The sequence below is a fragment of the Streptomyces sp. PKU-EA00015 genome (genome assembly GCF_013387495.1).
Taxonomy (GTDB): Bacteria; Actinomycetota; Actinomycetes; order Streptomycetales; family Streptomycetaceae; genus Streptomyces.
This window is the reverse complement of record NZ_JABZEE010000010.1, coordinates 114,697-170,995: the sequence shown is the minus strand read 5'-3', so window position 1 is coordinate 170,995 and position 56,299 is coordinate 114,697. Positions and strand designations below refer to the sequence as shown.

The 56,299-nt window shown below is 71.1% G+C and carries 55 protein-coding genes and 2 pseudogenes (2 of these 57 running past the window's edge); 15 read left to right on the top strand and 42 right to left on the bottom strand.

Annotated elements, in window-relative coordinates; all coding sequences use genetic code 11:
• From HW130_RS10050 to HW130_RS10000, 11 genes are all read right to left on the bottom strand, one after another.
• On the bottom strand, window positions 1-64 hold the start of the coding sequence (locus HW130_RS10050; protein WP_177149111.1) for a DUF6278 family protein. The gene continues 389 nt to the left of window position 1, outside the view; the window shows 64 of its 453 coding nt (coding positions 1-64); the start codon lies at window positions 62-64; its stop codon lies beyond the left edge, outside the window.
• Window positions 65-122: 58 nt separating this feature from the next.
• Window positions 123-902 carry an exodeoxyribonuclease III gene (locus tag HW130_RS10045; protein WP_177149110.1) on the bottom strand — a complete coding sequence of 260 codons (780 nt, stop codon included), beginning with the start codon at window positions 900-902 and terminating at the stop codon, window positions 123-125.
• A 53-nt stretch (window positions 903-955) separates the two neighbouring features.
• Window positions 956-1,588 carry an MBL fold metallo-hydrolase gene (locus tag HW130_RS10040; protein WP_177149109.1) on the bottom strand — a complete coding sequence of 211 codons (633 nt, stop codon included), beginning with the start codon at window positions 1,586-1,588 and terminating at the stop codon, window positions 956-958.
• 13 nt (window positions 1,589-1,601) lie between these two features.
• Window positions 1,602-2,885, bottom strand: a complete 1,284-nt coding sequence (gene pcaC / locus HW130_RS10035; RefSeq protein WP_375256521.1) for a 4-carboxymuconolactone decarboxylase — start codon at window positions 2,883-2,885, stop codon at window positions 1,602-1,604.
• Between the two features lie 147 nt (window positions 2,886-3,032).
• Window positions 3,033-3,602 (bottom strand): hypothetical protein, encoded by a 570-nt coding sequence (locus HW130_RS10030; RefSeq protein ID WP_177149107.1) that lies wholly within the window; start codon window positions 3,600-3,602, stop codon window positions 3,033-3,035.
• Window positions 3,599-4,765, bottom strand: coding sequence for an ROK family glucokinase (locus tag HW130_RS10025; protein WP_177149106.1), 1,167 nt, complete (start codon window positions 4,763-4,765; stop codon window positions 3,599-3,601). The genes HW130_RS10030 and HW130_RS10025 overlap by 4 nt, the downstream gene beginning before the upstream one ends.
• Before the next feature lie 106 nt (window positions 4,766-4,871).
• Window positions 4,872-5,705, bottom strand: a complete 834-nt coding sequence (locus tag HW130_RS10020; protein WP_177149105.1) for an ATP-binding cassette domain-containing protein — start codon at window positions 5,703-5,705, stop codon at window positions 4,872-4,874.
• Window positions 5,702-6,766, bottom strand: coding sequence for an ABC transporter permease (locus HW130_RS10015; RefSeq protein WP_177149104.1), 1,065 nt, complete (start codon window positions 6,764-6,766; stop codon window positions 5,702-5,704). Before HW130_RS10015 ends, HW130_RS10020 begins: the two co-directional genes overlap by 4 nt.
• Entirely contained in the window at window positions 6,763-7,779 is a 1,017-nt protein-coding gene (locus tag HW130_RS10010; protein ID WP_177149103.1) for a sugar ABC transporter substrate-binding protein, read from the bottom strand. The genes HW130_RS10015 and HW130_RS10010 overlap by 4 nt, the downstream gene beginning before the upstream one ends.
• 152 nt (window positions 7,780-7,931) lie before the next feature.
• Window positions 7,932-8,927 carry a sugar ABC transporter substrate-binding protein gene (locus HW130_RS10005; RefSeq protein ID WP_177149102.1) on the bottom strand — a complete coding sequence of 332 codons (996 nt, stop codon included), beginning with the start codon at window positions 8,925-8,927 and terminating at the stop codon, window positions 7,932-7,934.
• A 122-nt stretch (window positions 8,928-9,049) separates the two neighbouring features.
• The gene (locus HW130_RS10000; RefSeq protein WP_177149230.1) at window positions 9,050-9,769 is read right to left on the bottom strand and encodes a GntR family transcriptional regulator; all 720 of its coding nucleotides are present in this window, start codon (window positions 9,767-9,769) and stop codon (window positions 9,050-9,052) included.
• Between the two features lie 155 nt (window positions 9,770-9,924).
• On the opposite strand from HW130_RS10000, the gene HW130_RS09995 reads away from it, so the two are divergent.
• On the top strand, window positions 9,925-10,929 hold the full coding sequence (locus tag HW130_RS09995; protein ID WP_177149101.1) for a Gfo/Idh/MocA family oxidoreductase: 1,005 nt from the start codon (window positions 9,925-9,927) through the stop codon (window positions 10,927-10,929).
• Between the two features lie 316 nt (window positions 10,930-11,245).
• Here HW130_RS09995 and HW130_RS09990 read toward each other — a convergent pair whose 3' ends face one another.
• The 8 genes from HW130_RS09990 to allB form a co-directional block, all read right to left on the bottom strand.
• On the bottom strand, window positions 11,246-12,442 hold the full coding sequence (locus tag HW130_RS09990; RefSeq protein ID WP_177149100.1) for a cytochrome P450: 1,197 nt from the start codon (window positions 12,440-12,442) through the stop codon (window positions 11,246-11,248).
• A 60-nt stretch (window positions 12,443-12,502) separates the two neighbouring features.
• Window positions 12,503-13,678 (bottom strand): cytochrome P450, encoded by a 1,176-nt coding sequence (locus HW130_RS09985; protein ID WP_177149099.1) that lies wholly within the window; start codon window positions 13,676-13,678, stop codon window positions 12,503-12,505.
• A 209-nt stretch (window positions 13,679-13,887) separates the two neighbouring features.
• Window positions 13,888-14,865 (bottom strand): DMT family transporter, encoded by a 978-nt coding sequence (locus HW130_RS09980; protein WP_177149098.1) that lies wholly within the window; start codon window positions 14,863-14,865, stop codon window positions 13,888-13,890.
• Between the two features lie 105 nt (window positions 14,866-14,970).
• A complete protein-coding gene (locus HW130_RS09975; RefSeq protein WP_177149229.1) occupies window positions 14,971-15,582 on the bottom strand; it encodes a dihydrofolate reductase family protein in 612 nt (203 codons plus the stop codon).
• 95 nt (window positions 15,583-15,677) lie between these two features.
• A complete protein-coding gene (locus HW130_RS09970; RefSeq protein ID WP_177149097.1) occupies window positions 15,678-16,064 on the bottom strand; it encodes a hypothetical protein in 387 nt (128 codons plus the stop codon).
• Window positions 16,061-16,345 carry a hypothetical protein gene (locus tag HW130_RS09965; RefSeq protein WP_177149096.1) on the bottom strand — a complete coding sequence of 95 codons (285 nt, stop codon included), beginning with the start codon at window positions 16,343-16,345 and terminating at the stop codon, window positions 16,061-16,063. Before HW130_RS09965 ends, HW130_RS09970 begins: the two co-directional genes overlap by 4 nt.
• A 203-nt stretch (window positions 16,346-16,548) precedes the next feature.
• Window positions 16,549-17,679, bottom strand: coding sequence for an allantoicase (alc, locus tag HW130_RS09960; protein ID WP_177149095.1), 1,131 nt, complete (start codon window positions 17,677-17,679; stop codon window positions 16,549-16,551).
• Between the two features lie 4 nt (window positions 17,680-17,683).
• A complete protein-coding gene (gene allB / locus HW130_RS09955; RefSeq protein ID WP_177149094.1) occupies window positions 17,684-19,039 on the bottom strand; it encodes an allantoinase AllB in 1,356 nt (451 codons plus the stop codon).
• A 341-nt stretch (window positions 19,040-19,380) separates the two neighbouring features.
• Between allB and HW130_RS09950 the strand changes: the two genes are divergently transcribed.
• The gene (locus HW130_RS09950) at window positions 19,381-20,181 is read left to right on the top strand and encodes an IclR family transcriptional regulator (RefSeq protein WP_177149093.1); all 801 of its coding nucleotides are present in this window, start codon (window positions 19,381-19,383) and stop codon (window positions 20,179-20,181) included.
• A gap of 351 nt (window positions 20,182-20,532) precedes the next feature.
• Here HW130_RS09950 and HW130_RS09945 read toward each other — a convergent pair whose 3' ends face one another.
• Both HW130_RS09945 and HW130_RS09940 read right to left on the bottom strand, forming a co-directional pair.
• On the bottom strand, window positions 20,533-20,844 hold the full coding sequence (locus tag HW130_RS09945; protein ID WP_177149092.1) for a DUF5955 family protein: 312 nt from the start codon (window positions 20,842-20,844) through the stop codon (window positions 20,533-20,535).
• A 132-nt stretch (window positions 20,845-20,976) separates the two neighbouring features.
• The gene (locus HW130_RS09940; protein WP_177149091.1) at window positions 20,977-22,875 is read right to left on the bottom strand and encodes a serine/threonine-protein kinase; all 1,899 of its coding nucleotides are present in this window, start codon (window positions 22,873-22,875) and stop codon (window positions 20,977-20,979) included.
• A 170-nt stretch (window positions 22,876-23,045) separates the two neighbouring features.
• Between HW130_RS09940 and HW130_RS09935 the strand changes: the two genes are divergently transcribed.
• Complete coding sequence (locus HW130_RS09935) at window positions 23,046-23,666, top strand: NTP transferase domain-containing protein (protein WP_177149090.1); 621 nt, start codon at window positions 23,046-23,048, stop codon at window positions 23,664-23,666.
• A gap of 258 nt (window positions 23,667-23,924) precedes the next feature.
• Window positions 23,925-25,547: a malate synthase A gene (gene aceB, locus HW130_RS09930; RefSeq protein WP_177149089.1), complete on the top strand. Its 1,623-nt coding sequence runs from the start codon at window positions 23,925-23,927 to the stop codon at window positions 25,545-25,547.
• A gap of 58 nt (window positions 25,548-25,605) precedes the next feature.
• Here aceB and HW130_RS09925 read toward each other — a convergent pair whose 3' ends face one another.
• Window positions 25,606-25,758, bottom strand: coding sequence for a hypothetical protein (locus HW130_RS09925; RefSeq protein ID WP_177149088.1), 153 nt, complete (start codon window positions 25,756-25,758; stop codon window positions 25,606-25,608).
• A 392-nt stretch (window positions 25,759-26,150) separates the two neighbouring features.
• Window positions 26,151-27,584 (bottom strand): cytochrome P450, encoded by a 1,434-nt coding sequence (locus HW130_RS09920; RefSeq protein WP_309140379.1) that lies wholly within the window; start codon window positions 27,582-27,584, stop codon window positions 26,151-26,153.
• Between the two features lie 132 nt (window positions 27,585-27,716).
• Here HW130_RS09920 and HW130_RS09915 point away from each other — a divergent pair, with 132 nt between their 5' ends.
• Window positions 27,717-29,117 carry a cytochrome P450 gene (locus HW130_RS09915; protein WP_177149087.1) on the top strand — a complete coding sequence of 467 codons (1,401 nt, stop codon included), beginning with the start codon at window positions 27,717-27,719 and terminating at the stop codon, window positions 29,115-29,117.
• Between the two features lie 98 nt (window positions 29,118-29,215).
• Here HW130_RS09915 and HW130_RS09910 read toward each other — a convergent pair whose 3' ends face one another.
• Window positions 29,216-30,502 (bottom strand): cytochrome P450, encoded by a 1,287-nt coding sequence (locus HW130_RS09910; RefSeq protein ID WP_177149086.1) that lies wholly within the window; start codon window positions 30,500-30,502, stop codon window positions 29,216-29,218.
• 599 nt (window positions 30,503-31,101) lie between these two features.
• On the opposite strand from HW130_RS09910, the gene HW130_RS09905 reads away from it, so the two are divergent.
• Window positions 31,102-32,214, top strand: coding sequence for an NADAR family protein (locus HW130_RS09905; RefSeq protein WP_177149085.1), 1,113 nt, complete (start codon window positions 31,102-31,104; stop codon window positions 32,212-32,214).
• Between the two features lie 412 nt (window positions 32,215-32,626).
• Window positions 32,627-33,133, top strand: a complete 507-nt coding sequence (locus HW130_RS09900; RefSeq protein WP_177149084.1) for a hypothetical protein — start codon at window positions 32,627-32,629, stop codon at window positions 33,131-33,133.
• Window positions 33,134-33,207: 74 nt separating this feature from the next.
• Here HW130_RS09900 and HW130_RS09895 read toward each other — a convergent pair whose 3' ends face one another.
• The 4 genes from HW130_RS09895 to HW130_RS09880 form a co-directional block, all read right to left on the bottom strand.
• A complete protein-coding gene (locus HW130_RS09895) occupies window positions 33,208-33,567 on the bottom strand; it encodes a hypothetical protein (protein WP_177149083.1) in 360 nt (119 codons plus the stop codon).
• On the bottom strand, window positions 33,567-34,118 hold the full coding sequence (locus HW130_RS09890; RefSeq protein ID WP_177149082.1) for a DUF6232 family protein: 552 nt from the start codon (window positions 34,116-34,118) through the stop codon (window positions 33,567-33,569). Before HW130_RS09890 ends, HW130_RS09895 begins: the two co-directional genes overlap by 1 nt.
• 401 nt (window positions 34,119-34,519) lie before the next feature.
• The gene (locus HW130_RS09885; RefSeq protein WP_177149081.1) at window positions 34,520-35,386 is read right to left on the bottom strand and encodes a PhzF family phenazine biosynthesis protein; all 867 of its coding nucleotides are present in this window, start codon (window positions 35,384-35,386) and stop codon (window positions 34,520-34,522) included.
• Between the two features lie 77 nt (window positions 35,387-35,463).
• Window positions 35,464-36,417 carry a fibronectin type III domain-containing protein gene (locus HW130_RS09880; protein ID WP_375256520.1) on the bottom strand — a complete coding sequence of 318 codons (954 nt, stop codon included), beginning with the start codon at window positions 36,415-36,417 and terminating at the stop codon, window positions 35,464-35,466.
• A gap of 275 nt (window positions 36,418-36,692) precedes the next feature.
• Here HW130_RS09880 and HW130_RS09875 point away from each other — a divergent pair, with 275 nt between their 5' ends.
• Entirely contained in the window at window positions 36,693-37,523 is an 831-nt protein-coding gene (locus HW130_RS09875; protein ID WP_177149080.1) for a CAP domain-containing protein, read from the top strand.
• A gap of 127 nt (window positions 37,524-37,650) precedes the next feature.
• Here HW130_RS09875 and HW130_RS09870 read toward each other — a convergent pair whose 3' ends face one another.
• The 3 genes from HW130_RS09870 to HW130_RS09860 are packed head-to-tail and all read right to left on the bottom strand — an operon-like array spanning window position 37,651 to window position 40,006.
• Entirely contained in the window at window positions 37,651-38,949 is a 1,299-nt protein-coding gene (locus tag HW130_RS09870; RefSeq protein WP_177149079.1) for a HAMP domain-containing sensor histidine kinase, read from the bottom strand.
• Window positions 38,946-39,635, bottom strand: coding sequence for a response regulator transcription factor (locus tag HW130_RS09865; RefSeq protein WP_177149078.1), 690 nt, complete (start codon window positions 39,633-39,635; stop codon window positions 38,946-38,948). Before HW130_RS09865 ends, HW130_RS09870 begins: the two co-directional genes overlap by 4 nt.
• 53 nt (window positions 39,636-39,688) lie before the next feature.
• Entirely contained in the window at window positions 39,689-40,006 is a 318-nt protein-coding gene (locus HW130_RS09860) for a hypothetical protein (RefSeq protein ID WP_177149077.1), read from the bottom strand.
• 31 nt (window positions 40,007-40,037) lie between these two features.
• Here HW130_RS09860 and HW130_RS09855 point away from each other — a divergent pair, with 31 nt between their 5' ends.
• On the top strand, window positions 40,038-40,259 hold the full coding sequence (locus HW130_RS09855) for a hypothetical protein (RefSeq protein WP_177149076.1): 222 nt from the start codon (window positions 40,038-40,040) through the stop codon (window positions 40,257-40,259).
• Between the two features lie 74 nt (window positions 40,260-40,333).
• Here the strand turns inward: HW130_RS09855 and HW130_RS09850 are convergent, their stop codons facing one another.
• Entirely contained in the window at window positions 40,334-41,506 is a 1,173-nt protein-coding gene (locus HW130_RS09850) for a hypothetical protein (RefSeq protein ID WP_177149075.1), read from the bottom strand.
• A 258-nt stretch (window positions 41,507-41,764) separates the two neighbouring features.
• On the opposite strand from HW130_RS09850, the pseudogene HW130_RS09845 reads away from it, so the two are divergent.
• Window positions 41,765-41,887 (top strand): annotated as a pseudogene (locus HW130_RS09845) (DNA polymerase III subunit beta); the annotation flags it as partial.
• A gap of 382 nt (window positions 41,888-42,269) precedes the next feature.
• On the opposite strand, the gene HW130_RS09840 reads toward HW130_RS09845, so the two are convergent.
• The 4 genes from HW130_RS09840 to HW130_RS09825 form a co-directional block, all read right to left on the bottom strand.
• The gene (locus HW130_RS09840) at window positions 42,270-42,737 is read right to left on the bottom strand and encodes a hypothetical protein (protein ID WP_177149074.1); all 468 of its coding nucleotides are present in this window, start codon (window positions 42,735-42,737) and stop codon (window positions 42,270-42,272) included.
• A gap of 154 nt (window positions 42,738-42,891) precedes the next feature.
• The gene (locus HW130_RS09835; protein ID WP_177149073.1) at window positions 42,892-43,434 is read right to left on the bottom strand and encodes a hypothetical protein; all 543 of its coding nucleotides are present in this window, start codon (window positions 43,432-43,434) and stop codon (window positions 42,892-42,894) included.
• Window positions 43,431-44,615 (bottom strand): ImmA/IrrE family metallo-endopeptidase, encoded by a 1,185-nt coding sequence (locus tag HW130_RS09830; protein ID WP_177149072.1) that lies wholly within the window; start codon window positions 44,613-44,615, stop codon window positions 43,431-43,433. The genes HW130_RS09835 and HW130_RS09830 overlap by 4 nt, the downstream gene beginning before the upstream one ends.
• Window positions 44,616-44,701: 86 nt before the next feature.
• Window positions 44,702-45,217, bottom strand: a complete 516-nt coding sequence (locus HW130_RS09825; RefSeq protein ID WP_177149071.1) for an ATP-binding protein — start codon at window positions 45,215-45,217, stop codon at window positions 44,702-44,704.
• A 201-nt stretch (window positions 45,218-45,418) separates the two neighbouring features.
• Here HW130_RS09825 and HW130_RS09820 point away from each other — a divergent pair, with 201 nt between their 5' ends.
• Together HW130_RS09820 and HW130_RS09815 are read left to right on the top strand one after the other, a co-directional pair.
• Window positions 45,419-46,261, top strand: coding sequence for a helix-turn-helix transcriptional regulator (locus HW130_RS09820; protein ID WP_177149070.1), 843 nt, complete (start codon window positions 45,419-45,421; stop codon window positions 46,259-46,261).
• Window positions 46,258-46,464 carry a DUF397 domain-containing protein gene (locus tag HW130_RS09815; RefSeq protein WP_177149069.1) on the top strand — a complete coding sequence of 69 codons (207 nt, stop codon included), beginning with the start codon at window positions 46,258-46,260 and terminating at the stop codon, window positions 46,462-46,464. The genes HW130_RS09820 and HW130_RS09815 overlap by 4 nt, the downstream gene beginning before the upstream one ends.
• A 144-nt stretch (window positions 46,465-46,608) precedes the next feature.
• On the opposite strand, the gene HW130_RS09810 is transcribed toward HW130_RS09815, so the two are convergent.
• Window positions 46,609-47,145, bottom strand: coding sequence for a hypothetical protein (locus HW130_RS09810; RefSeq protein WP_177149068.1), 537 nt, complete (start codon window positions 47,143-47,145; stop codon window positions 46,609-46,611).
• A gap of 37 nt (window positions 47,146-47,182) precedes the next feature.
• Window positions 47,183-49,348, bottom strand: a complete 2,166-nt coding sequence (locus HW130_RS09805) for a hypothetical protein (protein ID WP_177149067.1) — start codon at window positions 49,346-49,348, stop codon at window positions 47,183-47,185.
• 158 nt (window positions 49,349-49,506) lie between these two features.
• Here HW130_RS09805 and HW130_RS09800 point away from each other — a divergent pair, with 158 nt between their 5' ends.
• From HW130_RS09800 to HW130_RS09790, 3 genes are all read left to right on the top strand, one after another.
• Entirely contained in the window at window positions 49,507-50,133 is a 627-nt protein-coding gene (locus HW130_RS09800) for a TIGR03086 family metal-binding protein (protein WP_177149066.1), read from the top strand.
• Between the two features lie 59 nt (window positions 50,134-50,192).
• Window positions 50,193-50,852 carry an exonuclease gene (locus HW130_RS09795; RefSeq protein WP_177149065.1) on the top strand — a complete coding sequence of 220 codons (660 nt, stop codon included), beginning with the start codon at window positions 50,193-50,195 and terminating at the stop codon, window positions 50,850-50,852.
• Between the two features lie 209 nt (window positions 50,853-51,061).
• Window positions 51,062-51,919: a chitosanase gene (locus HW130_RS09790; protein ID WP_309140377.1), complete on the top strand. Its 858-nt coding sequence runs from the start codon at window positions 51,062-51,064 to the stop codon at window positions 51,917-51,919.
• A gap of 73 nt (window positions 51,920-51,992) precedes the next feature.
• Here the strand turns inward: HW130_RS09790 and HW130_RS09785 are convergent, their stop codons facing one another.
• The 4 genes and pseudogenes from HW130_RS09785 to pucL form a co-directional block, all read right to left on the bottom strand.
• Window positions 51,993-53,420, bottom strand: a complete 1,428-nt coding sequence (locus HW130_RS09785) for a nucleobase:cation symporter-2 family protein (RefSeq protein ID WP_218183350.1) — start codon at window positions 53,418-53,420, stop codon at window positions 51,993-51,995.
• Between the two features lie 249 nt (window positions 53,421-53,669).
• Window positions 53,670-55,058 carry an 8-oxoguanine deaminase gene (locus tag HW130_RS09780; protein ID WP_177149064.1) on the bottom strand — a complete coding sequence of 463 codons (1,389 nt, stop codon included), beginning with the start codon at window positions 55,056-55,058 and terminating at the stop codon, window positions 53,670-53,672.
• Between the two features lie 48 nt (window positions 55,059-55,106).
• Window positions 55,107-55,318: pseudogene (locus HW130_RS35800) on the bottom strand (purine permease); the annotation flags it as partial.
• 248 nt (window positions 55,319-55,566) lie between these two features.
• A protein-coding gene (gene pucL, locus HW130_RS09775) for a factor-independent urate hydroxylase (RefSeq protein WP_177149063.1) crosses the window boundary here: on the bottom strand, window positions 55,567-56,299 show its 3' portion. Its footprint extends 191 nt past the window's final position; only the last 733 of its 924 coding nucleotides appear in the window; the start codon falls outside the window, past its right edge; it ends in the stop codon at window positions 55,567-55,569.

The window sequence follows — 56,299 nt, the reverse complement described above, 5'->3', positions numbered from 1 at the left end:
CTCCCCCGTGCTCCCGATCGTCGTCATGGCGCCTGAGCCAGTTGTCCAAGAAAGGGATGTTCATACCGCTCAGCCTCGCATCCCCCCGGCCGGACGCACCACAGGGCGCGCGTCGGCAAACGCTAGATGTCGAGATCGACAACAACCGGTGCGTGGTCCGACGCACCCTTGCCCTTGCGCTCCTCACGGTCGACGTAACTGTCCTTGACCGCCTTGCCGAACGGCCCGTTCCCGTAGACGAGATCGATGCGCATGCCGCGGTTCTTGGGGAAGCACAGCTGGCGGTAGTCCCAGTACGTGAAGGGGTGCTCGTACTTCAGGGGGCGGGGAACGACGTCCGAGAGGCCTCGCTTGCGCAGCGCCTCCAGCGCGTCGCGCTCGGGAGCGGTCACATGGGTCAGGCCCTCGAACGCGGCCACGTCCCACACGTCGTCGTCGGTGGGGGCGATGTTGAAGTCGCCGAGGACCGCGAACGGGCGCTCACCCGCCCCGTCCTCCGTCACCGCCACCGACAGCGCCTCCAGCCAGCGCAGCTTGTAGCCGTAGTGGTCGTGGGCGACCTCGCGGCCGTTCGGCACGTAGACCGACCAGACGCGGACCGGGCCGCAGGTCGCCGAGATCGCCCGGGGCTCCTGCACGCCCTCGTAGTCGGGGGCGCCGGGCAGGCCCCTGACCACGTCGTCGAGGCCGACCCGCGAGACCACCGCCACGCCGTTCCACCGGCCCGTGGCATTCACCGCGGACTCGTAGCCGAGCTCGCGCAGGGCCTCGGCGGGGAACTGCTCCTCGGTGCACTTGGTCTCCTGGACGCACAGCACGTCGGTGCCGCTGCTCTCCAGCCAGGCCAGCAGCCGCGGCAGCCGGGCGGTGATCGAGTTGACGTTCCACGTGGCGATACGCATGCGGCAAGCCTAACGGCGGGGTGTGACAGGCACAGACCGCCCAGGGCACGCCGTCAGACGTCCCGGGACTCCCCCGGCACCATACGCCCGTGCTCGGCGCCGCCGAGTCCGGCGATCTGCCGGTCGTAGATCGGCCGGGCGATGTCGGCGAGATACGCGTCGTGGACGTCGATGGCCCGCCGGGGCCGCACCTCGCGCACGTAGTCGATGACCTCGGAGATCTTGTTCCACGGCGCGTGCACCGGCAGCATCAGGGTGTCGACCGGCCGGTCCGGGACGGTCAGCGCGTCACCGGGGTGGAAGAGCGAACCGTCCACGAGGTAGCCGACGTTCGTGATCCGCGGGATGTCCGGGTGGATGACGGCGTGCAGTTCGCCGTGGACCTCGACGTCGAATCCGGCGGCGGTGAAGGTGTCGCCGTGGCCGACGGTGTGGACCCGGCCGGGGAACGCCGCCGAGATCTGCTCCGCGACGCTGCGCAGGGTCCAGATCCCGGCGGCCGGGTTCGCCTCCAGTGCGGCCCGCAGCCGTCCCTCGTCGAAGTGGTCGGGGTGCTCGTGCGTGACCAGGACGGCGTCGGCGCCCACCGCCGCGTCCTGTTCGCTGAAGCCGCCGGGGTCGATGACGAGCGTGCGCCCGTCCTTCTCCAGCCGGACGCAGGAATGAGTCTTCTTGACGATCCTCATGCGCCACATCCTGCTATGCGCGGGGCTTCGTCTCCTCCTGGATCACCGCCTGGGCGACCTTGAACGCCGAATTGGCCGCCGGCACGCCGCAGTAGACCGCGGCGTGGATGAGGACCTCCCTGATCTCCGCGGGTGTCAGCCCGTTGCGCAGCGCCGCGCGCGTGTGGAAGGCGAGCTCGTCGAGGTGGCCCCCGGCGACCAGGGCGGTGAGCGTGACGCAGCTGCGGGTGCGTCGGTCGAGGCCCTCACGGGACCACACCTCGCCCCAGGCGTAGCGGGTGATCAGCTCCTGGAAGTCTCCGGTGAAGTCGTCGGCGGCGGCCGTCGCCCGGTCCACGTGCGCATCGCCGAGCACCTCCCGGCGGATCTTCATCCCCGCGTCGTACGGGTCGGGCCTGCCGTAATGCACCGCCGCGGGCTGCTCGGGCGCGGCCGGCGCGATCTCGGCGACGGGCGAGACGGGCGCCGAGGTGGCGGGCGCCTGCGGGACCGGGATCGACGCCAGGGTGTCGTTCCAGGCGGTGTCGAAGTGGTGGGCCAGCAGGTCGGTCACGGCGGCGGGCTGCTCGACGGGCGCCAGGTGGGAGGCGCCGGGCACCAGGGCGAGCCGGGCATCCGGTATGCCGGCGACCAGGGTGCGGGCCTCGGCGGGGCCGGTGACCTGGTCCTCGGAGCCGACCAGGACGAGGGTGGGCACACCGACCCGGGACAGTTCGGAGCGCACGTCGAAGGCGGCCAGGGCCTCGCAGGCGGCGATGTAGCAGCCGGGGTCGGTGGTGCGGACCATCTGGACCGCCCACTCGACGATGGCGGGCTGGGCGGCGGCGAATCCGCCGGTGAACCAGCGCTCGGGTGCGCTGCGGGCCATCGGGTCGAGACCGTTGGTGCGCACGACCACACCGCGCTGGCGGAACTCGTCGGCGGTGCCGAACCGGGGCGAGGCGGCGACCAGCGCCAGGGACGCCAGTCGGTGCGGGTGGCGCAGGGCGAGTTCGATGCCGACCGCGCCGCCGATGGAGCAGCCGGCGTAGCCGAAGCGTTGCACGCCGAGCAGGTCGAGGGTGGCCAGCAGCCGCTCGGCGAGCTCGCCGACGGAGTCGGCGGGGTGCGCGGGAGCGCCGCCGTGCCCGGGCAGGTCGAACCGGATCACCCGCCACCGCGCGGACAGCTCACCGATCTGGCGGTCCCACATGTGCCAGGTGGTGCCCAGCGAGGGGCCGAGGATGAGCACGGGGGCGTCGTCGGGACCGTCGATCCGGTACTGCAGGGTCTTCGGGGGCGTCTGCGTCTCACTCACGCGCCCCACGGTAATGAGTGGAACGACCCGATCCGGTCAGGGGGTCGTACTGAACGGCCACTTACGGCCATCGCGGGCCCGTGATGTGAACACCGTGTGGAATCCCGGTGGGGATCGGCGCCCGCCGGGCGGGCGCCGGTGGATCCCCTACGGAGTCGCGGTGGACACGACGTACACCCAGGGCTTGGCCGGTTCCGTGAGGTCGACGGTGATGTCCTGGGTGGGGCGCGGGTCCTTGTTGGGGTGCGTGGTGCCCGCCCAGGCGCGGCCCTTCAGGCGGAAGTTCCAGCCGGCGACCGCGCTGTCGCGGTCGCTGATGGTCACCTTGCCGTCCCTGAGGGCGTCCCGGCTGGTGCCGACGCCCTTCAGGAACGTGTCCAGCCCGCCGGGGGTCGTGCGGAACTGCACGTACAGCCGGCTGGTCTTCCAGTTGCTGGTCTCGTAGTAGCCGACGCGCCAGGAGCGCTCCGGGATCGGCACCTCGAAGATGCGGCGCTTCATCAGCGAGGGCCACTTGTCGCGCAGGCCGGTGGCCGAGGACTCGGCCTCCTTGTCCCGGCCGCTGGCGCGGCTCTGCTCGGCGGAGATCACGAGGTAGCCGGCCGGGATGCCGACGAGCAGCACGATGGTGATCGCCGTCAGCCAGCGGCGCACCAGCATGTGCCGCCTGCCCTCGGGGGCCGGCGGGATGGACTGTCGGGTCAGCGTGGAGGTCATGACGGCGGTTCCTGGGTGGGACGGACGGAGCTCGGACTGCGCAGGGCCTGCGCGTAGCGCTCGTATCGTTCGTGCCGCTCCAACCGGCGTCGGTTCGCCCGGCGGAAGCGGCGCGCGACCAGGCGAGCCAGGTCGGCCGCACCGACCATACCCGCCTCGGGTCCGAGCTGGGCCTTGACGATGCGCGCCTCCGGCCGGTAGCCGCGGCCCGTGAGGTGGCGGCGGAAGGCGTCCCGCGCGGGGCCGATGAGCAGGTCGTCGGCGGCGCTGACACCGCCGCCGATCACGAAGCAGGAGGGGTCGAGGGCGGCGGCGAGGTTGGCGATGCCGATACCGAGCCACTGGCCGATGTCCTGGAAGAGTTCGACGCACATGGCGTCGCCCTCGCGGGCCAGTTCGGTGATCAGCGGCCCCGTGATGTCCCGGACGTTGCCGCCGACCCGGTCGATGATGTTGTAGGCCACCGGGGAGTCGGCCGCGGCGAGTTCCCTGGCCTCGCGCACCAGCGCGTTCCCGGAGCTGTACTGCTCCCAGCAGCCGCGGTTGCCGCACGGGCAGCGGTGGCCGCCGGGCACGACCTGCATGTGGCCGAACTCACCGGCGACCCCGTACTTGCCGCGCTTGACCTGACCGTCCTCCAGGATGGCGCCGCCGATGCCGGTGCCGAGGGTGATCATGACGAGGTGGTCCTCGCCGCGGCCGGCGCCGAAGCGCCACTCGGCCCAGGCGGCCGTGTTGGCGTCGTTGTCGACGAGGACGGGGACGGCGAGGCGGGCGGAGAGCGCGTCGCGCAGGGGCTCGTTGCGCCAGGCCAGGTGGGGCGCGAACAGGACCTTGGAGCGGTCGGCGTCGACCCAGCCGGCGGCGCCGATGCCGACCGCGTGGACGTCGTGGCGGTCGGAGAGGTCGAGGACCAGCTCGCAGATCGTGTCCTCGACCACCTTGGGGCTCTTGGACTTGTCCGGGGTCTCGGTGCGGATCTTCTCCAGGATGACGCCGTCGGCGTCGACGACCCCCGCCATCACCTTGGTGCCGCCGATGTCGATGCCGACGGTGGGCACCCGGGGCGCGCTGAGGTGGGAGCGCCGCTCGCGCGGCCCGACGGTCTTGAGGACGGTGCCGCGTGCGGCGCCTCGGTGCGTGAAGTCGCGGTACGTGCTCAAGTCGTCCCTGCGGTTCGTCGTGGCGGTCCGGACCCGGAGCCCGGTCCCCGGGGCGGGCGGCGCCCGCCGCCCTCGATGCTAGTGCCCTGCCCGGCGGGTCTGCCGGTCACGGCCCGTCGGCGGCGGGCGGCTCCTTGACGTCATGGCCGCCCAGGTGTGCCGGGGCGGGCGCGCGCTCCAGCTCGTGGCGCAGGTCCTCCAGCTCGCTGCCCCCGGCCATCTGGCGCGTGAGTTCGTCGAGCGTGACCGAGTCCTTGCTGTGGCTCGCCGCCATGACGCCGCGCTTGAGCAGAACGAAACGGTCACCGACGAGATAGGCGTGATGCGGGTTGTGGGTGATCAGCACCACGCCGAGGCCCGCATCGCGTGCCGCGGCCACGTACTTGAGCACCACACCCGACTGCTTCACACCGAGCGCGGCGGTCGGCTCGTCCAGCACCAGCACCTTGGCGCCGAAGTAGACGGCGCGGGCGATCGCCACGCACTGGCGCTCGCCGCCGGACAGCGTGCCGATGGGCTGGTCGACGTCCCGCAGGTCGATGCCCATGCGCAGCAGCTCGGACCGGGTCGTCTCGCGCATCGTCCGCACGTCGAGGCGCTTGAAGAGGCCCGCGCCCTTCGTCGGCTCGGAGCCGAGGAAGAAGTTGCGCCACACCGGCATCAGCGGGACGACCGCCAGGTCCTGGTAGACGGTGGCGATACCGCGGTCCAGCGCCTCGCGCGGGGAGTTCAGCGTGGTGGTCCCGCCCTCGATCGAGAAGGTGCCGGCGTCGTGCCGGTGCAGCCCGGCGATGATCTTGATGAGGGTGGACTTGCCCGCGCCGTTGTCACCGAGGACGCAGGTGATCTCCCCCGCGTGGACCTCGAGCGAGACGCCTTCCAGGGCGCGGATGTTGCCGTAGTACTTGCTGATGCCGTCGAGCTCCACCAGTGCGCTCATGAGGTCGCCTCCGCACGCTTGCGCACCCATGCGTTGAGCAGGGTGGCGAGAAGGAGCATCGCTCCGAGGAAGAACTTGAACCAGTCCGGGTTCCACTCGGCGTAGACGATGCCCTTGCTCGTCATGCCGAAGATGAACGCGCCGACCGCGGAGCCGACCGCCGAGCCGTAGCCCCCGGTGATCAGACAGCCGCCGATGACGGCCGCGATGATGTACGTCAGCTCGTTGCCCACGCCTTCGCCGGACTGCACCACGTCGAACGAGAACAGCAGGTGCTGGCCCGAGACCCAGGCGGCGAAGGCGACCCCCATGTAGAGCCCGATCCTGGTCCGGTCGACCGGGACGCCGACCGCGCGGGCCGCGTCGGCGCCGCCGCCCACCGCGAAGATCCAGTTGCCGAAGCGGGTGCGCAGCAGGATCCAGGTGGCGACGGCGACCAAGGCGAACCACCACAGGATGGTGACCTTGAGCGTCACGTCGCCGAGGGTGAGCTCGGAGGCGAACAGCTTCCTGGCCGAGTCGAAGCCCTCCATGTCACCGATCGTCTTCGTCGAGACGGTGCCGCTGATCAGCTTGGTGAAGCCCAGGTTGAGACCGGTGAGCATCAGGAACGTACCGAGCGTGATGATGAAGCTCGGCAGTTTCGTCCGGGTCAGCATGAAGCCGTTGAAGGCCCCGACGGCGAGCGTGACCAGCAGGGAGACGCCCACGCCGACCCAGACGTTGGCGGTCATCTGGTAGCTGAACATCGAGGAGACGAGTGCCGAGGTGGTGACCAGGACGCCGGCCGACAGGTCGAACTCGCCGCCGATCATCAGCAGCGCGACCGGCACGGCCATGATGCCGAGCGTCGACGCGGCGTACAGGACGGTGGAGAAGCTGGACGCCTTCAGGAAGGAGTCGGCGAAGACGGAGAAGAAGACGAAGACGGCCACCGCGCCGACGACCGAGCCCAGCTCCGGGCGGCCCATCAGCCTGCGCAGCGGGGAGGTGCGCAGCAGCCGCTCGTCGGTTCCCTCCGGCGCCCTGCCGGGTGTGGCGGGTGGTGCGGTCGCGCTCATCGGGTCCCCCGATCCGTGTATTCCGCGAGCTCGGCGGCGTCCTTCCGGGTGATGATCTGCGGTCCTGTCAGCACCGGCCGGCCGCCGCCGAGGACGTCGGCGTTGTACTTGTACAGCCACAGCAGGTCGACGGCCTCGTAGCCCTGGAGGTAGGGCTGCTGGTCCACCGCGAAGCCGAGGCTGCCGTCCTCAAGGCCGGCCGCGACCTTGGAGTTGAGGTCGAAGGTGTCGATCTCGGCCTCGGACCCGGCGCTCTTCCTCGCCTGGACCGCGGCGTCGGCGAACGGCGCGCCGAGGGTGACGACCGCGTCGATGGACCGGTCGGCCTGCAGCTTGGCCTCGACGGACGCCTGGACGTCGGGCATGTTGGTGCCGTCGACGTACAGGTTCTGCATCCGGCCGCCGAAGGTCTTCGCCGCCCCTGCGCAGCGCTGCTCGTGACCGACGTTGCCCTGCTCGTGCAGGACGCACAGCGCCTTCTTCTTCCCGCGCACGTCGAGTTCCTCGCCGACGGCCTCGCCGGCGACGGACTCGTCCTGGCCGATGTGGGTCAGGGCGCCGAACGCCTTGGACTGCTCGGATCCGGAGTTCACCGTGATCACGGGGATGCCGGCCTTGCGGGCCTTGGCGACGGCCCCCTTCATGGCGTCGGGCTTGGCGAGGGTGACGATCAGCGCGTCGACCTTCTTGGAGATGTACGAGTCGACGAGCTGCGCCTGCTGCTGGCCCTCGTCGCTGTGGGCGTAGAGGAAGTCGATGTTGTCCTTGGCGGCCGCTTCCTCGGCTCCGTTCTGGACGATGTCCCAGAACGTGTCGCCGTCGCCCGAGTGGGTCACCATGGCGAAGGTCCAGCGCGGGGTCGTGACCGCGGCCTTGCCGCGGGCGTTCTGCGCGGCCTTGCGGGCGTCCTCGGCGCGCTTGCCGCCGGTGCTGCTGCACCCGACCAGGGTCGCTCCGAGTACCGCTGCGAGCACCGCGCCCAGTGCGCGTACCCCTGTCCTTGCCCGTGCCACGACGCCGTGCCCTTCTTGCCGTACTCGCTGTGCTGCCCTGTGCGGCCGGGGGCCGAAACGACCTGACCCGGCCGCCCAAGTATGTGTCACGCCTGGTCGGCGGACCCGCATCGGGTGCGCCGCGGCCGTCGGCGGAGCGGAACACGGACGCGTCATCGGGTGCCGTCTGCGGTGAGCTTCTCCAGCGCCGGGACGTCCTTCTCGGTGACGAGCGCGGGACCGGTCAGGACGGGCTTGCCGCCGCCGACGACGTTGCGGTTGACCTTGTTGAGCCACAGTCCGTCGACGGCGAGGTACCCCTGGAGGTAGGGCTGCTGGTCGACGGCGAAGGCGATCTCCTTGGCCTTGAGCGACTTCACCACGTCGGCGTTGAGGTCGAAGGTGTTGATCTCCGCGTCGGAGCCGGCGCCGTCCTTGGCCTTCACCGAGGCGGCCGCGAAGGGCGCCCCGAGGGTGACGACGGCGTCGATGTCCTCGGCGCTCTGCAGTTTCGCCTCGATGGAGGAGGTGGTGGCGGGCATGTTGGTGCCCTCGACGTTGAGGTTCTCGACCGTGCCCTCGAAGGTCTTCTTCACACCGGCGCAGCGCGCCTCGAGCGAGACGTTGCCCTGTTCGTGGATGACGCAGAGCGCCTTCTTCCTGCCGCGCTTGTTGAGCTCCTCGCCGACGGCCTCGCCCGCGACCGACTCGTCCTGGCCGATGTGGCCGATCGTCCCGAGGTCCTCGGAGAACTCGGCGCCCGAATTGATGGTGACGACGGGGATGCCGGCGGCGACGGCCTTCCTGACGACGTCGCTCATCGCCTCGGGTTTGGCGAGGGTGACGACGATGCCGTCGACCTTCTGGTCGATGTACGTCTGGACCAGCTGCGCCTGCTCCTTGCCCTCCGGGTTCGCCGCGTAGAGGAACTGGACGTTGTCCTTGCGGGCCGCGACCTTCGCGCCGCTCTGGACGATGTCCCAGAAGGTGTCGCCCTGACCCGAGTGGGTCACCATGGCGATCTTCATCCGGGGGGTCTTCGCCGCCTCGCCGCCCCCCTCGGCCGAGGGCTTCCCGTTGCCCTCCTTGCCGCCGGAACTGCTGCATCCGGCGACGACGACCAGGGCACTCGCGGCGAGCAGAGCTGCTGTCGTGCGGGTTCTGCGCATCGTGGGGTCCGCCTCCTTACCCGGCCGCCGGGTTGCGGCTGGGTGAGTTTCTACGGTGGCCCCGCGAGCCCGTCAAGACTTTGTCCGAACATTCTTACGCGACGGTGCCGCGCCGGACACCTCTAGGAGCGGACCAGGAGCTGGAACTCGAAGGCGTAACGCGAGGCCCGGTAGACGTGCGACCCGAACTCGACCGCGCGGCCCGTGTCGTCGAACGTGGTGCGCTCCATCGTGAGCAGCGGCGCCCCCGCCTCCTCGCCCAGCAGCTCCGCCTCCCCCGCGTCGGCCGCGCGGGCGCCCACCGACTGGCGGGCGCTGTGCAGGGTGATCCCGGCCGCGCGCATCAGCCGGTACAGCCCGGTGGACTCCAGATCGGCCGTGTCGCAGTCCAGCAAGCCGGCGGGCAGGTGATTGCGCAGCCGGGCCATCGGCTCTCCGTGGGCATAGCGCAGCCGCTCGACGAACCGGACCTCGCTGCCCTCGGCGACCCCGAGCGCGGCCGCGATCTGGGCGCTCGCCGGCTCGACGGTGTTGGTCAGCACGACCGTGGCCGGCCGCTGACCGGCCGCCGCCAGGTCGTCGTAGAGGCTGCTGAGCTCCAGCGGGCGCCTGACCTGGCTGTGCACGACCTGGGTGCCCACACCCCGGCGGCGCACCAGCAGCCCCTTGTCGACCAGGGACTGGATGGCCTGCCGGACGGTGGGCCGGGACAGGCCGAGCCGGCCGGCGAGTTCGATCTCGTTGCCGAGCAGGGTGCCGGGGGTCAGCGCCCCCCTCTCGATCGCCGCTTCCAGCTGCTGCGCCAGCTGGAAGTAGAGCGGGACCGGGCTGGTGCGGTCCACGCTCAACGCGAGCGAGAGGGACGGTTCCGACTCGTGACTGGGCTGCTTGGGCACGTGGGCGAGCGTAGTCGCACGCCATGTTGACGGGAAGTCGTGAGGTTCGATTGTCAGGACAAACGCTTGACAGGCGGCGGTGCCGGCTCCATTTTTGGGCCATGCGCATCGGACTGATCGGCACGGGACGTATCGGCAGCTTTCACGCGGGGGTGCTGAGCCGCCATCGTGAGGTGGGCTCACTGGTCGTGGCGGACACGGACGCGGCGCGTGCCGTGCGGACGGCGGACCGCTGCGGCGCCACCGCGGCGCCCAGCGCCGACGAAGTCTTCACCTGGGGCGTGGACGCGGTGGTGATCGCGTCGGCCACCGCCGCGCACGCGGATCTGATCGCCCGCGCGGCGCGTGCGGGGCTCCCCGCCTTCTGCGAGAAGCCGATCGCCCTGGACCTGCCGGGGACGCTCGCGGCGCTGCGCGCGGTGGAGGAGGCGGGCACGGAGCTGCAGCTCGGCTTCATGCGCCGCTTCGACGCGGGCTACACGGCGGCCCGTGAGCTGGTGCGCTCGGGCCGACTCGGCCGGCTGCACACCGTACGGGCCATCACCTCCGACCCGGCGCCGCCGCCGGCCGCGTACCTGCCGCTGTCCGGCGGGCTGTTCCGGGACTGCCTCGTCCACGACTTCGACATCCTGCGCTGGGTGACGGGCCGCGAGATCGTCGAGGTGTACGCGGCGGGGTCGGACGCGGGGCCGGCGATGTTCCGCGAGGCGGGCGACGTGGACACCGCGGCGGCGCTGCTCACGCTGGACGACGGGACGCTGGCGACGGCGACCGCGACGCGGTGCAACGGCGCGGGGTACGACGTCCGGATGGAGCTGGCCGGGGAACTCGACCAGGTCGCGGTCGGGCTGGACGACCGCACGCCGATCAGCTCGACGGAACCGAAGGGCCTGCCGCCGGTGGACAACCCCTGGCCGGGCTTCCTGGAGCGGTTCGCCCCGGCGTACGAGGCGGAGCTGGACGCGTTCGTCCGTCTGGTGCAGGGCGAGGCGGACAACGCCTGCGACGGGCGCGAGGCGCTGACGGCGCTGCGGGTGGCGGAGGCGTGCGAGCTGTCGCGGCGAGAGCGGCGGCCGGTGCGGGTGGAGGAGATCCCGGCGGGCTGAGCCCCCCGGCCCCGCGGCGGCTTCGCCCCAGACCCCCCGTACCGCCCTGCGCACGGTGTCCTCGAGCGCCTCCTGCGGTCTGGCGGACGCGGGGCCCGGACGGGCTGGATTTCGCGGCGCGAAATCAGTGCGCTGGGGGCACCGGCGCGGGTTCGGGGCGGAGCCCCCACGCGGACGCTGCGCGAGATCAAGCCCCGCTGGGGGCACCTCGCACGCCCGAAGGGCGTAGGGGGAGATCGGGGTGCGCGGCTCGGGGCGGAGCCCCCATGGGCGCGTCGCGCACAGGCGCGGGGTCCGGGGGCAGCGGCCCCCGGGGTCACCAGCGGACCGGGAGGGATTCCGGGCCGCGGATCAGCATGCCCGTGCGCCACGCGAGCGCGGCCGGGTGCGCGTCGAGGGTGAGGTCGGGGCAGCGCTCCAGCAGCGAGCGAATGGCGACACGGGCCTCCAGACGCGCCAGCGGCGCGCCCAGGCAGTAATGGATGCCGTGGCCGAAGGCCAGATGGCCCCGGGTGTCGCGGCGGATGTCGAAGCGGTCCGGCTCGGGATAGCGGGCCGGGTCGCGGTCGGCGTCCGCGAGGGCGACCAGGACCAGCTGTCCGCCACCGGGGATGACCGTGCCGCCGATCTCGTAGGGCTCGACGGTGAAGCGGTACGTCGGGGTCTCCACGGGCCCGTCGTACCGCAGCATCTCCTCCACGGCCCCGTCCATCAGCGAGAAGTCGGCCCGCAGCGCGGCGAGTTGCTCGGGGTGGGTGAGCAGCGCGAGAACGCCGTTGGAGATCAGGTTGACCGTCGTCTCGTGGCCGGCGATCAGCAGCAGCCACGCCATGCCCATCAGCTCGTCCCCGCCGAGCCGGTCGTCGTCGTCCCCGTCGGCGCGGTGGATGAGCGCGCTCAGGAGGTCGTCGCCGGGCTTCTCGCGCTTCTCGGCGAGCAGCCCGGCCAGATACCGTGACAGCTCCCCCGCCGCCGCCTGACGCTCGGCACGGTCGGTCGAGGCCAGAGCAGTGTTGGACCAGCGCCGGAAGGAGTCCTGGTCGAGGAAGGGCACGCCCAGCAGTTCGCAGATGACGGCGATGGGCAGCGGGAAGCAGAACGCGTCGACGAGGTCGGCACTGCCCGTGGGCCCCATGCGGTCCAGCAGTTCGTCGGTGATCCGCTGCACGCGCGGGGCAAGTTGCTCGACGTGCCGCATGGTGAACTCACGCGCCACGAGCCCCCGCAGCCGCGTGTGCCGGGGCGGGTCGGCGCTGAGCATGGTGATGCCGGCCGACAGCTGGGAGGCGCCGAGGTCGGGGGCGGCGTTGCGCCACTCCTTGGACAGGGCGTCGTCGGCGAGGACGGCGCGCCCGGCCTCGTAACCGACGACGAGCCATGCCTCGTGCCCCTCGGGCAGCCGGACCCGGTGGACGGGGCCCCGCTCGCGTAACGCGGCGTAGACGGGATAGGGGTCGCGGGTGAAGTCCGCGCCGAGCGCGGCGAGATCAACGGTGGCGGCTTCGGTGGTCACGGCGTTCCTCTCACATCGTCAGGTGGGGTGTGCGCGGTGCCGGGCCCGTCGGTCACCGGCCTACCAGCGCACCGGCAGGTGGCGGACGCCGCGCATCAGGAGGCCGGGGAGCCACTCGTACGCGGAGGACTCGTCGAGGGCGAGAGCCGGGCAGCGCTCCAGCAGCGAGCGGACGGCGACACGGGCCTCCAGCCGGGCCAGCGGCGCGCCCAGGCAGAAGTGGATGCCGTGGCCGAAGGCCAGATGGCCCCGGGTGTCGCGGCGGATGTCGAAGCGGTCCGGCTCGGGATAGCGGGCCGGGTCCCGGTCGCCGGCGGCGAGGCCCACGAGGACCATCTCGCCGGGCGGGATGACGGTGTCGCCGTACGGGACGGGGGCGACGCTGAAGCGGACGGTGGCGTTCTCCACCGGGCCGTCGTAGCGCAGCATCTCCTCCACGGCGCCGTCGAGGAGCGAGAAGTCGGCCCGCAGCGCGGCGAGCTGGTCGGGATGGGTGAGCAGCGCGCGCATACCGTTGGAGATGAGGTTGACCGTGGTCTCGTGTCCGGCGATGAGCAACAGATAGGCCAGCGCGCGCAGTTCGGCGGCGGAGAGGCGGTCGTCGTCCGTGGCGCGGGTGCACAGCAGGGCGGAGAGCAGGTCGTCCGCGGGACCGGCGCAGCGCTTGTCCTCGATCAGCTCGTCCAGGTAGCCGCGCAGCCGGTGCACCGCGTCCGACTCGCTCTCGGCGCTGGTGGGGGCGACGATCGCGTTGGACCACTTGCGGAAGTCGTCGCGGTCGGCGGCCGGGATGCCGAGCAGCTCGCAGATGACGATGATGGGCAGCGGGAAGGCGAGCGCGTCGACCAGGTCGCCGCGGCCCGCCGGCAGCATCGCGTCGATCAGTTCGTCGGTGATCTGCTGGATCCTCGGGCGCAGCGCCTCCACGCGCCGGCCGGTGAACTCGCGTGCGACGAGCTTGCGCAGCCGGGTGTGGTCGGGCGGGTCGAGCACCAGCAGGTTGGGGCCGACGACCTCTTCGTCGAGCATGGTCACGCCGACCGTGGCCGGCGCCTTGGACAGCCGCGCGTCGGCGAGCGCCGCCCGTGCCTCCTCGTGGCCGACGATCAGCCAGAACCGGCCGCCGTCGGCGCCCCGCACCTGATGAACGGGCCCCGCCTCACGCAGTCGCGCATAGTAGGGATAAGGGTCCGCCGTGAAGTCCGCACCGAACTCGGCGAGATCGACGATCGTCATTCGCCCAGCCTACGGCGACTTCTGCGGACCGTCCTCGTCCAGAAGTCCGGCGTCATGGGCCGACAGCGCGATCCGGACAGGGTCGTTGAGCCCCGGCTCGGCGAGAATGCGTCGGCACATGGGTCTTGACCGTCGGAACGCTCGTGTACAGCGTCGACTCGATGTCGGCGTTCGAGCAGCCCCTTCCGACGCCGACCGCCGCCTCCCGTTCATGCTCGGCGAGCGTCTCCAGCCGGCGTGCGGCCGCGGGCCGCCGCGGGCGCCGTGCCGCCGCCGTCCGCCGCGCGGCGGCCCCACGTCGTGCCCGTCAGGACCAGGGCCGCGCCCAGCAGGCCCGGCACGCCCAGGTGTTCGCCGCCGAGCGCCATGCCGGCCGCCGCGGCCCACAGCGGCTCGGTGCCGAGCAGGAGGCTGACGCGCGACGGCGAGGTGCGGCGCACGGCCCACATCTGCACGAAGAACGCGAACAGGGTGCAGAACAGGGACAGGAACAGCAGGCCGGCCCACTCCCCCGGCCCGAAGCCGACCGCCACGGACCACGGCGAGTCCCCCGCACCCGGGACGGTCGCCAGCAGGGCGAACACGGCGAGCGCCCCGCCCAGTTGGACGGTGGTCAGCGACAGCGAGTCCGCGCCCCGCACCGCCTTCGTCCTGGCCATCGCCAGGACGTGGAGGGTGCGCGCGAGAGCGGCGAGCAGCATCAGCAGGTCGCCGACGGAGGGCGTGGTGAAGCCGCCGCCCTGGGTCAGCAGCACCACTCCGGCGACGGAGACGCCGGCCGCGGCGACGAAGGAGCGGGAGGGCCGCTGCCGCGTCACGGCCGCTTCCGCGAGCGGGGTGAAGATCATGGTGAGGCTGATGATGAGCCCGGCGTTGGTGGCCGAGGTGTGCACGACCCCGTACGTCTCCAGCAGGAAGATCCCGCTCAGGACGAGCCCCAGCAGTCCGGCCCCGCGCCATTGGGCCGCGCTCAGCGCACGCAGCCGCCGCCGGCCCGCGACCACGAGCACCGGCACGACGAGTGCGAAGCGCAGGACCAGCACGGCGACGACGGTGTGCGTGGTCGTGATGCCCTTGGCCGCGAGGTAGCTGGCGCCCCAGACGACGGCCACGAGCAGGACGGGCAGATCGGTGAGCCACGCGCGGCGCGGTGCGAGCACGGGGGCGGACAGGGCGATCGACGACACCTTGGGTCTCCAACGTCTCCGGCGGACAGGCGTGGCGGAGGCGTCGGCGGCTCGCTCACGGGAGCGATCACCGTACCGGGGCGAGACGTGTGGGTGCTACATGTTTCAGACGTAGCTGCCGTACTCGGGTCGGCCGGCCAGCTCGTAGGTGTGGATGGCGATGCCGGAGCCGGTGGTCCTCGCGTCGACGTGCCGGAAGGCGGTCGGCGTCGCACCGTCGGCGAACAGGCGCAGACCCTTGCCCAGCACGACCGGGAAGCTCAGCAGGTGGAGCGTGTCGATGAGGTCGTGCGCCATGAGCGATCGGGCGAGGGCGCCGCTGCCGTGCATCTGGATCTCGCCCTCGGTGCGCTCCTTCAGGCCGGTGACCTCCTTGACCAGGTCGCCGCGGATGATGCTGGTGCCGGACCAGTCGGCGGTGTCGAGGGTGGTCGAGACGACGTACTTGGGCAGGGCGTTGAGCTTCGACGCGATCGGGTTGGCGGGGTCGGTCTGCAGGGGCCAGTAGCCGGCGAAGATCTCGTACGTCCGGCGGCCGAGCAGGAAGGCGGTGGGCCGCTCGAAGACCTCGTCGACGAACCGGCCGAAGTCCTCGTCCCCGTACGGCACGGACCAGCCGCCCTGGTCGAAGCCGCCGCGGCGGTCTTCGTCGGGGCCGCCGGGGGCCTGGTAGACGCCGTCGAGGGAGACGAACTGGGTGAGGCTGAGCTTTGCCATGACGGTGCCTGCGCTTTCGGAGTCGGTCGTCTCGGTCATCAGGGCAGACCGCACGGGCACCGAAAACTCATCGGCAGCACTTCTCGGTGCGTCCGTCAGCGGTTGAGGTCCATCACCGGCACTCCGAGTCCGTCGTACGCGTCAGGAACGACGGTCGCCACCAGCGCTCCTTCGGGGCGGCTGATCGTCGGACGGGCGGCGTGTACCGCGGCCGCGACCCCGAAGGGGACACCGCCCGCATGCAGCTGCGCCAATGCGTGCGCGCACTCGTAGTCGGCGTCCAGAGTGTGCAGCGTGTCGAGGATCCCGACGTAGTCGATGACTCCGGGCCGCTGCCGTTCGGCCTCCAGGGCGCTGATGATCGGGACCCAGAGCCGCACGGATCCGTCACCTGCAGCAATGTGGATCAGGCCGGACACCTGCTTGTTGCCGCCGAGCGCCAGGAGAGTCTCCGTGTCGAGCACGAAGTGGTCCAGGTTCACGCGACGTCACCGATACCGGCGGCTCGGAGGGCGTCACGGTGGGCCGTCTGGGCCGCGCGCATCCTGGCTCGCAGGTGACCGGACTCGGCGTCGTCCACGCGATGCCCGAACTCCGTCTCGAGAAAAGCGCGCGTGCGCTCGGCACGCTCCTTCAGCTCCTCCGGCGTGAGCGTGGACTCGGCGAACTCGGCGAGCAGGGACCGCATCGTGGTCCCCTGGGCCTGTGCGACGGCCGCGAGCCGGTCGCGGGTTCTGGAGTCGACCTTGATCGTGGTGTCCATGCCGGGAGTATACCGACCGGAATACCCGTGGGGCAGTGTTCTGCGTACGGACGCCACGGGCGCTCGGCGTGGTCGCGTGACCCGGGTGCCCGACGTGACACGACGCGCCCGGTATGCGTGCAGGGCGCACCGTTGCTGTCGGCCGGTGCGCCCCGCGCGCGGGGCGGGGAGGGTGTCGTGCCTGCCCGCCCCTCGGCGGACCGTCAGCCGCCGAGCTCCTGGTGGCGGGCGGCCAGCCGGGCCGCGCCCTGGTCGGTCAGGGAACCGAACAGGCGCAGGCGCGAGATGCCGCCGTCGGGGTAGATGTCGATGCGGGCGTGGGTGCCGACCGCCGGGGCGTCCAGGACGAAGCGGTGGTTGGTGTCGGGCTGCAGGCGGGTGCGCGGCAGCACCTCGCGCCATTCGCCGCTCTCGCCGTCGCGCACGGACAGGGCGGCCCAGCCGGCGCTGTTGCCCTTGAGGTAGGCGGTGTCGATCTCGACGGCGCGGATCTCGGACTGCTCCACGAGCTGGTAGCGGATCCAGTCGTTGCCCTTGTCGCGGCGGCGGCGGGTCTCCCAGCCGTCGTCCATCTTGTGGGAACGGCCGGGCTGGATGGTGTTGGTGGCCGGCGAGTAGAAGCGGTCGGACGCGTCCTCGACCTGTCCGCCGTTCTCCAGCGCGACGAGGTCGAACGTGGAGAGCGCGGCGAGCCACGCCGGGTCCGGCGCGACCTCGCCGTACACGCGCAGGCGGGCGATGCCGCCGTCGGGGTGCTGGTTGACGCGCAGGTGCGTGAAGCGCTGCTCGGCGTCGACGGCGAAGCCGTTCGCGGCGTGGCCTCCGACGGCCGTGCGCGGGACGAGCGTCGTCCACTTCACGTCGCCGGACAGCAGCTCCTCGGGCGAGGGGGACCCGGCGACCGAGGTGCCCTCGACGGACACGGCCTGCGGGTAGTTGCCGCGGAAGTGGGCGGTGTCGACGACGATGCCGCGTACGACGCCGGGAGCGCCGAGGCGTATGAGCGCCCAGTCGTGGTCCTCGTCGGTGGGGTGGGGCTGCCCGGCGGAGACACCGCGGCGGCGCCGGGTCTCCCAGCCGTCCATGATCTTGCCCTTGTGGCCGAAGTGCTCGGGGTCGAACTCGGCGGCCTCGGGCTTCAGCAGGTTCTCGCGCTCGGCGAAGAACTCGTCGTTGGCGGCGATGACACCGGCGCCGAGACGGCGGTCGGCGAGGTCGGCGTACTGGGTGAAGGAGAACCCCGACGGCCCAGGGGTGCGGTAGTCGGCGTACGGGTCGCCGCCGCCGTACGGGCTGGCGTCACCGGTGTAGGAGGGAAGGGAGGAAGAGGACACGGTTTCAGTTGTTCCTTTCGAGCAGCCGGCCCGTCGGCTCGGCCACGTTGCCGTTCTCCACGATCCGCTCGCCGCGCAGCCACGTCGACCGGACGACGCCGTGCAGGGTCTTGCCCGCATAGGCGGTCACCTGGTTGCGATGGTGCAGTTCGGCGGGGTCGACGGTGAACGTCGCGTCGGGGGCGAGGACCGCGAAGTCGGCGTCGCGGCCGGCCTCGATGGCGCCCTTGTCGCTCAGGCCCGCCAGCTTCGCGGGGGCGAAGGACATCCAGCGGACGACGTCGTCGAGGGTGTGGCCGCGCTTGCGGGCCTCGGTCCAGATGGCGGGCAGACCCAGCTGGAGCGAGGAGATGCCGCCCCACGCGGATGCGAAGTCCGGGGTCTTGAGATCGGTGGTGCACGGGGAGTGGTCGGAGACGATGCAGTCGATGACACCGTCGGCGAGCCCCTGCCAGAGCAGGTCCTGGTTGGCCGCCTCCCGGATCGGTGGGCAGCACTTGAACTCGGTGGCGCCGTCGGGGACTTCCTCCGCGGTGAGGGTGAGGAAGTGGGGGCAGGACTCGACGGAGACCGCCACGCCCCTGCGCCTGGCGGCGGCGATCAGCGGCAGTGCGTCGCTGGAGGACAGGTGCAGTACGTGCACCCGCGCGTTCAGCCGCTCGGCGTGGGCGATCAGGCCCTCGACGGCGGTGTTCTCGGCGTCGCGCGGCCGGGAGGCGAGGAAGTCGGCGTACTTCGGGCCGCTGCGCTGGGGGGCCGACGCCAGGTGGTGCGGGTCCTCGGCGTGCACGATGAGCAGGCCGCCGAAGCCGGCGATCTCGGCCATGGAGCGGGCGAGCTGCTCCTGGTCGAGCTCGGGGAACTCCTCGACGCCGGAGGGCGACAGGAAACACTTGAAGCCGAAGACGCCGGCGTCGTGCAGCGGCCGCAGGTCCTTGACGTTGTCCGGGATCGCACCACCCCAGAAGCCGGTGTCGACATGGGCCTTGGGGCGGGCGACGTCCTGCTTGGTGCGCAGGTGCCCGACGGTGGTCGTCGGCGGGAGCGAGTTGAGCGGCATGTCGAGCAGGGTCGTGATGCCGCCGGCCGCGGCCGCACGGGTGGCGGTCCAAAAGCCCTCCCAGGCGGTGCGGCCGGGGTCGTTCACATGGACGTGGGTGTCGACGAGGCCGGGCAGCAGCGCGTCGTCGCCGAAGTCCTCCAGGCGGGCGCCTGCCGGGACCTCGGCGTCGTACGGCCCCACCGCCGCGATCCTCCCGTGGGCGACGGCGACCGTCGCGGCGCGCGTGCCCTCCGGGGTGACGACGCGCGTCGAGCGCAGCACCAGGTTCACGTCCACGGTCCCGTCCACGTCGGACACCAGCTCCCCTCACATGCATCAACGCAGGCGATCGCCGAATCTGCTTCGGCGGGCCAGAAATTCAACGAACTGTTGAAGAAGTCTTCACTTCCGATCGACGCCCGTCAAGACCCGCCCGCCCCGGACCGCACGCTTGGACGTTTCCACAAAGTGGAAGTAAGATTCCACTGTCATGTGGGTCGCTTCGCCCAACGGAGAGGCCGCGGGCCTGCCCGAAAAGCCCGCTGACACCCGGACAAACGGGCCCTGACCGGCAAAGACGCCTCGACGGCGGCGATGTGCCCCACGCACACGCCCGGTAGGCTGCTGACTTGCCCTGCCTGCCCGAAAGGACCGCCGACGTGCCGACGTCCAGCGCCAGCACCACCGACGCAGCCAAGCCCGCCGCCAGTGGCGGCGTGCAGTCCCTGGAGCGCGCCTTCGACCTGCTCGAACGCATGGCCGACGCCGGTGGCGAGGTCGGGCTGAGCGAGCTGTCGGCGAGCAGCGGGCTCCCCCTGCCGACCATTCACCGGCTGATGCGCACGCTGGTGGCCTGCGGGTACGTACGGCAGCAGTCCAACCGCCGCTACGCCCTCGGCCCCCGGCTGATCCGGCTCGGCGAGTCCGCGTCCCGGCTGCTGGGCACCTGGGCGCGCCCCTACCTCGCCCGCCTGGTCGAGGAGACCGGTGAGACGGCGAACATGGCGCTCCTGGACGGCGACGAGATCGTGTACGTGGCGCAGGTGCCCTCCAAGCACTCGATGCGCATGTTCACCGAGGTCGGCCGGCGCGTCCTGCCGCACTCCACGGGCGTGGGCAAGGCGCTGCTGGCGCACACCCCGGCGGACGAGGTACGGGCGCTGCTGTCGCGCACCGGCATGCCGGCCGCGACGGAGAAGACGATCACGACGCCCGAGGGCTTCCTCGCCGCGCTCGAACAGGTCCGCCGGGCGGGGTACGCGGTCGACGACAACGAGCAGGAGATCGGCGTGCGCTGCCTCGCGGTCCCCGTGCCGAACTCCCCGACGGCGGCGGCGATCTCGATCTCGGGGCCGGCGGGGCGGGTGACGGAGGCGGCGACGGAGAAGATCGTGCCGATCCTCCAGGAGGTCGCGCACGACCTCTCCACGGCCCTGGCGAGCACGTCCCCGCAGTCCTGAGCGCGCGCCCGTCCGCGTCGGGGGCTGCACGTACCTGACGCACCCGTCGGGGCTCCGCCCAAGGCCCCGCGCCACGAACGCCGTCGGGGCCGACATGCCCGATCGGTCCGGCGGCAGAGCCCGGAAGCCCACGCCCACCAGAGCGCCGAGCGCCCGGTCCTGGGGCGCAGCCCCGCCCGCCCGGCGACCGAGCAGGGCGGGTCCGGGGCGGGAGTCCCGGCTCCGCCGGACAGTGCCCCGAAGCCGCGCCCGCCAGGGCAGCGTGGGGCCCGGGCGGATCCCCGGTTCGGGAAGGGCCGGGGTGGGGTGGGGTGGGGTGGGGAAAGCGTCCGCGCAGCGGCCCCGCCGGTATCAGACCTTCCGTCGCGGCGGCACGTCGCCGAACGTGTCCACCGCGTTCCTCACCTGCATCAGCGCCGGCGACAGCGCGCTCACCGACCCGATCGCGCCCGCGATGAGCAGCAGCGAGCGGCGCATGCGCGGGATCTCCGGGTCGCCCGCGGCGATCATCGCGGCCAGAACGGCCAGTTCGTCCTCGGCGATCGCCCGGTCACCGAACTCGGCACGGTACCCGGCCAGTTCACGCCGGAGCTGCGCGACCGCAGCACGTAACGCCGCCGCTCTCGGATCCTCGCCGCTCCCTGTCACCCGCGTCTGCCCCACGCTCCGCAACAAAGCCCAGCCCCTCGCACGTCCTTGTGCCCGCGACCGCGTTCCGCCGGACGGCGAAACGTCCGCGGGGTGCGGGCCAGTTAACGCCATCCGGCCCGCGACGCGCCACAGCAAAGACAGAATTCAGGACGAAGGGGCGGGATCGATCGCGTTGCGCCACACGATGACATCGAGCGTGATGAACTGACTGGGATCGGTGTCGGGCGACTTCCCCTGATAGGTCGCCACACCCGCATGCCCCGAATCCGTCAGCACGCAGAACTTGGCGCCCTTCGACAGGACGTCCAGGTCGATGCTGGTCGCGTAGCGCGTCTCGGTCCGGCAGGTGTCGAGACTGGCCGTCTGGCCGCTGCGCAGCAGGATGTACCGTCCGTTCTCCGTCCGGATCTGCTCGCTGATGTCGCTGTAGTAGACGTCCGAGGGCGAGTCGTCGTCGACGGGCTTGACGGGGTCGTCGTCGAGGGTGAGGTGGTACTGGTCCACCAGGTTGATCCCGGTGTACGTCTTCGGCGTCGGGTCGGCGACCGGCTCGTCCGGCGGCGAGTCGACGCCGTTGCCGCCGTCACCCTGTTCCGAAGGGGTGCCGTCCGGCTTCGGGGTCGAACTCTGCTTGTCCGAACCGCTCTTGTCCTGGCTCCGGTTCTCCTTGCCCTTGCCGTCGTCGGACAGGGCGAAGTACGTACCGCCGCCGACGGCGACGCCCAGCACCAGCGTGACCGCGACGGCGATGGCGAGATTGCGCGCCGTCTTCTTCTTGGGCGCGGCGGGAGCCGTCTGGCCGGTGGCGGCGGCGGGGTTGTAGGGGACGGGGCCGCCGGGCTGCGGGTGGGCGGCCGTCTGCGGATAGCCGTAGCCGGGGCCCTGCGGGCCGGGCTGCGGGTAGCCGTACGTCGGCTGGGCGTGCGGCTGCGGCTGGGTGCCCGGCTGCGCGTGGGGCTGTCCGTACGGGCCCTGCGGACCGGAGGGGGCGTGCGGCTGCGTGGGCGGCTGCGGCGCGGGGCCGAAACCGGGCGGCGGCGTCGACGGCGCCGCGTGCGCGGTGGGCATGTGGGTGGGTGCCCCGGCCGGCTGCGCGGGGGGCTGCCCGGCCGGCGGGGTCACGGGCGGCGCGGGCGCGGCCTTGCGGGTGGTGATCTCGGCGGCGACCACGCTCGGCAGCCACTCCTCGGGACGGCGCAGCACCGTCTCGCCGTTGGCCGCCTGGCAGATGCCCAGGATCTCGGCGACGGAGGGGCGGCCCGCGGGGTCCTTCACCATGCACCGCGTGACCAGTTCGCGCAGCTGGTCCGGGAGTTCGGTGAGGTCGGGCTCCTCGTGGACGATCCGGTAGAGCACCCCGTGCGAGGTGCCCTCGCCGAAGGCCGCCTTGCCGGTGGCCGCGTACGCCGCGATCTGGCCGAGGGCGAAGATGTCGGTCGCGGGTGTGACATGGCTGCCCGCGGCCTGCTCCGGAGCCATGAACGCGGGCGTGCCGATGGTGACACCGCTGCTGGTCAGCGAGGTGGCGTCGGCGGCACGGGCGATGCCGAAGTCGATGACCCGCGGGCCGTCGGCGGCGAGCAGGACGTTGGCGGGCTTGAGGTCGCGGTGGACGATGCCCGCGCCGTGGATGATCTGCAGCGCCTCGGCGATGCCGGCGACGAGCAGCAGCACGGTCTCCACCGGCAGCCTGCCGTGCTGGGCCACGGCGTCGGAGAGGGAGGGACCTGGCACGTAGGCGGTGGCGAGCCAGGGCTGTTCGGAGTCCGGGTCGGCGTCGATCACGGGTGCCGTGAACAGGCCCTGCACGCGCTGCGCGGCCTGCACCTCCTGGGCGAACCGGCGGCGGAACTCGGCGTCCTGGCCGAAGTCGGGCCGGATCACCTTGATGGCGACCGGCCGGCCGCCGGGGGTGTACGACAGGTAGACCTTGCCCATCCCGCCGGCGCCGAGGCGGGCTGCGATCCTGTATCCGGCGACCGTCTTCGGATCGTCCTCACCCAGCGGCTGGAACACCGCTCCCTGGTGCGCGCGCCCACTCATCGACTCTCGATCCCCCATGGCGAACCTCAGTATTGGAGGTGAACCTTATCCAAGGTCACCCCATGCTCTCCACGTCGGACGGCCGGGGCGGGCCGTGCGGTTGCAGCCCGCGCGAAATGCCCGGACGCGCCGGCCGGCCCTCGTGCCCCGAAATGGACCAAGGAGTCCTCATGTCACACCCTCAGCCGCACTCCGGCCCCCAAGAGCCCGTCGTCGCGGGCCTGTTGCTCGCGGCGGGCGGCGGGCGGCGGCTCGGCGGCCGGCCGAAGGCGCTGCTGACGCACCGCGGCAGGCCACTGGTGGAGCACGCCGTACGGGTCCTCCGGGAGGGCGGGTGCGGGCCCGTTCATGTCGTGCTGGGCGCGGCGGCCGACGCGGTGCGCGAGACGGCGGACCTGGCGGGGTGCACGGTGGCCGAGAACCCGGACTGGGAGAGCGGGATGGGCTCGTCGCTGCGGGCGGGGCTCGCCTCGCTGCCCGGCGAGGGCGTGGACGCGGTGCTGGTCCTGCTCGTGGACCAGCCGGGCATCGGCGCGCGGGCGGTCTCGCGGGTGCGGGCCGCGGGTCTGTCGCGTGCGGCGCTCGCGGCGGCGGCGTACGGGGGCGAGCGGGGCCATCCGCTCGTGTTCGGCGCGGACCGCTGGGCGGACATCGCGGCGAGCGCGGTCGGGGACCGCGGGGCGCGGGCGTACGTGGCGGCGCACGAGGGGGAGCTGACGCTCGTGGAGTGCGGGGACGTGGCGGAGGAGTACGACATCGACACGCCCGGGGACCTGAGGCACCTTGAGTGAGCGGCGTGGCACTGAGCGACACGTTCTGTCGACCCGGAGAATCTCGATATCAACAAACCATTGAACTTCCACCATGCGGTAACTACTATCCACTGTTCAGAAGCGCCTGACCATCGGAGGGCGCCCCTCGGCCGTACCCCGGAGCCCTGGCACTGAGTGCCACGCTGTGGCGCCCCGACGGCCGCCCGGCGCCCCTCGTGAAGCCCGCGACGCTCGCTAGAAGCTCGCTGAAATGCTCGCTGAAGGAAGTGACAGCTCATGTCCGCACCAGCGCCGTCCCCGCTGGCCATCGTCGAAGCCGAGCCCCTGCCCCGGCAGGAAGAGGTCCTGACCGACGCGGCCCTCGCGTTCGTGGCAGAGCTGCACCGGCGGTTCACGCCCCGGCGTGACGAGCTGCTCGCCCGCCGCGCCGCCCGCCGCGCCGAGATCGCCCGCACCTCCACGCTGGACTTCCTCCCGGAGACCGCCGCCGTCCGCGCGGACGACTCCTGGAAGGTCGCCCCGGCGCCCGCGGCCCTGGACGACCGCCGGGTGGAGATCACCGGACCCACCGACCGCAAGATGACCATCAACGCGCTCAACTCCGGCGCCAAGGTCTGGCTCGCCGACTTCGAGGACGCCTCGGCCCCCACCTGGGAGAACGTGGTCCTCGGCCAGCTCAATCTGATCGACGCCTACGAGCGTCGCATCGACTTCACCGACCCGCGGTCGGGCAAGTCGTACGCCCTGCGCCCCGCCGAGGAGCTCGCGACCGTCGTGATGCGCCCGCGCGGCTGGCACCTCACCGAGCGCCACCTGCGGGTCGACGGCACCCCGGTGCCGGGCTCCCTGGTCGACTTCGGCCTGTACTTCTTCCACAACGCCCAGCGCCTGCTGGACCTCGGCAAGGGGCCGTACTTCTACCTGCCGAAGACGGAGTCGCACCTGGAGGCCCGCCTCTGGAACGACATCTTCGTCTTCGCCCAGGACTACGTCGGCATCCCGCAGGGCACCGTCCGCGCGACCGTCCTGATCGAGACGATCACGGCGGCGTACGAGATGGAGGAGATCCTCTACGAGCTGCGCGACCACGCCTCCGGCCTGAACGCCGGCCGCTGGGACTACCTGTTCTCCATCGTCAAGAACTTCCGTGACGGCGGCGAGAAGTTCGTCCTGCCGGACCGCAACGCGGTCACCATGACCGCCCCGTTCATGCGGGCGTACACCGAACTGCTGGTCCGCACCTGCCACAAGAGGGGCGCGCACGCGATCGGCGGCATGGCGGCGTTCATCCCCTCCCGCAAGGACCCCGAGGTCAACAAGGTCGCCTTCGAGAAGGTCAAGGCCGACAAGGACCGCGAGGCCGGCGACGGCTTCGACGGCTCGTGGGTCGCCCATCCGGACCTGGTCCCCATCGCCATGGCGTCCTTCGACGCGGTGCTGGGCGACAAGCCCCACCAGAAGGACCGCCTGCGCGAGGACGTCTCGGTGGCGCCGGGTGACCTGATCGCCATCGACTCCCTGGACGCCAGGCCCACCTACGAGGGCCTGCGCAACGCGGTCCAGGTCGGCATCCGCTACATCGAGGCGTGGCTGCGCGGCCTCGGCGCGGTCGCCATCTTCAACCTGATGGAGGACGCGGCGACGGCGGAGATCTCCCGCTCCCAGATCTGGCAGTGGATCAACGCGGGCGTCGTCTTCGAGAACGGCGAGCGGGCCACCCCGGAACTGGCCCGCAAGGTCGCAGCGGAGGAACTGGACGCGATCCGCGCGGAGCTGGGCGAGGAGGCGTTCGCCGCCGGCAACTGGCAGCAGGCGCACGACCTGCTGCTGAAGGTGGCGCTGGACGAGTCGTACGAGGACTTCCTGACGCTGCCGGCGTACGAGCAACTGGTCGGCTGACACCACCCGTTGACGCACATCGCCCCCGGTACCGCACAGCACCGGGGGCGGTGGCGTGTCAGCGCGGCGCGAGGGCCGTGACCACGTCCGAGGCGGCGAGCAGGCGCACGCGCGTCGCGTCCTGCATGTACGGGTACACGGCGAACACCTCGCCGCCGTCGGCCACTTCGGCGTCGCCCCGACGCGGGGTGAGGCCGGAGCTGTCCAGCACGCCCTGCCGATCGGCGCCCAGAGAGTGGTCGGTCCACTGGTGGCGACGGCGGTTGAACGGATCTTGTCGCGGCTGCCTGATGTGCGGCTCCGGATGCCGCTGGCAGAGGTGCTGTGGGAGCCGGTGCTCGGCGTAAGCTGCCCGCAGTCTTTGCCAGTCGTCTTCTCACCCGTGCGCATGAGGTACCCAGTCGACGAGATTGACTGGCTGCCGGCGCCCACCTTCACAAACCAGTCCGCCGATGCAGCCCTGACATCCGCTCGAAGGACCCGGTGCGGTCGTGCACTGGGCCAACAAGGTCGCCGCCCCGGCGAGGGCCATCGCGACGAGATTCCGATGCTGGTGTAGAGGGCGTTCATGCTTCTCGATGCGATGCTCGGTGCGGAACTGGTTCAGCCTCTGCGCGGCTGAACTGTCATAGGGATGCTGTCGGCGTGGACCACTGCTGAAGCGACTTCCTCGGGTCGATGGCCGGGCTTCGGGGTGAACTGCCACCGGGCGAGCAGCGTGGCAATGGCGATCGTGGCCTCCGTCCAGGCGAACTGGTCCCCGATGCACTTGCGGTTGCCGGCGCCGAAGGGTACGAACGCTTCGCGTGGGATGGCGTCCCGGCGCTCGGGCAGCCAGCGGTCGGGATCGAAGGTGTCGGCGTTCACGTAGATTGCCGGATCGCGGTGGATGGCGTAGAGGCTGAAGCCGACCTCCGTGCCGGCGGGGATTTCGGTGTCGCCGAGCACTACCGGTTCGGTGGTGCGGCGCATCAGGAAGGTGACCCCGTGCAGTCTGATGGTCTCGTCCAGCGCGCGGCGGATTCCCTCCAGACGGGGCACGTCCGCGATGGTGACGGGCCGGTCGCCGACGACCTCCCGGATCTCGGAAAGCAGCTGCTTCTCCACCTCGGGGTGGTTCGCCACCTCGTGAAAGGCCCAGGCGAGCGCGGCCGCGGTGGTCTCGACCCCTGCATACAGAATGGTGCTGAGTTCGTCGCGGACCTCGACGTCGGAGAGCGTCTTTCCGTTGTCCGCGTCCTGGGCCGCGAGCAGCATCGACAGCAGGTCGCCCCGCTCGGTGTCTCCCGAGCGCCGGGCATTGGCCACCACTTCATCGATCACCACGCGCAGCGCCTTGCTCGCCACATCGAAGTCGCGGTTGGCACGGATCGGCAGCCGGTCCAAGACCTTGGGTGACCCCGCCCGTATCAGCAGGTTCTTCATCACGACGGGCAGGTTGACGCGAATGGCTTCGACCGCCGGCAGCCCGATGTGCGTCGAGAACAGGGTCGACGTAAGCGTGTCGATCGAGTACTTGGCCATCGCATGCTGGAGGTCGATCGCCTGCCCGGGTTCCCAGGAGTCGGCCAGCTCTTGGGCGTGGCGGCTCATGATCTCGGAGTAGGCCGCGATGCGGTCCTTGGAGAACATCGGCTGGATCAGCCGCCGGTGCGCGCGGTGCAGCTCGCCGTTCGCGTTGGCCAGGCCGTTGCCGGCGAGCGGCCGCAGCCGGTCGAAGAAGCGCCCCTTCTCGAAGCTGCGCGCCTTCCTCACGGTCACCTCGTGGACCAGCTCGGCCGACGTGACCACGTACGTGGGCATCGTCCCGAAATCGATACGGACCAGGTCACCGTGCTGCCGCAGCGACTTCACGAAGCCGAGGGGATCGCGCCACAAGGCCAGAGCGTGGCCCAGAAGCGGAACCGCTCCAGGAGCGCGTGGAACCGTCTGCAAACCAGCTGACACCAGGAACCCTTTTCTCTCTCGGTCGTACACCCGCCGGAAACAGGAAGATCCCGTCACCAGATCGGCCCTCAGTGCGAGGCCACAGATCACCAAATGATCGTATCCAGGCCGGAGTTCGGCACAAGACCGTCGCTCGGGCGGTATGGACGACAGATATGCTGCGTGCGCTCCTCTATGCCATCTGTGCGCGACACCCCCGCGCCGCTGCTTCCCGGAGGCCTCGTGACCACCCCGTACCCCGACTCGTCAGGCATATCGGCCGCGGCGATTCCGCCTCCCGGGTGCCCGGCACACACACTCGGTCCTGGGGTGCGACGGATGTACGGACCGGAAGCGGAGGAGCCCTACGCGTTCTACGCCAAGCTGCGTCAGGAGCACGGCTCGGTGGCGCCCGTGCTTCTTCCCGGTGACGTACCGGCCTGGCTGGTACTGGGACACCGGGAGAATCTGGAGGTCATGCGCTCGCCCTCCCTGTACTCCAACGACTCCCGCATATGGAACGTCCGGTTGCAGCCCGACTCCCCGCTGCTGCCGTTGACCGCATGGCAACCGCTGCTGGCTTTCACCGACGGCCCGGAGCACGCACGACTGCGGGCGGCAGTGACAGACGGCCTGGCACGGTTCAACCGGCACGGCATCCGGCGCCATGTCGTGCGCTACACGCACCGGCTGGTCGACAACTTCGCCGGCACCGGCAGGGCCGACCTGGTGGCGGACTTCGCCGAGAAGCTGCCGGTCCTCGTCATGGCCCGGCAGTTCGGCGTGTCCGAGCAGGACGCGCTGCCGCTGGGTGCAGCCGTGCGTGACATGGTCAAGGGCACCGAAACAGCGCTGCAGAGCAACCAATTCGTCGTGGGTGTTCTGCAGGATCTCGTCAAGCGGAAGAAGGAGCAGCCCGGCGACGACTTCGCCAGCTGGCTGCTGCGCCACGAGTCGGCCCTCACGGACGACGAGGCGATGGAGCACCTGCGGCACGCCGTCGTCGCTGCGACCGAGAACACCACCAACCTGATCGCGAACACGCTGCGGATGGTGCTGACCGACCGGCGCTTCCGCTCGAGCCTGTCCGGGGGTGCGATGACGCTGCCGGACGCGCTGGACCAGGTGATGTGGGACGCACCGCCTCTCACCGTGGTGCCCACCCGATGGGCCACCGGCGACACACGGCTCGGCACCCAGGAGATCAAGGCAGGCGACCTGGTGATGCTGGGCCTGGCGGCCGGCAACGTCGATCCCGAGATCCGGCCCGATCTGTCCGCCCCGGTGCACGGCAACCGCTCACACCTTGCCTTCAGCGCCGGGCCGCACGAGTGCCCGGGCCAGGACATCGGGCGGGCCATCGCGGACACAGGAATCGACACGTTGCTCGCACGGCTGCACGACATCGAGCTCGCCGTGCCCGAGGACGACCTGCACGTGACCGGCTCCCTGGTCTCCTCCCGCCTGGACAACCTGCCCGCGCGCTTCACGCCCCTGCGGCCGAAGAAGGAGAGCGCTGGCGGCAGCCCGTCCCCCTCGTCCTCCGCCCAGCCGCTGCCGGCTGCCGCTCCTTCGGTCGGCCCCGCGCCCGCGCCGGTCGCGGTCGCGGTCCGCAAGCCGTGGTGGCGCAGGCTCTTTGGCTGACGCCAGAAACAGCCGTGGGGTCCGGATCACGTGATCCGGACCCCACGGGGCGATGCGAAAACCGCCGCTCGCCCGGGTTATTCGGCGGCCCGCGCCGCTCAGGTAGTCACGGCTGCGTCCTGGTCCACCGGCAGTGCACCGGTCGGCGTTCCGTCCGCGCCGTTCAGATGGACAGGCAGGGACTGGTAACCCTGGAGCGAGATCGACGTCAGGCGGGCAGGCTCGGAAGCCAGCGTGAGGTCGGGGTAGCGGCGCAGGAGTGCACGAAGCGCGATCTCCGTTTCCAGCTTGGCCAGCCGCGCTCCCAGGCAGTAGTGCGCACCGAACCCGAAAGCGACATGCTCTCGGCTCGTGGTTCTTCCGATGTCGAATGCGTCGGGGTGCTCGTGTCGGCCCGTGTCCCGCCCGGCGGGTAGGACGCTGGCGAGGACGGCGTCACCCTTGGCAACCCGAACGCCCGCGATCTCGGTGTCCTTCACCGCGTACCGCAGGATGACGTGACGCACGGGAGGGGAGTAACGAAGGCCCTCCTCCACCACATTGGCCCAGGTCGTATCATCCTCGGTGCCCAGGGCGGCCGCCAGCATGACCGGGTGCCGCAGGAGGGCGTGGACCGTGTTGGTGATCGAGTTGATCGTGGTCTCGTGCCCTGCGATCAGCACCAGGAACAGTGTCTCGATCAGTTCCTGTTGGCTGAGACGGTCTCCGTCGTCGCTGGCCTGGATCAATGCGGTGGTGAGATCGTCCCCGGGATCGGTGCGCTTCCAGTCGATGAGCGCCGACAGGGAGCTGTAAATGTCTGCCACGGCCACCCGGATGTCATCGTCCCCGGTGGCGCCCTTCTGGGGCGTGACGAGGCGATCGAAGCGGCTGCGCAGCTCGGCGACCGACGAGTCCGGTACGCCCAGGACATGGCAGATGACGGTCACAGGCAGCGGGAATGCGAAGTGTTCCCGCAGGTCGACGGTGCCATCAGGACTGGCCGTGGCCGCCAACCGGTCCAGCAGCTCCTCAGCTGTCTGCTCGATGCGGGGCCTGAGCACCTCGATGGGCGCCCGCGCGAAGCCTGAGCTCACCAAGTGCCTCAGCCTGCGGTGATCGGCGCCGTCCATGTGGAGCATCCCGGCCCCACGCACCAGGGCGATCAGTTCCCAGTCGTCCGCTATCCGGCCATCGGCCAGCGCGGGCCAAAAAGCGGGATCCTTCGTCAGGTCCTCATGCCCGAGAGCCCGCTGCGCCGTGGCGAGGTCTGTGGCTGCCCAGGCCGGCACCCCTCCAGGCAGTTCCACCGCCACCAGTTGTCCGAGCGCGCGGAGCTGCTCAGCCTCCTCCATGGGGTCAGCATGGGGATCGAGGGGGAAGAGCTTGCGGTTCGTCAGGTCCACGGACACTCCAGTGGTGAGACAGAGAGACTCGGATAGAGGCACGGCACCAAGCAGGCGGGTTCCGACTCGGAGTCTGCCAACTTGCGCCACGGCCAAACGAGCGTTGAGGCGGCGGCGGCCCTACCGCTGGTCCTCGTCCCGCACCGGGTTTTGAGCAATGGCCGAGAGGAAACACCGCTTCCCCCGCCTCGGCGTGAAGGCCCAAGGAAGATACTGATCAGCGCCTCTACGCGAGAGGCTTGAACGGGGGAAACACCATGGTGCAAGACTCGACCGGTCACGACCGCGACGCGTTGACACGTGACATCCTCGAAGGCGGGCGCAGAGATCAGACCGGTGGCGAAGGGCAGGGTGGCCGGCAGGTCCGCGGGGTCGGCGAGCAGCCAGGCGACGAGACGGGCCTTGGTCTCGCGGCCCGGCACCGTGGCAGGCAACCGGTCGAGTCCGTCGCGGGTCCGGGCGGCCAGACAGGGGCCGAGGTAGTGATCACCCGGTTTTCCCGCCGGTCATCCATCTCTCCGGCCGGTCCTCCGCCCGCGCTTTTCTGCCGGGGACCCACCCCGTGCCCCTGTGCATACGAGGACCTGCACAATGGCGTCATGATCGGCAGACGGGTCACCCATCGCATGGCGGACGGCGTCCGCGTCCCCGGCACGTGGCGCCACGCTTTCATCCGCAACGGCGACTACTTCCTCACCGACCTGTTCATCTACGCGGACGGGCTCGTCGACTGCTGGGGCCTGGTCACCCTCGACGAGTTCGAGCAGAAGCTCCGCAGCGGATGGGTCGCCACCGAACTCCCCGAAGGCGCACGGGCGTCGGGCCACGACCTGGCGGGCTGGACGTTCCACGAGCCGCGCACCTGGCTCACCCCGGAGGTGATGCTTGCCGAGGTCCGGGACACGATCGACCAGCTCAACGGCCGCCCCGACTCGACGGACCGGTGCCTGGCGGCCGTCGACGCGTTCCTCGCCGACCGGACCGAGGAGAGGCGCGCCGAGGTCCGCGCCGCGTACCACGCCATTCCGAGGACCCAGCGGATCTACGCACTGGGCGACATGGACCACAGGGACGAGCCGCTCAAGGTCCTCGTGGCGGGACCGGGCGGGCACACGGAGGAGTGGCCGGACGACCCGGTCACGCAGGAGGAGTACGACGAGGCGATCGCGTTCCTCGAGGACCGGGCCCGCTGGATCGCCGAACGGCCCTCCCGTGTCCCTGCGGACGGCCCGGCGACGCCGCACGCCCCGGCCGTCCACGTCCCCCACGTCTACCCACTGAAGCCCTCGGAGGCGCGGACCAAGTTGTCGCTGCGGACGGACTTCCCGGCGCCGGTCGACATCGACGGCGTCACGTATCCCTCGGCGGCGCACGCGTACTGGGCGCTGTCCACCGCGGATCCCGCCGTCCGCACCGCGATCACGAACGCCGACACCGCGGCCGCGGCGGCCCGGCTCGCTGCCGAGGCCCCGCAGCACGACGGCTGGGAGCACGCCCGCGCCGCGGTCATGCACCGCCTGCTGCGCGCCAAGTACGCCCAGCACCCCGACCTCGCCGACTTCCTGCTGTCGACCGCCGACGCGACTCTCGTCTACGCCGACGCGGACTCGGCCTTCTGGGGCGACGACGCGGGCCGGGGCCGCAACTGGGTGGGGCGCCTGCTGGAACTGATTCGCTCGGAACTGCACGCGCAGCGGGCGGGGTTGGGGTGACGGGGGCGGCGTGGTCGCCGAGGCCGCTCACCTCACCCGAACGCGTACCTGCCGCCCGTCCATCTGCGGCAGCTGCCAACCACTCCCGCGTCTCGAGTAACTGGAACACCTGAACGGTGACCGGGGCACGGGCCTGGGACCGTTCCGACACGAACCGCTGCCCACTGGGCGCGAGCCACCCGTCTTACAGCGCCTGCGGGTCCCGACCGAACGCGACAGCGCACCGGGAGGTCGCCGTCGAATGGGGCACCAGCACACGGTGACATCGGTCGCCCGGTCACGGGACAGTCCAGGGCCGGAGCCGACAGGACGGGACTGGACTGGACTGCACAGCACGCTGGGAATACTCACCTGGACGACGACGCCGACTTCTCGGCTCACGGATCCGCAGGTCCTCTGAGAGGTGACCGCCATGGCTTCTGCTCCCCTGCCCGGCTCCATCGTCCTGACCCAGATAGGCGGCCTGGCCGGAAAGTTGGTGTGGCTGCTCCAGGCCCTCAACGGAGACCTGAGCCGCTGGACGCATGTGGCGGTCGCCCTGGACGACGGCACCGTCTTCGAGGCCCAGCCGGGTGGGGCTGTCATCAGCCCCTGGTCGAAGTACGAGGGCCGACAGCAGGCCGTCGTCCCCTGGGAGCTGCGGAGCGACCAGCGGGACGCCGTCGTCGCCGAGGCCCGGAGCCGGGTCGGCACCGGCTACAACTGGACGACGTACTTCTACCTGGCGGCCTACCGTTTCCGGCTGCCACTGGCGACCGGCTTCCTGCGCTCGCGCGTGGCGCGTTCGGACAAGATGATCTGCTCACAGGCGGCCGACGACATCTACCGCACCTGCGGCATCCATCTGTTCGACGACGGGCGGCTTCCCTTCGACGTGACGCCGGGAGACCTCGCCCGCCTGCTGGACGGCCGCAGATGACCACGAGACAGGGCCGCCGGGCAGGGGACGGACCCACCCGACGGCCTCGGTGCCGGTGAAGCGGCCCTCCTCTACTACTTCGCGCCCAGCAGCTCCATAAGGCTGTTGGCCGCGTCGAGGACCGGCTGTCCGATCGCGCCGACCGTCGCGGCGATGCCGGCGATGGCCAGGAGGGCGCGGTTGCGGATCTGCGGCTGCGCCGTGGCATCGGCCGTGACGTCCGGGAGGGAGTCGTCGAGGACCTGGGCGCTCGCGGGCGGGAGCTTGTCGCGGAGGTCCTCGACCAGCCGGAGGAGCTCCTCGACGGCCGCCTGGACAGCGGGAGACACGGGCGGGGCGGCTGCGGCGGCCCCCTGGTTCTTGACGATGCCGGTGTTGCCGCTGCCCCCGTGCATGTTGACGTTGTCGCCGAAGAAATAGCTGTCGCCGCTCATCAGTTGGCCACCCCCACGTTTCCTGTACCGCCGTACATGTTGACGTTGTCCCCGAAGTAGTAGTTCCTCGGGCTGATCGTGATGGTGTCCACCCTCACCTGGAACTCGGTGTCGGGATGCTCGATCGCGTGCGCGATGCGCCCGACGAGGTGGTTCAGGTGCTGCGGGTCTCTGCTGGTGACCACCGCGGTGGACGGGCCGGACGTCTCCACGGCCAGTACGTAGTGGGACGGCGCCGCCAGAACGGAGATCATCTCGACCAGGGAGTAGATCAGCGCGGCCAAGGTGCCGAGCCAGACGAACGTGACGATTCCGCTGCCCGCTTCCCGGCTCGCGAAGGCGGCCATGCCGCCGAGGATCGTGAGGGCGATCGCCACGGCGAGTGTGATGCCCAGGTTCTTCAGGAAGCGCAGGACCGCTTCCTTGCGTTTGGGGTGGAGGGTGAAGGTGTGCACCCGCGCGATGTTCTGCAGGGGGTAGGCGGCACCTCCCACCCACAGCAGTCGTTTGGTGACCCGTAGATCGATGCCGCCGACAAACCGTGGTGGCACGGGAGGTAAGGGCGGTGTGGCTTGCGGCGTGTGCTGCGCGGGGACGTGCGGCACGCCGGGGGGCGGCGCAGAGGGCGGCGCCCCCTGAGTGGCCTCCTGCGTGGCATGCCGTGGTACGCCCTCCGGCTCGCCGGTCGACTCCGTCGTCTGCATCGGTTGTCTGTCCCCTGAGGTCCGGGCGATATGCCTGATCACTGAGTGAAAACCATTAACCACGCAGCGCGTTTTGGAGGCAAGCCGGATTTCCCCGTCAAGTGTGCGGCTCTTGTGGAGAGTTGACGTCCCCTCGCACGGCCGGCGCGGACGCTCCGTCGCGGCGTGGGCGGTTGTCGCCCCGCGGCAGCTGGCTGGGGCGACGGGCCGGGCGGGACGCTCACGCAGACTGGGCCGCCGCCTTTCCCTCACCCGATCCGCGCGCCCGTCCCCGTCACCCGTACCCGCCCGTCCCTCGCCCGCAGCTCCACCGTCAGGACACCGGGGCGACCCATGTCCTCGCCCTGGTGGAGCGTGAGCACCGACTCTTCGGGGACCAGGCCCAGTTCACGCACGTACGCGCCGAACGCGCCTGCCGCCGCGCCCGTCGCGGGGTCCTCGACCACGCCGCCCACGGGGAACGGGTCGCGTACGTGGAAGACGCGCTCCGACTCCCGCCACACCAGCTGCACCGTGGTCAGGTCGAGGCGGCGCATCAGGGCTTCGAGTCGGTCGAAGTCGTAGGCCAGGTCGGCCAGTCGTGCACGGGTCGCGGCGGCGAGCACGAGGTGGCGGGCACCGGCGAAGGCGATGCGGGGCGGGATCGCCGGGTCCAGGTCGGCGGCGGGCCAGCGCAGGGCGGCCAGCGCCTCGGTCAGGTCCGCGTCGGCGATGACCTCGCTGTGCGGCTCGACCGTGGTGAGCGTGGCCCGGAGCGTCCCGCCCTCCTCGCTCACCGTCACCGGCACGGTCCCCGCCCGTGTCGCGAACACCAGGTCCCCGGTCCCGATGCGCTCACCCAGAGCGACGGCGGTGGCGACGGTGGCGTGTCCGCAGAAGGGCACTTCGGCCCTGGGGCTGAAGTACCGGATGGTGAACGCCCGCCCGGTCTCCCCTCCGAGCCCCTGCGGCGGCGCCGTCAGGAACGCGGACTCGCTGTATCCGACCTCGGCGGCGATCGCGAGCATGGCGGCGTCGTCGAGCCCTGCCGCGTCGAGGACGACCCCTGCGGGGTTGCCTCCGGCGGGGTCGTCGGAGAAGGCGGTGTAGCGCAGGACTTCGTGCGTCGTGGTCATGATCGGCGGAACGAGGGGCCGGAGAGGTTTGTTCCCGGCCGGCCCGCGCCCCGGCCGGGCGGATCTTGGAGGCCCCCCTACTCCACCACCACCGTCCGCTGCGCCGAGAAGTCCCCCCACCTGCCGTCCGTCAGCTTCGCGCGGAGTTTGATGCTGTAGCGGGTGCCCGGGGGGTCCGTGATCGTCATCGTGTACGTGGCTGTTCCCGCCGGTGGCTCCGCGCCCCAGACGATCGTCGTCGCCGGGCGGCCGTTCAGGTACAGCCGGTGCTCGCGCACCGGGGCGCCCGTGCGCGGAGGCGTCCACGACAGGTCGATCGCCCCCTTGCGAGCCGTGGCCTTCAGGGACGTCGGGGCCGTGGACGGGGTCTTGTCGCCCGGGGCCGGTGCGGTGGTGAGGTCGACCGGGGCGCTGTCGGGGGACGAGTTCTCGGCGGCGTCGCGGGCGCGGACCGTGAACGTGTAGACCGTGCCCGGGCGCAGGCCCGTCACGTGGGCCGTCGCACGGGTGCCCTGCACACTGTGGACGCGGGAGTCCTCCTGGTAGATGTCGTACGACGTGACGCCCGTATCGTCCGTCGAGGGGGCCCAGGTCAGGGTCACGGCCCTGCTGCCGTCCACCGTGCCGCGCACGCTGCCAGGGGGCGTGGGCGCGCCGCGGTCGTCCGGGGCCGCTGCCGGGGTGGTCACCGAGATCGCCGTGCTCGGGCCGGAGAGGTTCCCGGCCGCGTCGCGGGCGCGGACCGTGAAGCGGTACGCGGTCCGGGGGCTCAGGCGGTCGACGTCGACCATGTGCTTGGTGGCGGGCAGCGTCCTGACCCGGTTGCCCTTCTCGTAGACCTCGTATCCGGTCACCTCCTCGTTGTCCGAGGAGGTCTCCCACATGACGTGGACGGTGGTGGCGCTGCTCGCCTGAGCGGTGACCCCGGTGGGGGTGGTGGGGCGTTCGGTGTCCTCGGGGTCGCCGGCGCACGCGGCGAGCGGCAGGGCGGCGAGGCAGGCCAACGCGGCCATGGTGGGGGGACGTCGCACGGTCGGGCCTCCGCGGGCGGCAGACTGACGAGCATTGGTCCAGACCTGTATCGCACACCTCTCGGCCCGCTTCAAGCCTTGCGGCGGGACGTACCTTGCCTCAGCCTCAAGGCTTTCTTATGGCTTCTTGAAGATGCGTTTCCGGCGCACCATCCGGAGCCGGTCCCCCCTACGCTCTCGTTCAACCCCCCACGAATCCCGGTGGGCGCGGTCGCGCCTGCCGGGATCTTTCGTTGGACCGACCATCCTTCGAACCGTCACCGAGGTGTCGCCGCATGGGTTCCCACAGAGCCGCCCGCAAGCCGTCCCGTTCCCACGCCCGGCCCAAGGGCGCTCCACGGGCGCGGGGCATCGTTCTGGCCCTCGGCGCGATCACGGTCGCGGCAGGCGCGGGTGTCACCGCCTTCTCGGGCGGGGACCAGGGGCAGGCGGACCGGGTGTCGGCCGACGGCGCCGACACGGCGAGCGGCTCGGCCGACGAGGTCGCGGGCGGCGTCGCCACGCCTCTCGCGTCTCCCTCCGCGACCCGCAGCGCGAGCCCGTCCCCTTCGCACAGCCCGCTCCCCGCCAAGCCGGCGAAGTCCGAGAAGAGCGCGAGCCCCAGCGCATCGGCCGAGCGGTCGGCGGCGGCCGAGCGCGCGGCGAGCAGGGACAGGAGCACGCCGACGAACACGCCCGCCACCACGGCCCGGACGAGTCAGGCGGGCGGCGACAGCGCGCCGAGCGGCGCCGAGGCGCAGGTCCTCGCGCTCGTCAACAAGGAGCGATCGGCCGCCGGTTGCGGACCGGTCACCGCCAACGACCGGCTGACGCAGGCTGCGGACGACTACAGCGACGTCATGGCCGACTCCGGCGTGATGTCCCACACCGGGCCCGACGGCTCCACCATGACCAGCCGCGTCGAGGCGGCCGGATACGCCTGGTCCACGCTCGGCGAGAACATAGCCCAGGGGCAGCCCGACGCCGCGTCGGTCATGGACGCGTGGATGAACAGCCCGGGCCACCGCGCCAACATCCTCAACTGCTCCTTCGAGGAGCTGGGCGTCGGCGTCCACGTCGGCGACGGCGGCCCGTGGTGGACGCAGAACTTCGGCGCGAGCCGGTAGACGTACGCCGGGAGACCGCGAGGCGCCGAACCGCGAGCGCTCAGCCCCGTGAGCCGGTGGACCGCGCACCGCCGCACCCCGTGCCGCTGCCCCCGAGCCGCTGCCCCCGCGCCGGTGGGCCCGCTCCTCAGGCACCCGCCAGCGCGAACGACACCCGCACCCGCGCCCCGCCCATCGGGGCGCGGGTGATGTGCAGTTCGCCGTCGGCCGTGTGCGCCGCGCGGGCCACGATGTCCAGGCCCAGGCCCGTGGAGCCGCCGACGCTCACGCCCCGGGTGAGCGCGGCCTCCGGGTCCCCGACTCCGGGCCCCGCGTCGTCCACGGTCAGCAGCACGTGCCGGTCGGTGCGCTCCACGCGTACGGCGAAGGCCGTGCCCTGCGGGGTGTGCCGGAACACGTTGCCGATGAGGGCGTCGACGACGGCGGCGAGGTCGTCCTCCGGGAAGAGCACGGGCGTCGGCCGCGGGGTGAAGAAACGTTCGCAGAGACGGTCCTGCTGCGTGGCGAGGACGGACCAGAAGTCGAGTCGCAGCGCGACCACCTCGGTCACCTCGCACGGCCGCCCCGGTGCTGAGTGGGAGGCGGTTGTGGTGGCGAGCGGGGTGCGGGCCGCGGCGATGATGGAGTCCAGTTCGCTCTCCAGCCGGCCGACGGCCTCGGTGATCCGCCGCGCCCCCGGTGTACCGCTCATGAGGTCCGCCTCCAGGTAGAGCGCGGTCAGCGGGGTGCGCAGCCGGTGCGAGAGGTCGGCGACCATCTCCCGTTCGACGGCGAGCAGTTCGACGACGCGGTCGGCCATGGTGTTGAACGCGACGCCTGCCTCCTGGAGTTCGGGTGGACCGTCAGGTTCCACGCGTACGTCCAGGTCCCCGGAACCCAGGGCGAGCGAGGCGCTCTTGAGCCCGCGCGAGGAGCGGACGACCCGGGCGCCGAGGCGGTCGGCGACCAGTACCGATCCGCCCACCAGACCGAGTGCGAGCAGGGACATGACGCCCCACGACGCCCCTACGCCGCGGGAGAGGTCCGCGGCCGGCACGTACGCCTCGACGACCGCGACCCGGTCGCCGGGCAGGACGACGGGCTGGAGGTAGACCCAGCCCTCGGGGATGTCCATGGCCAGGGTCTCGCGCTTCCGTACGGCGCGCTCCAGCGCCTCCTTCGGTGCGTGCGGGCTGCCGACGAACTCTCCGCCGGGGAGGCGTACGGCGAGTTGGTCGCGCAGGTCCAGCTCGGCCACGGCCTGCTGCACGTCGGACCGCTTGGTGGTCAGGGCGAGGACGGGGGACAGCGCGCCCGCGCGCTGTTCGGCGGCGGTGGTGACGCGGTCCCTGGCCTGTTCGCGTACGAGGAGGGCGAGCGGGATGAGGAAGGACAGCGCGACCATGGAGGTCACGGCGAGGGCGATGCCCGCGAGTGCTCGTCTCATGGCGAGGCGACCAGTTTGATGCCGATACCGCGCACGGTGTGCAGATAGCGCGGTTCGGAGGCCCTTTCGCCCAGTTTCCTGCGCAGTGCGGAGAGATGGACGTCCACCGTCTGGTCCTCCAGGTACGGCTGTTGCCACACCTCGGCGAGGATGCGCCGGCGGGACATGACCTGGTCCGCGTGGGCGGCGAGGTAGGCGAGCAGGTCGAACTCCCGCCGGGTCAGGCTCAGCTCGCGGCCCGCGAGGTGCGCGGTGCGGGCGAGCGGGTCGATCCTGAGGTCCGCCACCTGCACGACCGGCTGCTGGTCGCGTTCCTGCGCGGCCGGTACGGAACGCCGCAGCACGGCGGCTATGCGGGCGGCGAGCTGGCCGCCGGAGAAGGGCTTGACCATGTAGTCGTCCGCTCCGGCGTTGAGGAGCCTGATGACCTCCGCGTCGTCGTCGCGCGCGGTGGCGACGAGGACGGGTACCCGCGATATGCCCCGGATCATGCGCAGGACGTCGAGACCGTCGATATCGGGCAGTCCGAGGTCGAGCACGACGATGTCGGGCAGGGCCTGGGTGACTTCGCGCAGCGCCTCGAATCCCTGGTGGGCGGTGCGGACGGCGTACCCGTGCCCGGTGAGCACCTCGATCAGGGCGGCACGGATCACGGGGTCGTCCTCGACGACAAGTACGCAGGCCATGGGCAGGCACGTTAGCCGGTCCGTCACTATGGTGTCGTGTCCCGCCTCCTGCGTTACCTGCTGATCTGGCTGTCGTGCACCGCGGCCAGCGTCACGGCTGTCGTGATCACGATCCACTTCGTGGTGGGCTCGACCCGCCCGACCGCGCCGGTGGCGCAGTCGGCGCCGAAGGACTTCATGGCCGCGCCGCACGCCTCGGCGTCCGCGCGCCCGAGCCCGTCGCCGAAGCCCAGGCCGAAGCCGACCCGCACGGCGACGCCGAGTCCCACCCCGACGACGGTGAAGCCGCGCCCGGTGACTCCGGCGCCCGCGTCCCGGACGACCACCGCGCCGCCGCCGAAGGAACCGGCCGGGCCGTCCGGGGAGGACACGGGCGACTGGTGCGAGGAGGGCGGTTCGGGCGTGCACACGATCTCGTCGCGCGGCGGCAAGGCGACGGTGCGCTACGGCAGCGGCGGGGTGTGCCTCATATCGGCTGTGCCGAACCAGGGTTTCACCGCGAGTACGACGCAGAGCGCGCCCGAGACGCTGACGGTGACCTTCGACGCGACCGGGCACCGCTCGCAGATCACGGCCACGACGGAGCCCTCGGACCGGGCGAGCGTGAGCGAGACGTCGTACTAGCGCCGGCGCAGGCGGTCCAGCATGAGCGGTCCAACGGGAACCGACGGGGCGTTGGCAGGACGACGGGTGCCTCGCTACCAGTCTCGGACGGACTCCACTCCGACGACAAGACTGTCACGGGCGCCTTCGAGGCCAGGGCCGTGGAGTGCTTCGGCCTCGTTCACGATGTGGTCGAGGGCGGCGAAGAGCTCTTCGCGCTCAACGGTCTCGATGAAGCCCGATCGGCGGTCAAGCTTGTTGAACGCCTCACCATAGGCACGCCCGATCTCCTCCATGCGTGTCGATCGGACGTCTGCGGGCTCTTCGGCGAACACGTGAAGGATCGCCTTCCGAGTCGTCTTGTACTGGGCGACAGCCCTCTTGAAGGTGGCGGTGCTGATCTGTTCGCGACCGTCCCAGTCGCGCAACGGGTTGTTCCGGTTCTCCTCGACCCATTCGGGCTTGCGGGCCCGGACGACGGACACGTAGGTGCCCGCTGGGATCTCGGGTCGCCAGGTGCTGCGCATGGCTGAGGCGTACTCGGCAGCGATGCTGTAGAGGTCCACTGATTCCAGCTCTGGCGTGCACTGAGGTCGCAGACTGTCTTCTGCAGTCATCCCGAACAGGTCAACGATGCGGATCCCCTGGAGAGAGGTCAGCCGGTTCAGCTCGCCAGCGGCGGAGAGGAGGCCAAGGCGTCCGTGCAGATGGAGCCAGGTCGCCCCGGGGAAGCGCTGGACGAGCTGAGCGCAGTCGAGGGAGTCGATGTCCGTGATCGTCAGGTGGGTGACCTCCGGTCTTGGTGCTGTCGGCCGGCTGAGGAATTCATTGACCGTCTCTCCGGTGTACTTCGCCTTCCAGGCTGCGATCGGGTCCTCGTGGACGCCGCTTTCCCACCGCCGCTGCCGGGCGAGCTGATCGCCCAGGCGCCATCCGGAGGCCCAGCAGTTCGCCGGTTTGTCGTGGAGCAGGGGCATCGCGCCGACGACCTTGTGGCTGCGGGGCAGGACCCATGCGTGGTTGCAGAAGGACAGCGCCCCGTTCCATGAGTGGTGGGTGAGCCTGAGCGGGGCGACGTCGCCGAGGTCGGCCACGGACGACGGCTCGGGGCCGGACCAGTCCAACTCGAGTACGGCCGCTGTCTGGGAATCGGCATCGAGCCGGACTATCTGCGCGGCTGTCCACTCCCCAAGATCCCGCGAATGAGCGGCCACCACGTCGCCGACCGTGATCAGCCTTGGCGGCGTGGCCTGCTTCCGAATCGACATGCCCTGACCCTAAAGGTCATCGAGATCGAGGCCGTCGCCGCCGTGCTCGATCCCTGAGATCCGGTGCCTCCCTGACTGAACAACACCACCCCACCGTCGAACGGGGTGCCTCCCAAGCCCGTCGACAGTGACGTCACTACTGCTCGATGAAGCCACTCCCTCGCCCTGTACGAGGTGTACCGGGACGGACCGAGCGTTGTCAGCGGCGACATATAGCGTGCGCGGACCAACTGGTGCGACGCGATGGGGGATGTACGGATGGAGTTCCGGATCGAGCGAGGCGCTCTCGCCGAGGCCGTGGCCTGGGCGGCCAGGTCGTTGCCCGCACGTTCGCCTGTTCCTGTGCTGGGCGGCTTGATGCTGGACGCGGCGGAGGGACGGCAATGTCCCGCTTCGACCGGCGGCGCACCGGTCCCCAGGGCGTGAAGGCCTGGCACTGTGCCGACATGCCTTTCGCGTCGGCAATCCCGCCCTGCCCGCCGTCGAGTTCCTCATCGGCGGCCCGCCTTCCCCTGCGGATCACCGTCTGTCACGGCGCGTGGTCGCGGCCTGGGCGGCGTTCGCCCGGTCCGGCGATCCCGGCTGGCGGCCTTTCGACGCGACCGGCGCAGGACCGGTCCACGCCTGGGCGCCGGACGACGACCAGGCCCGTTCGCCGCTGCCGGACACATGGGTACTGTGGCGGGGCATCGGCTGTCTGCCGCTGGGTCCTTGAAACGAACGGGGCGCAGCCTGCTGTAGCCCGTGAACTGCAGCCGGCGCTTCAGTGCTCGAGTGCCTTGGGCCAGAAATCCATCACGTACCGCTCCACCCCGTACGCGCCGCCCTCCGTGCGTGTCACTCTCTCGACCTCGGCACGGCCGGTACACCCGACTCGGACCCGCCAGATGCCCGCCGAACCCAGGCGGATCAACTGCTGCGAGCGACCGAGAGTCGTCGTCCACACTGCGACATCGCCGGTGGTCGACTCGAAGTCAACCTCTCCCTGATCGTCCCAGTCGGCCTTCTCCGCCTCCGGCTCGCCGTCCCAGATGCGAACCGTCACCGCGGCCGTGTGGGTGTGACCTGCGCTGAAGAGATCGAACCGGCGCACATGCTGATTCAGGAACACCCCCCATTCGTAGTCGTCCCCGAACGGCGCAGGCACCGCGCTGTCATCGGACTCCTGGAAGCCGAACCCTCGGAAAGCGACTTCGACATCCAGCTGTTCCTGCCGCAGCAACTCGGCCACAGTTCCCCTCCTGGTCAGCTGAAAGAACATGGATCGCCACGAGGCCTATCCAACCTGACGGTCGAGCTCGGTGCTCGGGGGAGGCGTACGAAACGGTCATCGCGTCGGGCCCGGCGGACGACACCGGCCTTTGCGTCAGGGCCCTGATGACGCCCTACTGTTGGAGGTCCGAAGGGCGCCGGGATACACGATGCAGATGACGGCCAGCGGTCACCATCGCCCCCAGCACGCCGTGACCATCGCCGGGAGCGATCAGCCCACCGACCACGGCCTCGTTCACGAGGTCGTACGTCTCCTTGGTCGTGATGCCTCTGCGACGGGCGTAGGTGCCGGCGGATCGGTCATCGGTGATCCACACCGAGTCTCGTAACTCGGCGCGCATGGTGATCAGTACGCACGTCTCCGCCTCACCGAGGTGCTTCAGCGGCTGCGACGCCACACCACCGAACACTGCTCTGCGGACCCGCTCCACCTCGGTCAGCTCACGGGAGTCCGTGATCTCGATGGGGTCCCTGAGCCACCCGCCCTCCGATATCCCACGCAGTGGCGGATGATGCCTGCTCGACTGCTCGGCTTCGTAGGCCACGGCCTGCGTCCAACGGCCTCGTCCGTCGAGCACCGCTTCCAGCAGCGGGAGACGATCGACGGCAGCGAAATTGCACAGGACCGTGTTGTCCGGGAACCAGCAGAGCCTCATGGAGTGAAGACCGGGTCCTTCGCGTCGAGGTCGGATGCCTGAGCATCGGCCGCGCCCTTGCGTTCCGGCTCGAGTACGTCGTGCAGCCAGTCCACCTCCACGCCGAGGAGCGACGCCAGCGGCCGCAGCGTGGTCTCTCCGGCCGTGTAACCGCTGAAGAGCTGATCCGCGATGCGGGCGGGGAACTGCCGGGCCTCCGCCCAGGCCAGCTGCCGCTGGAACTCGGCGGCAGCTCCCGCCATCAGGTGGCACGTCTCCGCGGTGAGGACCCGGAGCCGGTCCCGAACGTCCTTGTCGATCAGCCCCAGTTGCCCCAGCCGCACGGCCAGTGCGCTCGGTGACACCTTGAACTCGACCACGAGGCGCGCGAAGGCGTCTCTGCCGAGCGGCCCGTCGGCGGCGACAACCTGTGTGAATCGCTTCTCGACTTCGGGAGCCGGCATCAGCAGATGCGACGCGAACGCGTTCGCTCGGACCTCCGTGAGGTCCTTCACCCTGCCCGGTCGGATCCGCTTCTCGACCATCGGGTCCTGCGCATCCCTGGCGAGGATATGTCCGAGTTCGTGCGCGAGGGTGAAGCGCTGCCGCGTCCAGACGCTGCTCGGACTCACGAGGACGAGCCGAAAGGTGTCGGTCTGCCAGGTCACTCCGTTCACCCCGTCGGGCAACGCCGTGATCGCGACGTCCACCCCGTACGCCTTGGCACATGCCGCGATCAGCGCGTCGGTCTCGCGTCCCGTCGCCCACTCCCCCGTGGCCGCGAGGCCCCGGGCCGCGTCCTCGGCGAGCTGCCTCCCCTGGTCGATGTGCAGTGCCAGTTCCGTTCGGACGTCCGGCAGGGCCGGCAGCTTCGGGAGCCGGCCGAGAAGCTCCAGCACCTCGTACGCGGCGGTGTACCGCTGGGCGACCTGGTCCACCTTGTCCCGCTCGGGCACGCTCTCGTCAGTGGTCCGCGCGGCGAACGACGGCTGGGACGGGGCACGCCCGGTGAGCAGCCAGTCGACCGTGGTGTCGCCTGCCTCGGCGATCAGGGCGAGATCGAGCGAGGTGAAGCGCCGGACACCGGTCAGGCTCTTCGAGAGTTTGTCGGGCGTGAGCCGCACTCTCTCGGCGAAGGCAGCCTGACTCACGGAGGCTGCTTCCATGACCCTGCGTACGCGGTCGCTCACAGTCTCGTCCATTCATTTACCGTACTGAATCGTTGCGAAAATCGCAACGGGGTGGCGGGGCGGCGTCCCGCTGCAGTCCGAGTGGGTATGCGGGGCGCTCAAGCAGGCCCGGCGCCGGGGCCGACGGACGGCAGGTGCAGCTCCGCCCAGACCTGCTTACCCGGGGCGGCAACCCGGGGTGCCACACCCCAGCGGTCGGCGAGTCGGGCGACGAGGTACAGACCGCGGCCGGACTCCTCGTGGAGGGGCGGCGGAGTGTCGGCGACCTCGTGTGCGGGGCGGCGCTCGGTACGGGTGTCGGCGACCTCGATCCGGAGGGTGGCGGTCGGGGCGGGAGCCGGGGTCGGGCTCGGGCTCGCGGTGAGGCGGAGGTGGAAGTCCCGTCCGGGGACATGGCCGTGGCGGACAGCGTTCGCGGTCAGCTCGGCGGCGATGAGGGTGATCGTCTCGTTGGGCGTCGAGCCGTACGGGTAGCCCCACTCGTCCAGCCGGTGCGACACCAGTCGGCGGGCAAGGCGCGCGCCACGCGGGGTGGACGTGAACTGCATCGAGAACTCGCGGGCGTGGGCAGGTGGTTGGGCCGGTGCCACGTGAGGGGTAATCGCTCCGTTCATGGGGGAAACGCTCGCGGCCCGTGCATACCGTTGACCAGGAGGGACGCGATGACGGGTGCGGGGTGTACGCGGGGGCGGGCGGTGCTGTACGCGGCGTAGAGCGTGACCGTGGGCGGGGCGTGGGGAGTTGGGCACGGGGAGCGGTGTGCGGAGTGGCGTTGTGTGCGGGCGGACGGTACGGGGACGGGAAGGTACGGGGTCGTGGACGATCAGCAGGAGCAGCCGGAGCACGGATACGAGCACGAGGCGGGGTCGGGGATCCTGCACGTCTTCGGGCAGCAGTTGAAGCTCTGCCGGATCCGGGCGGGTCTGGAGCGGGCCGAGTTCGGGTCGATGACGGGGTACTCGGCGTCGACGATCGCGTCGTTCGAGCAGGGGCGTCGCATTCCGCCGCCGAAGTTCATCGACAAGGCGGACGAGCTGCTGGACGCGGGCGGGTTACTGAAGGCGAGCAAGGAGGAGGTCGCGCGGGCGCAGTACCCGGCGTTCTTCCGGGACGCGGCGCGGTTGGAGGCGCAGGCGGTGGCCCTCCACGTGTACGCGACGAAGGCCGTCCCCGGACTCTTGCAGACGGAGGAGTACGCGCGGGCGGTGTTCAGGATGTGGCGTCCGCTTCTGAGCGAAGAGACCATTACTCAGCGAGTCGCAGCAAGACTCGACCGCCAGGAGATCTTCTCCCGCACCCCACTGCGCACGATCAGCTTCGTCATCGAGGAATTCCTGTTACGCCGTCTTCATGGAGGACGCGCTGCGATGAGGGGGCAGCTGGAGCAGATCCTGCTGCATGGGCATCGCCGTAACGTCGAAGTCCAGGTGATGCCGATCGCGCAGGAGGAGCATGCTGGGCTGGAAGGTCCCTTCACCTTGATCGAGACGAAAGAAGGGCAGAGGATCGCGTATGTGGAGGCGTACAAGGACAGCCGCCTCTACACGGATCGGACGTCGGTCCGGGATCTCGAGGAGCAGTACGGGATCCTCCGGGCGCAGGCGCTCACTCCGCGCGAATCGCTGGAACTCGTCGAGAAGTTGCTGGGAGAGGCATGAACGTCGAAGAGCCCGCACAGGCTGTGCCCGAAGCAGCCTGGTTCAAGAGCAGCTACAGCACCGGGTCGGGCGGCGAGTGCGTGGAGGTCGCGGCCTGTCCCGGCACCATCCATGTCCGCGACTCGAAGGTCACGGCGGGACCAACGCTGCGGGTGGCCGCAGAGGGCTGGGCGGCCTTCGTGGAGTTCGCCACGCGCGACTGAGTGCCCGAGAAGGACGACGCCCCGTCACCGGAGTGTTCCGGTGACGGGGCGCCTTCTTGTACGCGGCTGTACGCGAGCCTCGGTCGGCCTTCTTCGCCCGACCTGCGCGATTCCCTGTCCGGACACGCGCGGAGGGGGCCGTTGCTACGCGTCGCGCCCCGGCGGCAGCTCCCAGCGACCGGAGTGGCCCGGTGAGAGCTCCAAGTCGTCCCGTACGGCGGCGTAGTACGTCTCCCGAGCCGCGCGCTGCTTCGCCAGCAGGGCCGACCAGGCGTCCGGCGCGCGCCGGCCCTCGCGCAGGAAGCTCTCCATCTCCAGCACCACGACGACCCATTCGCGCGCCTTCTGCACCACGTCACGGGAGCCGAGCATCAACAGCGCCTCGCCCGACGGGTCGCGTGCGTCGCTCGCCGCGGCGAGGAGTGGCGCCGCGTCCTCGGGTGAAAGCGGGTGCGGATGCGGGTCGTTGCCCAGGTGGGCCGCGACCCGGTAAGTCAGGGTGACCGACTTCTTCAGGGACCGCGCGTAGTCGGAGTACACCGCCAGCCGCCGCTCCTCCCAGCGCGCCGCCTGTTCGCGCCGGAAGCGGGCCCGGTCGCCGCGCGTGATCGCCAGGTAGGAACCGAGTGCGCCGATCACCACACCCACCAGGGCCGGAAGTTGTTGTATGAACGCGGACATGACGCCACGGTATCCGCAACTCCGTGGCGCCACGGGGTCAGCGGCGGCCGCGCCCGGCTGCCCGGTGTGCGGGCTTCAGGGCGTGCGCCGCGGCGTCCGACACCCGCTTGTCGGGGTGGTGGTCCCGCAGGGCGGTCAGGACGCGGTGGGCGGTGCCGGGGTCCTCGGCTGCGAGGGCCCGGATCAAGGCGGGAGCGCCTCCGGGCCAGACGGCTGCCTCCTCGTCGAAGGAGGGGAGCAGGGTGGTGGGCGGGATCTCGTCCGGCCCGGGGACGCGGGCGCCGCCGTTCTCCTGCCGCTCCGCCACATGCGCGCGCATGTCGTCCGTCCACCGTGCGTCCAGTTCCTCGGCGAGCAGCGTCGCCCGGGCACTCGGCGGCACGCTCTCCCCGGGGACGTCCTCGCCGCGCGCGAGCAGCAGGCGGCGCGCCTCGGCGCCGGTCACCGGGTCGGTGAGCACGGCGCGCAGGGCCGCGTTCGGGATGCCGGCCCGGTCGAGGAGGGCGAAGCACTCGCGCACGCGGGTCCCTTGGCGGTCGGCCGCCTTCGCCTCGGAGACCGCGGTGAGCAGCGGGACCCAGGCCGCGCCGCTCTCCTTGTCCGCGTCTGCCCGGCGGTCTGCCCAGGCGGCGAGGGTCCGTGCCGCGATGCGCGGGGGCCAGTTGCGGACCGCGGCGACGGTGTGCGCCGCGTCCCATCCGGCGACCGTGCCGGCGTCGGGCGCGGCGACCTGTCCCGCGGCCATCACGTGCCGCACGACCGCGCCGCCGAGCGGCGTCAGGCCGAAGGTGTCGCCCCGGCGGAACACGCAGCCGGTCTCTGCCAGGCGGTCGACGAGCGCGGCCAGGGGGCGGGCTGTGGCGTCGATCGCGTCGCGGTCGGCCTCGGTCCGGCCGGGCAGCCCGAGCAGCACCGACAGCTCCTCGGGGGACGGGGTCTCGTACGCCGCCGGTGCGATGGCGGGCACCTGCGTCGGGGCGTCCTCCAGCTCGGGCGGGATCTCCGCGACGTCGGTGTCGGAGGCCTTGCGGGCCACCGAGTCCGGTGTGCTGCCGCGTTCGTAGAGGGAGTAGAGGATGTGGGCCCCGTCCAGGGACCAGTTGTCCTGCGGGCCGCTCACGGTGGGCAGCATCTCGACCTGGGCGGCGAGGATGTCGGCGGCCAGCTCGACGAGCTCCTGCGGTGTGCCCTCGTCCCACACGGGGGTCGCGGGCCCGGGGAGGCCGCAGCGTTCGGAGATCTCCCGCCGTTCGTCGTCCAGGTCGCCGCCGGCGGCCAGGGCGGCCGGGAGCGGGGCGGCGTGCAGCAGGGCCCGGATGTCCCCGGGGGCGGGCACGCGGGCCGGTGGCGGCAGGGGGACCGACGACGCGCCGTAGTAGTCGAGGTGTTCGTCGAGCATGCGGTCCGCGAGTGCGGCGTGGGGCAGTGCCTCGGGGCTCGGCGCCAGGCCGGCGTGGGGCCCGGCGAGCGCCTCGGTCAGCCCGGCGGCGGTCCAGCGGCTGGTCAACGCGTCCGCGATGCGTTCCAGTTCGGCGCCGAGCGCGTCGTCGGGCCGGTCGGCGTCGAGGGGCGGGGCCGGGAGCAGCGGACCGGCCGGAGAGGTCCCGGCGGTGTCCCGTGCGAAGGCCCCGAGCAGCGCCTCGGCGAGCCGTGCGCGGGTGGCGAAGGTGCGGCCGGCGATCTCGAAGCGGTGCAGCGGCTCGGGGAGCGCGGGCCGGTCGGCCCGCGGGGTGCGCTCGTGCGCGTCGAGCCAGGCCCGTACGGCGTCGGCGTCGTCCGGGTCCGTGCCGTCGGCCCTCAGGAGCGAGGCGTACCAGCGCGGCCACGTCAGGGCGGCCGGGTCGGCCATGGCGGCGCGGAAGCCGGGCACGGCGTCGTCGATCGCCGCGAGCAGCCGGGCGTGCCGCTTGGCGTTGAGACGGCCCGCCGCGCGGACGCGGTCCGCGAGCGCCGTCAGCACGGCCGGCACGGCGGCCAGCTCCTCGTCGGACGCCCACAGCAGCCCGGGCAGGTCCTCGTGGAGCACCTGGGCGACCAGCTGCGGTGTCGGTTCGGGCACGCCGCTCCTGCGGTCCGCGCCGCGCAGCGCGAGCAGGGTCAGCACCGCGTCCGCGGGGCGCGCGGGCAGGGCGGTGCCCCGCTCCCGGGCGGCCCAGGCGAGGAAGTCGTCGAGTCCGGTGTTCAGCGCAGTGGTACGAGTCACGCGGGGAGCGTATGAAACCGGGCAGGCCGTAGGCGGCTCCACCGGACGCGGGGTAGCCCGATCGAGCGAGCGACCGGCTCACCTGCGCCTCCTGCGGGGTGGACGGACTGCCCGGCGGTGCGCCGATGAGTTCCGGGGCCGCGGCCGGTCACCCCTGCATGACTGCCTCTGCCACACCTGCTGCCTCCGGGGCGACACCCGTACCCGACCTCCGGTCCGCCGCCGACGGCATCGTGAGACTGCTCCCCCACATCGGCGACGAGAAGCTGGGCGACCCGACGCCGTGCCCCGCGTACGCCGTGCGGGAGATCCTGGCCCACATCCACGGACTGGCCACGGCCTTCCGGGACGCCGCGCGCAAGGATCTCGGCCCGACCACCGAGGGCAGCCCGGACGACGAGCGTCCGGTGCTGGCCGACGACTGGCGCACCGCGATTCCGCAGCGCCTGGACGAGCTCGTCGAGGCATGGAGGGGGCCGGGCGCGTGGGAGGGCATGACCCAGGCCGGGGGCGTCACGCTGCCAGGGGCCGTGGCGGGCCGGGTCGCGCTGAACGAGCTCGTCATCCACGGCTGGGACCTGGCCCGCGCCACGGGCCGGCCGTACGCGCCCGACGAGGCGAGCATGGCCGTGTCGCGGGAGCTGCTGACCCCGACGGGCGACGACGGGATGCGGGAGGGCATCTTCGGTCCGGTGGTGGCAGTGCCGGACGGCGCACCGCTGCTGGACCGGATCGTGGGCCTGAGCGGCCGTCGCCCCGGCTGGACGCCGGCGGACGCCCGCTGACCGCGCGCGGCCGGCCGGGCCCCCGGTCCTCGCCGGCCTGCGGCTGCCATGCTCCCTCCATGTCACCCACGTCACCCAGTTCACGCACGTCGCGCACATCGCGCCGTACGGATCCGAAGCCCTCGCTCTACATCTCCGTCGACGTCGAGGCCGACGGCCCGATCCCCGGCCCGTACTCGATGATCAGCTTCGGTGCCGCCGTCGCGGGCCGTCAGGACGCGGACGGCTACGCGCCGGCCGATCCCGAGGCACGCACCTTCTACCGCGAACTGCCGCCCATCAGCGACGACTTCGTGCCCGAGGCGCTTGCCGTCAGCGGTCTCGACCGCGGGCGTCTGCTGCGCGAGGGCGGCGAACCGGAGGCGGCGATGGCCCAGTTCGCCGCCTGGGTGCGCGAGGCCGCTCGTGAGGCGGGTGCGCAGCCGGTGATGTGCGGGTATCCGGCGTCGTACGACTGGACGTTCCTCTACTGGTACCTGATCCGGTTCACCGGTGGGAGCCCGTTCGGCCACTCCGGCTGCCTGGACATGAAGACCCTGTACGCGACGAAGGCCCGCCTGCCGCTCCGTGCCGTGGCGAAGGGAACGATGCCGCCGGCGCTGCTGTCCGCACGCCGGCACACCCACCACGCCCTGGACGACGCCGTCGAGCAGGCGGAGCTGTTCAGCAACCTCATGCTCTGGGAGCCGGAGACGAAAGCGGCGGCGGAGGCCGGCTGAGGCTCCTCCGGCGCCCCCGAACCGGTCACTTGGCCACTCCTCGGCGTCGGAGGCCCCGATGACGACCGCGTGGACCCGTCGCGGCTTTCTGCGCGTGACAGGAAGCGGCCGCAACCGGACCGCCCGCAGGGGTGTACGCGACCCGGCGAAGGCTGGTAGGAAAGTTTCCTAACAGAGCAACTCCCCGGCGAACTCCCCCTGGAGGCACGGTGCCCACCCCCCACAAGCGCACCCGCAACCGGCTCGGACTCCTCCCGCGCGTGGTACTCGGGGCGATTGTCGTCGCCCTTCCCGCCACCGCCGTCGCGGCGGGCGCCGCCGAACCGGAGCAGCACAGCAGTCCGGCGGTGGTGGCCGCCGTCGGGCTGGACGACCCGGCGAAGAAGGACATCGCCATGCGGATCGTCTCCAGTGCGGAGAACTCCTCGCTCGACTGGAAGGCCCAGTACAGGTACATCGAGGACATCGGGGACGGCCGCGGCTACACCGCCGGCATCATCGGCTTCTGCTCCGGCACCGGGGACATGCTCGATCTGGTCGAGCTCTACACGCAGCGCAAACCCGGCAACGTACTGGCGAAGTACCTGCCCGCGCTGCGGAAGGTCGACGGCACCGACTCGCACGAGGGACTCGACCCCGGCTTCGCCCGCGACTGGCGCAAGGCGGCCGAGGACCCGGCCTTCAAGAAGGCCCAGAACGACGAGCGCGACCGCGTGTACTTCGACCCGGCCGTGAAGCGGGGCAAGCAGGACGGCCTCGGTGTGCTCGGTCAGTTCGTCTACTACGACGCCATCGTGATGCACGGCGACGGCGGCGACAGCACAAGCTTCGGCAGCATCCGCAGGAAGGCGCTGGCGAAGGCCAGGCCGCCGGCCCGGGGCGGCGACGAGAAGGCGTACCTGCACGCGTTCCTCGACGCCCGCGTCCGGGCGATGAAGCAGGAGGAGGCGCACGAGGACACCAGCCGCGTGGACACCGCGCAGCGGGTCTTCCTGAACAAGGGCAACCTCCGCCTGGACACACCGCTGGACTGGAAGGTCTACGGCGACAGTTACCACATCGGCTGACGCCGCCCCCGAACGACGCGGGCGGGCGGCCCGGGACTGTTCCCGGGCCGCCCGCCGCGTCGTGTCCGCGTCCTCAGTGCACGGCGGCCTGCGCCGGGACCGTGTCCGGCTCCGACGCGGCGCCCTGCGGCGACGTGCTCCTCTTCCCCAGGTGGTTGAAGGCCAGGTTGAGCGCGATCGCCACGATGCACCCGGTGGAGATGCCCGAGTCCAGCACCACCAGCAGGTCCTCGGGGAAGGCGTGGTAGAACTCGGGCGCCGCGATCGGGATCAGCCCGACACCGACGGCGGCGGCCACGATCAGCGCGTTCTCACCCTTCTCCAGGGCCGCCGTCGCCAGCGTCTGGATACCGCTCGAGGCGACCGTGCCGAAGAGCACGATGCCCGCGCCGCCGAGTACCGGCAGCGGCACCAGGGCGATCACCGAGGCGGCCACCGGGCACAGGCCCAGCAGGATCAGGATGCCGCCGCCCGCGGCGACGACGAAGCGGCTGCGGACCTTCGTCATCGCGACGAGCCCGATGTTCTGGGCGAAGGCGCTGCACATGAAGCCGTTGAAGAGCGGGCTGACGGCCGAGCCGAGCGTGTCGGCGCGCAGGCCGCCCTCGATGGTGCGCTCGTCCGCGGGGCGTTCCACGATCCGGCCGAGCGCCAGCATGTCGGCGGTGGACTCGGTCATGCACACCAGCATCACGATGCACATGGAGACGATGGCGGCGATCTCGAACTGCGGTGCGCCGAAGTGGAACGGCGTCGGGAAGCCGACGAGGCCGGCGTCCTTGATGGCGTCGAGGTTCGTCATGCCGAGCGGCAGGGCGACGAGCGTGCCGACGACCAGGCCCAGCAGGATCGCGATCTGCTGGAGGAAGCCGCGCAGCAGTTTGCGCAGGGCGAGCACGACGACGAACGTGAGCGCCGCCATGCCGATGTTCTTCATCGAACCGTAGTCGTCGGCTGCGGGGTTGCCGCCCTGCGACCAGTTGAAGGCGACGGGCAGCAGCGAGACGCCGATCAGGGTGATGACCGTGCCGGTGACGACGGGCGGGAAGAAGCGGACGAGTTTCGAGAAGTACGGGGTCAGGACGAAACCCAGGACGCTGGCGACGATGATCGCGCCGAAGATCACGGCGATCCCGTCGTACCCGCGGTCGCGGCCTATCGCGACCATCGGCGTCACACCGGCGAACGAGACGCCGTTGACGAACGGCAGCCGGGCGCCGACGCGCCAGAAGCCGAGCGTCTGCAGCAGGGTCGCGATTCCGGCGGTGAACAGACTCGCGCCCATGAGGAACGCGGTGTCCTTGGCGTCGAGGCCCACAGCGGGTCCGACGATCATCGGCGGGGCCACCACACCCGCGTACATGGCGGCCACGTGCTGCAGCCCGGTGGTGAACATCTTGAACGGCGGAAGGGTCTCGTCGACCGGATGCTTCCGGTCTGATGTCTCGGCGGTCGAGGTGTGCGCGGCCACGGCGGTGCCTCCGGTCGGGTAACACGTCATCGGGGACATGGGTGTCATGGAGGTGGTGCAGGTGATGCAGTCGTTGCTCTTGATGCGGCGTGCACATACCGGATCGCCCAGACCGGTGGTGCGGAAGGCGACCGTGCCGGAACCTGTTGGCACGAGTCACCTTCACCGAGGGGTACGCGCCTTTGTCGCGCGCACCCCCCGGCGAGGGCTGCCGTGGACCCCGCTCGGGTCCGCGGCCGCCGGCCGGGGGCCGTCCCCCCCGGCCGGACTTCTCTGGGGTCAGCCCTGAGCCGTGATGCGGGCCAGGCGCTGGGCCTCCGCTCGAGCGTCGCGGGCGATGGCCTCTTCGTCCGCGAACAGCAGGCGGTTGTTCTCGACGATCTGCTTACCGTTGACGAACGAGGCCGTCACCGGGGCAGCAGCGCCGAACACGATCGCGGTGACCGGGTCGGCGATCGAGGAGTGGCCGATGCCGTCGATCTTCCAGAGCACGAAGTCGGCGAGCTTGCCGGGCTCCAGAGAACCGATGCTGTCGGCGCGGCCGAGGACCTGGGCGCCGCCGTAGGTGCCGAGCCGGAGCGCTTGGCGGGCGTTGAGAGCGGCCTCGCGGTGGGCGCCGAGCCGGTTGATGAGGAGCGCGTTGCGCAGCTCGGTGTGGAGCTCACCCGACTCGTTGGAGGCGGTACCGTCGACGCCGAGGCCGACGGGAACGCCCGCCTTGAGCATGTCGGGAACGCGAGCGATGCCGGCGGCCAGACGGGCATTGGAGGACGGGCAGTGCGCCACACCGGTCTTCGTGCGGGCGAAGGCGGCGATGTCGGAGTCGTTCATGTGGACGCAATGCGCCATCCACACGTCCTCACCGAGCCAGCCGGTCGACTCGAAGTAGTCGGTGGGACCCATGCCGAAGAGTTCGTGACACCACTTCTCCTCCTCCACCGTCTCCGAGCCGTGCGTGTGCATCCTCACGCCGAGGCGGCGGGCCAGTTCCGCACCCTCCTTGAGCAGTTCGGTGGAGATGGAGAACGGCGAGCAGGGGGCGACGGCGACCTGGGTCATCGCGTCGAAGGCGGCGTCGTGGTGCTTCCTGACCGTCTCCTCGGTGGCGGCGAGAGCGCGCTCCGTGGTCTCGACGGCGAAGTCCGGTGGCAGGCCGCCGTCCTTCTCGCTGCGGTCCATGGAGCCGCGGGCGAGGGTGAAGCGGACGCCCATGTCCCTGGCGGCACCGATGATGGCACCCGACAGGTCGCCGGACCCCTGGGGGTAGACGTAGTGGTGGTCCATGGCGGTGGTGACACCGCCGCGGGCCATCATCGCGAGCGAGCCCTGCGCCGCGACGCGGGCCATCGACTCGTCGATCCGCGACCAGGTCGGGTACAGCGCGACCAGCCAGTTGAAGAGGTTGTGGTCGGTGGCCAGGCCCCGGGTGATCCACTGGTAGAAGTGGTGGTGGGTGTTGACCAGACCGGGGGTCGCGAGGTGACCGGTGGCGTCGATCCGGCGGACCACGTTCTCGAGGCCCTCGGGCGCCTTGCCGGCTCCCATGGACTCGATCTTGTTGTCGGCGACGACGAGATGCCCGGAGGCGTACTCGGTGTCGTGGGCGTCCACGGTCGCGATCGCACAGTTCTCGATCACGATGCGCTGGGGTGCCGAAGGTGCTGCCATGGCGGTGGTTCCTTCATTCCTCTTGGGTTGTGTGGGCACGGCAGGACCCTAGGAGGATTTGAGTGCCGAGGCCGGTTGACGGCTCCGGGTGCCGAGAGGGTGGAAGAACAGGTTGAGCAGACCGCGACGAGCGCTCCGGCGCTGATCCCGGAGCCGATGACGCTCTGCGCCCAGGCCGGGAAATCGGCGTAGTAGGTGGGCGCGGCGAGCGGGACGATGCCCTCGCCGAGCGCGGCGGCCACCAGGGGAGTTGTCGTCGAGGCCGGCCTTTGAAGGCATCGCGGCGGGCTGGGACTCGGGGGCGCCGAAGGCGAGGGGGGCTCGGCAGGGCGGGGACGGGGGCCTCGCGCAGGGCCGTGAAGCCGGCCATGCCGAAGGGGGTCGCGGCGAGGGTGAGGCCGGCGAGTGCACGGGAGCCTTCCTCCGTCTCCGGTACAGGCTGTGCCATGAGAGTCCTCCGGTCCGGATGCGCCCCCGCCGGCCGCGGCGGGGGCGGATCGGTCCCGCGTCAGAGGTTGGTCATGTCGACCGGGATCTGCGGCTCGACGCCGTCCCGCAGGATGGTGGCCTCGATCAGGCCGTACGGGCGGTCCGCCGCGTAGTACACCTCGTTGTCGTTCTTGAGGCCGAACGGTTCGAGGTCGACCAGGAAGTGGTGCTTGTTCGGGAGCGAGAAGCGGACTTCGTCGATCTCGTTGCGGCTGTTGATGATGCGCGAGCCCATCTGGTACAGCGTCTGCTGCAGCGAGAGGGAGTACGTCTCGGCGAAGGCCTGGAGCATGTGCCTCTTGACCTGCTCGTAGGACTTCTCCCAGTTGGGCATCCGCTGCTCGTCGTCGGTCCAGTTGAACCGCCAGCGGCCGGAGACCTGAGTGGCCAGGATGCGGTCGTACGCCTCCTGGAGCGTCGTGTACTTGTCCTTGACGTAGCCCCAGAACTCGGAGTTCGTCGAGTTCATCACGATCAGGTCCTTGAGGCCGGAGATGACCTGCCACGACGAACCGTCGTAGGTGATCTGCGTGACCCGGGTCTCCTGGCCCTTGCGGACGAAGGAGTGCTTGACCTCGTCGGAGCCGATGAACTTCGAGTTGGCGTCGGACGCCTCGATGCGCTCCCAGGCGTACTCCTCGATCCGGATGCGCGCCCGGTGGATCGGCTCCTGGCTGGTCACGAAGTGACGGGCCAGGTGGATGCCGAACTGCTCGGCGGACTCGATGCCGTATTCCTTGGCGAACGCGTAC

Bases quoted from the DNA above. Each gene is read 5' to 3' on its own strand.
- HW130_RS10045 (WP_177149110.1), bottom strand. From the start codon at position 902: ATGCGTATCGCCACGTGGAACGTCAACTCGATCACCGCCCGGCTGCCG.
- HW130_RS10040 (WP_177149109.1), bottom strand. From the start codon at position 1,588: ATGAGGATCGTCAAGAAGACTCATTCCTGCGTCCGGCTGGAGAAGGAC.
- HW130_RS10030 (WP_177149107.1), bottom strand. From the start codon at position 3,602: ATGACCTCCACGCTGACCCGACAGTCCATCCCGCCGGCCCCCGAGGGC.
- HW130_RS10020 (WP_177149105.1), bottom strand. From the start codon at position 5,705: ATGAGCGCACTGGTGGAGCTCGACGGCATCAGCAAGTACTACGGCAAC.
- HW130_RS10015 (WP_177149104.1), bottom strand. From the start codon at position 6,766: ATGAGCGCGACCGCACCACCCGCCACACCCGGCAGGGCGCCGGAGGGA.
- HW130_RS10005 (WP_177149102.1), bottom strand. From the start codon at position 8,927: ATGCGCAGAACCCGCACGACAGCAGCTCTGCTCGCCGCGAGTGCCCTG.
- HW130_RS09995 (WP_177149101.1), top strand. From the start codon at position 9,925: ATGCGCATCGGACTGATCGGCACGGGACGTATCGGCAGCTTTCACGCG.
- HW130_RS09985 (WP_177149099.1), bottom strand. From the start codon at position 13,678: ATGACGATCGTCGATCTCGCCGAGTTCGGTGCGGACTTCACGGCGGAC.
- HW130_RS09975 (WP_177149229.1), bottom strand. From the start codon at position 15,582: ATGGCAAAGCTCAGCCTCACCCAGTTCGTCTCCCTCGACGGCGTCTAC.
- HW130_RS09965 (WP_177149096.1), bottom strand. From the start codon at position 16,345: ATGGACACCACGATCAAGGTCGACTCCAGAACCCGCGACCGGCTCGCG.
- HW130_RS09940 (WP_177149091.1), bottom strand. From the start codon at position 22,875: ATGAGTGGGCGCGCGCACCAGGGAGCGGTGTTCCAGCCGCTGGGTGAG.
- HW130_RS09935 (WP_177149090.1), top strand. From the start codon at position 23,046: ATGTCACACCCTCAGCCGCACTCCGGCCCCCAAGAGCCCGTCGTCGCG.
- aceB (WP_177149089.1), top strand. From the start codon at position 23,925: ATGTCCGCACCAGCGCCGTCCCCGCTGGCCATCGTCGAAGCCGAGCCC.
- HW130_RS09905 (WP_177149085.1), top strand. From the start codon at position 31,102: ATGATCGGCAGACGGGTCACCCATCGCATGGCGGACGGCGTCCGCGTC.
- HW130_RS09900 (WP_177149084.1), top strand. From the start codon at position 32,627: ATGGCTTCTGCTCCCCTGCCCGGCTCCATCGTCCTGACCCAGATAGGC.
- HW130_RS09895 (WP_177149083.1), bottom strand. From the start codon at position 33,567: ATGAGCGGCGACAGCTATTTCTTCGGCGACAACGTCAACATGCACGGG.
- HW130_RS09885 (WP_177149081.1), bottom strand. From the start codon at position 35,386: ATGACCACGACGCACGAAGTCCTGCGCTACACCGCCTTCTCCGACGAC.
- HW130_RS09875 (WP_177149080.1), top strand. From the start codon at position 36,693: ATGGGTTCCCACAGAGCCGCCCGCAAGCCGTCCCGTTCCCACGCCCGG.
- HW130_RS09870 (WP_177149079.1), bottom strand. From the start codon at position 38,949: ATGAGACGAGCACTCGCGGGCATCGCCCTCGCCGTGACCTCCATGGTC.
- HW130_RS09865 (WP_177149078.1), bottom strand. From the start codon at position 39,635: ATGGCCTGCGTACTTGTCGTCGAGGACGACCCCGTGATCCGTGCCGCC.
- HW130_RS09850 (WP_177149075.1), bottom strand. From the start codon at position 41,506: ATGTCGATTCGGAAGCAGGCCACGCCGCCAAGGCTGATCACGGTCGGC.
- HW130_RS09835 (WP_177149073.1), bottom strand. From the start codon at position 43,434: ATGAGGCTCTGCTGGTTCCCGGACAACACGGTCCTGTGCAATTTCGCT.
- HW130_RS09830 (WP_177149072.1), bottom strand. From the start codon at position 44,615: ATGGACGAGACTGTGAGCGACCGCGTACGCAGGGTCATGGAAGCAGCC.
- HW130_RS09825 (WP_177149071.1), bottom strand. From the start codon at position 45,217: ATGAACGGAGCGATTACCCCTCACGTGGCACCGGCCCAACCACCTGCC.
- HW130_RS09815 (WP_177149069.1), top strand. From the start codon at position 46,258: ATGAACGTCGAAGAGCCCGCACAGGCTGTGCCCGAAGCAGCCTGGTTC.
- HW130_RS09810 (WP_177149068.1), bottom strand. From the start codon at position 47,145: ATGTCCGCGTTCATACAACAACTTCCGGCCCTGGTGGGTGTGGTGATC.
- HW130_RS09800 (WP_177149066.1), top strand. From the start codon at position 49,507: ATGACTGCCTCTGCCACACCTGCTGCCTCCGGGGCGACACCCGTACCC.
- HW130_RS09795 (WP_177149065.1), top strand. From the start codon at position 50,193: ATGTCACCCACGTCACCCAGTTCACGCACGTCGCGCACATCGCGCCGT.
- HW130_RS09785 (WP_218183350.1), bottom strand. From the start codon at position 53,420: ATGACGTGTTACCCGACCGGAGGCACCGCCGTGGCCGCGCACACCTCG.
- HW130_RS09780 (WP_177149064.1), bottom strand. From the start codon at position 55,058: ATGGCAGCACCTTCGGCACCCCAGCGCATCGTGATCGAGAACTGTGCG.